This is a genomic window from Pseudomonas sp. NPDC087346, from assembly GCF_044744235.1.
GTDB lineage: Bacteria > Pseudomonadota > Gammaproteobacteria > Pseudomonadales > Pseudomonadaceae > Aquipseudomonas.
This window is the reverse complement of the sequence record NZ_JBIUXX010000049.1, coordinates 1-44,487: the sequence shown is the minus strand read 5'-3', so window position 1 is coordinate 44,487 and position 44,487 is coordinate 1. Positions and strand designations below refer to the sequence as shown.

The window sequence follows — 44,487 nt, the reverse complement described above, 5'->3', positions numbered from 1 at the left end:
ACCCAACACGCAGACCCCCCCCCACCCCGATGATAACTCGATCCTCGGTTCCTCAGGTTCCGGCAAGTCCACGTTCCTGCGTTGCATCAACCTGTTGGAAAACCCGCATCAGGGCCAGATCCTGGTCGCCGGGGAAGAACTCAAGCTCAAGGCCGCGAAGAACGGCGAACTGGTCGCCGCCGACGGCAAGCAGATCAACCGCCTGCGCTCCGAGATTGGTTTTGTGATTCAAAACTTTAATCTGTGGCCGCACATGAGCGTGCTCGACAACATCATTGAAGCCCCGCGCCGCGTGCTCGGCCAGAGCAAGGCCGAAGCGATCGAAGTCGCCGAAGCGTTGCTGGCCAAGGTCGGCATCGCCGACAAACGCCACGCCTACCCGGCGCAATTGTCCGGTGGTCAGCAACAACGCGCCGCCATCGCCCGCACGCTGGCGATGCAACCCAAGGTGATTCTGTTCGACGAACCCACCTCCGCGCTTGACCCGGAAATGGTTCAGGAAGTACTTAGTGTCATCCGCGCATTGGCCGAAGAAGGCCGCACCATGCTGTTAGTGACCCACGAAATGGGCTTTGCCCGTCAGGTCTCCAGCGAAGTGGTGTTCCTCCATCAGGGGCTGGTGGAAGAGCAAGGATCGCCTCAGCAGGTGTTTGAAAACCCGCTTTCGGCGCGCTGCAAACAATTCATGTCCAGCAACCGCTAACGGAGCAACATGCATGCAGAATTTTAAAAAGGTCTTCCTGGCCGCCACCGTCACCCTCGCGTTCAGCGCCGGTGCCATGGCCGAAACCTTGAAGATGGGCATCGAAGCGGCTTACCCGCCGTTCAACAATAAAGACGCCAGCGGCCAGGTTGTCGGCTTCGACAAAGACATCGGCGACGCCCTGTGCGCGAAGATGAAAGTCGAATGCACCGTCGTCACTTCCGACTGGGACGGCATCATTCCGGCCCTGAACGCGAAGAAGTTCGATTTCCTGATTTCCTCGCTGTCGATCACCGAGGAGCGCAAGGGCGCGGTCGACTTCACCGACCCGTACTACTCGAACAAGCTGCAGTTCATTGCTTCGAAAAAAGATGTCGAATTCAAAACCGACAAGGACTCGCTCAAGGGCAAGATCATCGGTACACAGCGTGCCACCTTGGCCGGTACCTGGCTGGAAGACAACTTGCCGGGCGTCGATGTAAAACTCTACGACAACCAAGAGAACGCCTATCTCGACCTGACATCCGGTCGTGTCGACGCAATCCTCGCCGACAAGTACGCCAACTATGACTGGCTGAAAAGCGACGCCGGTAAAAACTACGAATTCAAAGGCGATCCTGTCGTTGAAAGCGACAAGGTCGGCATCGCTGTGCGCAAAGGCGATCCACTGCGTGAGAAGTTGAACGCTGCTCTGAAGGAAATCGTCGCCGACGGTACCTACAAGAAGATCAACGACAAGTACTTCCCGTTCAGCATCTACTGATCCTGACCTGCGGGACCGGCGCCGTGATCCGACGGCGCCGGCTCCCGGCCTTGCCTGCCGCGATTTGAAAAGAAATCCATGATTATCGACCTCTACGGATTCGGCCCGGCCCTCGCTGCCGGCGCGCTGATGACCGTCAAACTGGCGCTTACGGCCCTGTGCCTGGGACTGGTGCTCGGTCTGCTCGGCGCCTTGGCCAAGACTTCCCCGTACAAGCCGTTGCAGTGGCTTGGCGGTACTTATTCGACCCTGGTGCGTGGCGTCCCGGAATTGCTCTGGGTGCTGTTGATCTACTTCGGTACGGTCAACCTGATGCGCGCACTTGGTGAGTTTTTCGGCAACCCCGACCTTGAGCTCAATGCCTTCGCCGCCGGCGTGATTGCGCTGGGCCTGTGCTTCGGCGCCTACGCCACGGAAGTGTTCCGCGGCGCGATCCTCGCCATTCCCAAAGGTCACCGTGAAGCCGGCGTGGCTTTGGGTATGTCGAAATGGCGGATCTTCACCCGGCTGATCATGCCGCAGATGTGGCGTATCGCCCTGCCCGGCCTGGGCAACCTGTTCATGATCCTGATGAAAGACACCGCACTGGTCTCGGTCATCGGCCTTGAAGAAATCATGCGTCACGCGCAGATCGGCGTGACCGTGTCGAAACAACCGTTCACCTTCTATATGGTCGCCGCGCTGATGTACCTGGGCCTGACGGTCCTGGCGATGACCGGCATGCACTTCCTGGAAAAACGCGCCGCCCGCGGCTTCGCGAGGAGCGACTCATGAACTGGGAAGTCATCATCAAATGGCTGCCGAAACTGGCGCAGGGCGCACAGCTGACCCTGGAGTTGGTGGCCATTGCGGTGGTCGTCGGCTTGCTGCTGGCGATTCCGCTGGGCATCGCCCGCTCTTCGAAGCTGTGGTACGTGCGCGCTTTGCCCTACGCCTACATCTTCTTTTTCCGCGGCACGCCGCTGCTGGTGCAACTGTTCCTGGTCTACTACGGCCTCGCGCAGTTTGACGCCGTCCGCGCGAGCGCAATGTGGCCGTACCTGCGCGATCCGTTCTGGTGCGCCACCGCGACCATGACCCTGCACACCGCCGCGTATATCGCCGAGATTCTGCGCGGCGCGATCCAGGCAATTCCACCGGGCGAAATCGAAGCAGCGCGAGCGCTGGGCATGTCCAAGCCGAAGGCGATGTTCTACATCATCCTGCCGCGTGCCGCGCGCATCGGCCTGCCAGCCTACAGCAACGAAGTGATCCTGATGCTCAAGGCCAGCGCGTTGGCCAGTACGGTGACCCTGCTGGAACTGACCGGCATGGCCCGCACGATCATCGCCCGTACCTACCTGCCGGTAGAAATTTTCTTCGCTGCTGGCGTGTTCTATCTGTTGATGTCCTACGTGCTGGTGCGCGGCTTCAAGCTGCTGGAGCGCTGGTTGCGCGTCGATGCCTGCCAAGGGCGCTGAAACTTCCCACGTGCTGACGGGCGAGGAGCTACTCGCCCGCTTCACCGCACTGGATGCATTTCTTACAACGCATCAGGCGTTGTGGAAACCTCGACCGTTCACTCATCTGCAACTCCCTTGGGAAACCTCCTACCCGCAGTTGGCCGCATGGCTACGCGCCCGTTCGCTGGAAGACGCGGAAAACGCCCATAACCACCCCGCCGACTTGCTCGATGCGCCGGAGCCTTTTGCCTCATTGGCGGCGTTGTCGGCTACGTTGAGTGCAGTCGGTGAACTGCAGGCGCATGCGCTGAAGGCGGCGGGCCACCGATTGAACGTCGATGTTCCGGGACGCAAGTGGCAGCAGATCGAAGCGTTTGCCAGTCGCCTGACATTCGTCGAGCAACCGACCCATTGGCTGGACTGGTGCTCCGGTAAGGGCCATTTGGGGCGTCGCTTGCTCGGTATTGGCCAACAACTGACCTGCATCGAATACGACCCGGCATTGGTGGCGAGCGGTCAGGCATTGAGCCAGCGCCATCAGCTGCACGCCCTGCACGTCGAGCAAGATGTCCTCGCGCCAAACGCAGCATCAGTATTGAACGTCGGACATACACCCGTCGCCCTGCACGCCTGCGGCGACCTGCATGTACGGCTGATGCAACTGGCCAGCGCTGCCGGATGCCAACAAATGGCAATTGCTCCGTGCTGCTACAACCGCATCAGTCGCAGCGAATATCAGGCACTGTCCTCGGTCGGTTTGCGCTCGGTCCTACAGCTTTCGCTCGAAGATCTTGCCCTGCCGATGAGCGAAACCGTCACCGCCGGTGCACGCGTCCGACGCCAACGCGACACCTCAATGGCCCGGCGCCTGGCTTTCGACCTGCTGCAACGGCAAGTACGCGGCATCGACGAATACCTGCCCACCCCTTCGCTGCCCAGTGCCTGGCTGGACAAACCGTTTGCCGATTACTGCCAGGATCTGGCCGCACTCAAAGAGTTATCCACAGTCGGTACGCAGGATTGGCCGGCACTGGAAGCCTCCGGCTGGCAGCGGTTGGCCGAAGTGCGCAATCTGGAACTGCTGCGCGGATTGTTCCGACGACCGTTGGAGCTTTGGCTGAATCTGGATCGAGCACTTTTCCTCAGCGAAAAGGGCTATGTCGTACGCCTCGGGACCTTCTGCGACAGCGCACTGACTCCGCGTAATTTTCTGTTGCTGGCTGAGCGGGCTTAAAACCTATCCACCCTGTGGATAACTCTGTTGATGGAATTGTCGCGGATCCAATATCTACGGCTGTTTCACCATCGCAACAGCGCTGTTCATTTTTTGTTCATATAAATAAAAAACCTGCAAAACAGCGATTTGCGAACAAAATGAGAACGGCTCCACAAAATCGGGCGGGATGATGGAGTGCAGGTAATCCGTTGTGCATAAGGTTTCGAGCAAAAGGGCATAACCGGGGAGTTTTTGGGGTTTGCAGAGGGGTAATCGGAACCCTGCCACCGGGTTGGTTACATCGCCAAGAAAGCGATTCAGCAGCGCTCGCTACTGCACCGAACTCGTCGAATTTAAGAATCGCACAGGGCAAAACAAGCCTGATTCAGACCTTCGTAAAAATAGTCTGAATTCAGGGGTTTACAGAACCAACCCAATCGCTATAATCGTCGCCCACAACGCCGGTATAGCTCAGATGGTAGAGCAACTGACTTGTAATCAGTAGGTCCCGGGTTCGATTCCTGGTGCCGGCACCATACAAAACGAAGCCCTTGCGGAAATGCAGGGGCTTTGTTGTTTCTGGAGTGTCCACATTTTGTCCACGCTGAACCTCAATGGGCCCAAGTGCACTGCCTATTGCGCAATTCTCAGCAGGCACTTTGAAATTATGGCTGAGCAATAATTATTGCCCAGCCATAATTTTCATTAAAACTCCCCCGCCACTACCTGGCCACGATTGCGCTCGCCCCCTCCCCAAGCTACCGTCTAACCCGTCGCTGCCAATTCGGCGACCGGGCCTGATAACCCGAGTAAGATGCAGGCGCACCAGCGCCCCAACCCACGTTTGCCGGCGCTTTTTTCGTGCTCGCATTTCCGTGTAATGGCGGCTGTGCGTGGGAGACCTTCGGGTCTGCCGGGTTCCTGTATCTCCGGTTTATCAGCCTGCGCATAGCTGCCACCCAATCGTCTGATAACGAAGTGGCGGCTCTCATTTGATACAGGGAGTTTCACAAATGAATAGCATCAATCCGTCAAAGATCTGCCCGGTCATACCTTCCCACCGTCCAGCAAACGGCAGGTGAATCCCATGACCGATCTCCAGGATCTGAAAACCCCCGGCCTTACCCATTTCTCGTACCAATCCAACCACGCACTGTTTCGCACAAGCGCCGGCGTTCCGGTGACTACCGCCCTTTCCCATGCCTCGCATCTGCTGCACATCTCAAAACTGCTGACGTCGGATACTGACGTTGCGCGCGATCCCGACCTCCACGCCTGTGCCTCGCAATACTTGCAGGAGTTAAGCAAGGCGTTGATCGATGACGCGGTAAAAGTGCTGGGTACGCCAAGTCCAAAGATCTAAACCGTAGCCCACAGAAAAGCCCTCGCATCGCTGCGAGGGCTTTGTAAAACAGCAACGATCAGTGCCCCGCGCTCTGCCCACCATCCACATGCAGAATCTCGCCCGTCACAAACGCCGCGTTATCCAGATACACCACTGCCTGCGCAATGTCCTCAATCTCGCCCATATGCCCGACCGGGTGCAGCGCGCCCAATGCTGCGTGGGTTTCTTCGCCATGCATCGGGGTTTTGATGATGCCCGGCGATACTGCATTCACCCGAATCCCGCGTTTGGCGTATTCGATGGCCAGGGATTTGGTAGCGGCATTCAGGCCGCCCTTGGTCAGGGAGGCGAGCACCGATGGCACGCCGTCGATGGCGTGGTCGGTCAGGCTGGTGGTGATGTTGACCACGTGGCCCTGGCCCTGTTTTTCCATCTCGGCGATGGCCAGTTGGGTGATGTAGAAGAAGCCGTTGAGGTTGACTGACAGTACCGTTGCGTAGTCTTCCGGGGTGTAGACGGTGAAGGGCTTGGCGACGAAGATGCCGGCGTTGTTGATCAGTGTGTCGATACGGCCGAAGCGGGCAACGCCTTCGCTGATTATGCGCTGGGCTGTCGCTGGATCGCCGATGTCACCGGCAATGGTCAGAATCTGCGGATCGCTCGATGGTTTGATCGAACGCGATGTGGCGACGATGTTGTAGCCCAGTTCGCGGAAGGCTTTGACCATGCCGTCGCCCAGACCTTGGGAGGCGCCGGTGATGACGACGGTTTTCTTGAAGTTGCTCATGATGGGTTCCTCAATCAATAAACCAGAGTTTTGAATGCGCGCAGGCCAGCGTCAGGACTTGTCGCGCTCTGCCAGTTGCCGGCGGTACTCGGTGGTGGAGATGCCGGCGTAACCCCAGTTGTCGGTGTCGACTTCTTCGATGACGATGTGGGTCAGGTCCGGCCGTTTGTTGAGGACGCGTTCGAGGGTCTCGGTGATTTCGGCGATCACCTGGGCTTTTTGCTCGCGGGTAACGCCATCGCGGGTGATGCGTACGCTGACAAAGGGCATGACGACTTCTCCAGTGACCTGCCTTCGGGATGAGGGTCAGGTGTTGGAGTTCAATGTAGGCGTGGGGCGGGAGGGGAAAAAGTAGGTGTTGGGTACTTCATTTGTGACGCGGCGTAATGAATAGAACACGGCAACCAGACCCTGTGGCAAAAGGTGTCTGGATAAAAAGTCATTTCCCAGCTGGCTGGTTTGGGTGATATCGATCAATCACACCATTATCCATCGGGGCTTCCTCTCTCACGGCGTTCGCTACAGCTTCGACAACTGCGCTCCAGATCTCCGGTTTTGTGAGTACCGGCATTTCCTTTGCCAGAATGTTACTGAGCTGACCTCTATTTTGCTCTAGCGAACGCAGCAGACGGTCTGCCTGATGGTCTGGCATTTCGACGATCTCTTTAATGGCCAGCCGCGCCCGAGAATGGCTTCGCAAGTATTTCGATTCTTCACGCATTTGCTCGGTGATGGTGCGTCGAATGATGTTGGATATAAAGACGACGTGAGGCCCCAAATCAGGGTAGCGCCATAGCGGGCGCGCATTTTCGTAATCGGGGAACTCTATATTCGAGACCACACCATCAGGGTATTGCGTGCGAGTACTGGCGAACGTCACTTGATCGCGTATGCCCCGCATAAGGGGTTTTGACACTTGATCCAGGACCGTGTCATACGCCCGTCGCTCACCAGAGTCGTCCGTGATGACTGCGGAGACAGGAAGAATTACAGAGTCGCTAAAATTGCGGCGAATGATCATTTATCAGAAAAAACGCTTCTACTTGCGTAAAAACGATTATTTTTACGTAAAAGTGAATAAAAATGAATATATGTCAAACCTTGTGAAGTGCAATCAAATTCTCCGGAGCGCCCCTCATCACAGCAGTAAAAACGTATAAAACCGATTTTTAGTGATTAAAAACGATTAGAAAAAAGATTTTTAGCTCAAAACCATTTTTATACAATTTGAATGACACAAATCAGACCTGACTGATCTCAAACACGATCGAGATCTTGCGCTGACTCGCACTCCACACATAACGCAGATGTTTGCCCTGCTTGGGGATCGAAACCGCTGGCGGCCGGAACGCCGCAACACATTCATGGCCTGCCAGGCGCACGCTGTTGTAGAGCAAACCCCACGACAAACTCTCGCGCAGTTGTCGGGCGAAGGCCTGGCACGGGGCATAGGCCTCGGGATCGGCGTTGTGCAAATGCGCATAGCCGTGGCGAACGTCATGCAGCGGCTTGACCACGCGATTGATGTAGGTGCGCATGGTCAATTCCAGATCGGCCTCGTGGGTGGCGGCGAGGAAGCGTTCCTGGTGGTAACAGGTTTCGGCGATGGCGGCGGCCTGGCTGCTCGCGGCGTAGTAAATGCCAAAGGTGCCATCGGTGAAGCGGCTGGATTTTCCGATGTGGGTGAACGCCGCCATCACTGGTGTTGAGCCGGGACCGGAGAGACGATCTTCAGGACGCACTCTCGCCAGCACGCCAGCCTGTTGAATCAAGCGATCATTGGTCAGCGCCTCAATGGCGTAGGCGATTTCCAGGTCCTCGGGATCGAGCACGTCTTCAAACAACGCAATCGGCGGAAAGCTGCTGTTGACGATCCGAAAGGCTCGCGGCCATTGCGCCTCGGCCAGCTCCGGCGCCTTCAACCGCGCACCCCGTCGAGGTAACGGCGTACATCGGCGATGTCTACAACCCGCCCGGCCAGCATGTAACTCAGTGCGGTCTGGCCATTGAACGGTGCTGCGTCGTTCGGGCTGCTGACCCATGTGTAGGCGCGTTCACGGCTGTTGCTGAAGATGATGCTCAGCGCCTTGTGAATCCCCATCAGGTAGGAGATGCGCTCAAGGGTGTCATGGGGCAGACGGATATTCGGCGGCAGGTGTTTGTACTTGTAGAACGTGGTGTTGCCGACGCCGCCGAGCAAGGTGCGTTGCTGCTCGGCGTTGCAGCCCCAGCGCTCCATGAGGTTGAAGAAAAACTTCAACGCAACGCGGCCGGCTTCGGGGACGTCAAGTTGTTCGCGTGGGGGTGGGCTCGAAGTGGGTGATATGAAAGGCATGAGTTTCCTTCCGAAATTGTGGCGTACTTTGATACTAGTACAGATCCGAACACTTCTTTAAATTTAGTCCGCCTATGTACAATCGGTCATGCAAAAGCACGATTGACACGCCTGCGATTTGTGACAGAGAATCAAACCAAGAGCGCGAAACCGACTGCCTTCAGGTGGCGATAGTCGGCGTTAGGAACCCCGTTGATGGCCTGAAAATCAGCGCTCGGGTGAGACCTCTTCTCCCCCGCTTGAGGGAGCATAATATCAAGCATCCATTTCGGAAAAGGCAGCCTGCTCAGGCTGCTTTTTTTGTTTTGGACACTGAGATCGGTGATACACCAAGTCTCCATGCCGGTGCTTGTTCAAAGACTTTTTATCGCAATTCATGAAGTTCCAAAGTACATGTCCATGGTCAATATGGATCACCACCAGCATTTGATATTTGGCACGGTAAACACCGATGAATGCCAAACGAAAGGAATCATCGTTGTAGGAAATACGCCAGATTTCCATCGGATTTCTCAGGGTGTCCCGTGCAAATTCGGTGAATCGCTCTCGAGCATTGGGGCGTTTTTCGACAATGTGTAACAGGTACTTTCGTTGCACCGTCACAGGGACGTAGGGTGTTTCCACCCATACGTCATCCTGTCCCTCCTGCATTCCAAACCCCAGCGCTACTTGCTCCCAAGCCGTTTGTAAGTCACAAGCTCCGGGCTGCTCACGCGCCACAGTGGTCGCAAGACTCAAATCCATGCTCCGAACGTCGGGAAGACCAAGATCCTTCCAGCTCTGCTGGCCGGGCAGCTCCACTGTCCCGGTTGCATTAGATGGCATTCAAACGCTCACTTCGTGGATGCCAGGCAATGCCTTGTATCCAGTGGGTAAAAATTCGAGAACGACCCCGAATCAATTCACCCATATTTCAATCATTTGAGCCGTATCGGTAAATCAGTCCGCTCTCTCAAGCCAATGGGATACGTCTGAAAGTCCTGTGGGATGGAGTCAAAACGGTGTCGGAAATAACGCTCGAGCCTTGGGATTCACACACTTTTTTTGACCCCAATCACCCCCCCGTCACCAAAAACCCCGATCCTGTGTCAGCTTCCAGCCATCGGCGGAGGCATCAATTCGCTACTAAACCCGCGACAACTATGCTCAGGTGCAGGAATATAGCCGGCATATGGCGCCGTATCGGCAGTTTCCTACACAACAATACCCAGCCCACTTTAGAGGGCATTACCTATGGATAGCAGAACCTTACGCAACCTCATGCGCATCGTGCAGACCGGCTCTTTGTCGGCCGCAGCCGAGCATTCGTGCCTGACTGTGCAGGCCTTGGCCGCGCAGTTGAACAAGGTCGAAGAGCAGTTCGGTTTCCGCTTGTTTCGCCGTTCCAACAAGGGTTTGACGCTCACGCCGCAAGGCACTGAGCTGACGCCTTACATGGACAAAGTGTTGATTGCCACGCGGCAAATGGAAGAGAAAGTCGAGGCGCTGAAGGTGCCGGGGCAACGGACGCTGAAGGTAGCGTTGAACAATACGTTATCGACCGACTTCAACCGGCGAATGATCGGGCGCCTGATCGAGGTGTTCCCCGATTATCAGATGGAGTTCAGTTACGCCGAGTCGATGGAAAACCTCAGCAAGCTGAAGAATGAGGACTTTGATCTCGCGGTGTTGATCGGTCCACAGCGGCCGGGGATGCCGAGCATTGTTCTGCCGGATGTTCAGGTGCAGGTGGTCGGTGCCCATTGCGGGCAGGAAAACGATCCTCTGACGCTGCTCGGTAACAAGTTTCAGGTACGTCCGGCAGAAGATTGTCCGTATTCCCACAGCTTTTTGCGTTTTCTCGACGCCGGGCTGGGCAATCACGAGAACGGTCAGCGCATGGTTTATTCGTGCAGCGAGACGTTGACGCTGTCGTTGATCACGCAGATGGATGCCGTCGGCATGGTGTCCCGCGAGGCCGCGCAGAAGAACGGGCTGACGATTTTCCCGGACTTCGAGGACTTCCTTGAAGTGCGCCTGGCGGTGAACAATCCGAACCTGTCCGGCCAGGCGCTGAACGACGTAGTCGATCTGCCGCTACATGAACGAGCCGAGCGCAATGTACGCAGCCGTCCCAACCGCCACACTGAGAAAGAGGTTTTTGCTGAAATACGCACATAACAACGTCGGAATCGCTGCATAGAATTCCGGGCGGTCGAGCTGTATGTGCTGATCCTTGATCAACAAGGGAGTCAGGCTGATCGCAGCGACGATCGCCACCGGCAAGTATTCCAGCGCCCGTGCAACGAACGGCGGCCAGTGCTCGGTATTCACTTGCAGTGGCAGAGCGCGAGGCAGGAAGGTCACGGCCATCATCAGCACGACGACCAGAATCAGGAACGTTTGGTCAGGCATACACCTACTCCGCAGCCCACAAACGTGGCGATGAATACGTTGAAGGGCGAACTGCCGATCAGGCTCAGTGCGCCCATGCACACCACTGCGGCCAGCGCGGCGATCAGTTTGTTGCGGGTGTTGCACAGCGAAACCAGCACGTAGAGCATCATCGCGGTCAACGCATAGTCGAGTTGATATTTGATCAGGTGCGATGCGTATTGCGCACAGACTGCGCCGAGCAGACCACCCAGCACCCACGAGGTGTGGCAGAACAGGTTGAAGCCGATCAGATAACGCACGTTGACTGGCGCCCCGGTGCCCAGTTTCACACTGTGAAAGGCAAAGGATTCGTCAGTCAGGCCGCCGGCGTAGCACCAGCGTTCCATGCGGCTGAGGCCCAATGCGCGCAGGGCCTTGGCCATGTACACCGACATCAGCATGTGCCGCGCATTGATCAGGAAAGTGGTCAGCACAATGGTGGTCAACGACGCACCGCTGGAGATCAGCGCCAGCGCCGCAAATTGCGAAGCTCCGGCGTACACGAACAAGCACATCGCCACCGGCAGCCACATTGGCAGCCCAGCGTTGACCGCCATCAATCCGAACACGAATGACACCGTGAAATAACCGGCCACTACCGGGCTGGCTTCGGCAAACGTGCGCGACGGCTGACGCTCAGCCATCAGCGGCGCATTGCCGGACGTTTCATTCATAGATCCCTCTCAAATGTCCGTTCGCCATGAGGCTCGCAAAAACCCTGGGCAGTCCAAAAACGCTTGCCCGCGAGGTTAGCATCGTCGACGAACAGAAACATCCGCAACACCCCGACACGCTTCATGTCGGCGGAAGCCGCTTCAACCAGACGCTGACCCACGCCCTGGCTGCGATAGCGCAGGCTGACGGCCAAATGATTGATGGTGCCGCGACTGCCCAGCATGCCGCCGAGCACCGCGCCGACGATTTCGCCGGCCACGTCGAAGGCCAGATAAGCAGTGGTGGTTTTCTGGATCAGCACGCCACGCAGACACTTGGCGTCCTGCCATTCGCAGAAGGACACTTCGTCGAACATGCGGAAGAAGCGCTCCATGCGCTGCGCATCCTTGGCCGTGGCGCGACGCAGCACCACCGGCGTCGAGCACTCGACGCCGTCTATTTGGGTGATCTGATTAGCGAACAATGTCGAAAGCGGTCCCGGGCCGCGAGAAGGAAATCGCCAGAATTTGCCGGTACGCCATGGCATGGGAGTGGGTGTTGCGCGCCGGTGTCACGTAGTGGCGCATGTCGCGATCGAGGAAATACGTGGTGTCGAGGATTTCCTTGTAAGTCGTCGACGCCAATTGCTGCTCGTGCACGTCATACAAACGGCTTTCCGCGCCCTCGACATTGTTGCGACCCCAGAAGTGCACGCCGCTGAACGGATAGCCGTCGCAGTGAATGCCCTCGGGAGTAATTTCCAGTTGTTTGCCGGGTTTGATCTCGATGCGGATCTGGTGAATCTGGCATTGCCAGATTTCATCGTGCAGTTCTTCCGGCAGCACGCTTTTGTACACTTCAAAATCGGTATCGATCAGGCTGCGCATCACCGGCGAAGTAATCACTTCTTCGGAGAAGTCCTGGAAGTGCCGGACCATGCCGCCCACATAGGCGTTGTTCTCTTTGGACTGCACGTAAGCGCGGTGTTCGAGCTGCTTCAACTCGCGAGTCTTGGGGTTGTATTCGAAGTCGCTGTAGCGGCGATAGCGCATGCCGGCATCGGCCTGACCGTAGTAACTGTCGGGCTCCATGTTTTCCCAGCTGCGGGTCAATCTGACGAGGTCGGTGAAATGACCGTAGAGATTGAAGTCACCACTCTGCACGTTGACATACTTGTCGCGCCGCAGCGATTCGCCCACTTCTCTGTTCAAAACGATCATTACCAAATTCTCCACTACGTTGAGCGGACTAATCTATTAGGTGGAGAATTTGCGTCCATGAGAAAGAATTTCAGGCATTTAAAGGCCTGATTGAAACGCCGTTTCAAGCGCCTCAAAAAGTAGTTTCAGATGACAAAAACACGGGTTTTTTGCGGTTTTCGTCGAAAAAGTCAAAAAAAAGCCCCGAACCAGTCGGGGCTTTTTTCACGAGTTTTTTATCACTCGCCGATCATCAGAAGATGTTGATCGGGTAATCGACGAACACACGCAGCTCGTTGCCGCTGGCGTTGTATTCGCTGGATTTCTGCGACACACGCAGGATCGAGCTGCGCAGTTTCACGCTCAGGTCTTTGGCCGGGCCACTTTGCACGACGTACTTGAACTGGTTGAAAATTTCGCGCTCGGTACCACCGGTGGAGGTGGACGTGGTGATGTTATCGCCCCGCACGTAGGCAACGTTGTAGCTCAGACCCGGTACGCCGAATGCGCCGAAGTCCAGGCCGTAACCAACCTGCCAGCTGCGCTCGTCTTCAGCGTTGAAGTCGGACCAGTAGGAGTTGGCCAGGTAGATGGTGTTGCCACCGTCACCCACACGCTGTTGATCTTTCTGGTAGCCGCCGTAGGCGTAGCCCAGGTTGCTGTCGCCAGTGGAGCGCTGGTGCGCCACGGTGAACGAGTGTGGACCCGTGACGAAAGTGGCTGCCAGGCTCCAGATCTTGTTGTCCTGACCGGTAACGATGCTTTTGCCAGGAACAGTGTTTTCGCGAACGTACGAGCTATCCAGCTTGGTGCGATAGCCGTTGAAGTCCAGGGTCAGGGACTGATCCTTGTCGATCGGGAACACGTAGTTGGCGTTCACGTATTGCTTCTTCAGCACGTCTTCGACATCGGAAGCGTATAGCGCAGCCTTGAACTGTTCGGTGAACTGGTAGCTACCGCCCAATACGTTGATCGACTTCAGACCACCGCTGTCACGGCCTTCAGCGCTCTTGCGCGATTCGGCGGTGAAACGACCGGCGTTCAGCTCCAGGCCTTTGATCTCTTTGGAAGTGATCAAAGTACCGGTGTAGCTTTCCGGCAGCAGACGCGAGTTGTCATAGTTCAGCACCGGCAGAGCCGGCATCTGGTCACCGTAGGTCAGCGTGGTGCTGGACAGACGGAATTTCACCGCTGCGCCGAACTTGGACAGGTCATCAGCCGCGTTGCCGCTGTCGCCCTGCTTGAAGAAGTCGATGCCACCCGCGCCGCTGCGACCTTTGCCGCCGTCCAGACGCAGTGCGTACAGACCAAAAGCGTCAACACCGACACCAACGGTGCCTTGGGTGAAACCGGACGAGAACGTACCGATGGCCGCTTGGCCCCACTCGGCTTTGTCGTCGTTACCGTTTTTGTAATCACGATTGATGTAGGCATTGCGCAGCAGCACTTTGAGGCTGCTGTCTTCAACAAAACCCTTGGACTCGGCCTGGTCGTTAGCCATGGCCTGAGTGGCGCTCAACATCCCCAATGCGATCAGACTGATCCGCTTGTTCAACATTTTATTTTCCTTATTACGGGTTGAAACGCGCTGTGTCGAACGGCTGAAACGGCGCTATTGCACTCTTCTTTCACCCCGAAAACAAAAAGACCCGCCCACGAGAATATCGTGGCGGGCCTTTTTATTATTTTGAGTCATGGCGGTTAGCCACAGGCGTTGGCGCGAATCCTATCCGCGCCCTTAACAATGTGTCAATTTCAAGAATCGTCTTTAAATAGGTAAAAATCGTCTAAGAAAGGACTTTTTAGCGATAGACGATTGCCCGAAAAGCCACGTAACCAGTGACTTTCGTGCATGTGATCAAGCGCAGCCATCAACGCCACAAAAGGGTGCGGCAACGGCGACCTGAGCCGTAGGAATCGTCTGACGCAGCCAATCGGAAAACTCCAGCGGTTTACCCAGCCACGGTCCGATATCTATCAGCGTGAACTGCCCAGCGTCTTCCAGCACAAATGTCGGGAAACCCTGGCCACCGACTTTCGCCAGCAACTGACGGCTTTGTTTGATGTGATGCTGCGTGTCAGCCGCTTCGAACGCGGCTTCAAATACAGCGGTGTCGTAGCCCAATTCCTGAGCCAATTCGAGAAGCACTGCTACATCGGCAATCCGCCGACCTTCCATGTAGTGCGCAGTCTGTAACCGTCCAATGAATTCCAGGCCACGGCCATCGATCTGCTCGGCCGCCAGCACCGCAGCAATCGGTGGCTCGGAATCGAAGACTGCCGAGTGATCGCGCAACAGGCCTTCAAAATATGCCTCGCCGAATGGCTGGCCGGTGTATTCGGCAATGCGCCGGTCATGCGGTATCACGTAATTGCGCAATTGCGGCGACACGCTCTGACGGTTGGCACCGCTCATCATGCCGCCGCCGTGGGCGATGACCGGCAGCACTTGCTGTGCGGCTTGCACCAGCGGTTTGGCGCCGTAGCACCAGCCGCACAACGGGTCGTAAATGTAGTGAAGGACCATGGGAAAGCTCCGGCAAGAATGGCGAAAAATCGATGGCGCCAGACTAGCCCTCCGACGTAGACAGAAAAACGCCGGAATGGCTTTCAGTCTGTTTCACCAATCGGTCGAATGACCGCAAGGGAGCTTTGTATCGAAGCAGACACAACTCGAAACAATCAAACCGGGGAACCTCTCAGGAACAATTAACGAAAGTAAATGCAAAGCATTACCATTCGCGCACTCGATTTCCCCCTGCCCTTTCGGATGCGTTTCAGATGCCTGCCCCGTTCCGCTTAACCCCCGTGACCCTTGGACTTTCGGCTTTTCTGTCCAGCGGCTTTGCCTACTCTGCGACTGAATTACCCGCCACCTCGATCAGCGCCGAAGCGCAAGCCGACGACCCTCGCGTCAAAGTCAGCAACACCGCAACCCGCACATCCACGCCCGTGCGTTACGTGCCGCAGGCGATTGATTCGATCAAGACTTCAAACGTCGCCAACTACGGCACTAACGACATCGGTGACGCACTGAGCGGTGTTCCCAACGTCAGCAGCGGCGCCGACACTCGTTTCGACAGCGTGCGCATTCGCGGCTTCGACGCCAGCAATGACTTTTACCTGGATGGCATCCGCGACGACAGCCAGTACAAGCGCGACATGCACAACATCGAACGCGTTGAAGTCCTGAAGGGCCCAGCCGCCGTCCTCTACGGTCGCGGCAGCCAGGGCGGGATCGTCAACCGTGTGAGCAAAATGCCCGAGGCCGGGCGGCGCTCGACCATTGAAGCCCAAGGCAGCAGCGAAGATTTGCGCAGCCTGTACGCCGACCTCAGCACCGATCCGAGCGACAACATGAGCCTGCGTCTGAACATGGGCAACATGGATGAAAACAGCTTCCGCGACGGCGTCAGCGGCAATCGCCAACTGTTCGCACCGTCGATGAGCTGGCAACTGACCCCGGACCTGAACTGGCTGGTGCAGTACGAATACAGCCGCTACAACCGCACCCCGGATCGCGGCATCCCCGGGGTCAACGGTCGCCCGGCGGACGTCGGCTCGGACACGACCTATGGCAACGATCACGATTACATCGACGACAAGACGCAATCCCTGCGCTCGAAACTCAGCTATGAAATAAACGACAACTGGCAACTGCGCCAAACCCTTGGCGTGTTCAAGCTCGACAGCGATTTCGACAACACCTACCTCACCGGTTTCGATAAAAAAACCAATAAGGTCACGCGCCAGCACTGGCAACAGGATCTGACCACCCGCAACATCTTCAACAACGTTGAACTGGAAGGCGGATTCGACACCTTTGGCCTCGAACACCGACTGCTGACCGGTATCGAAATCGGCAGCCAGCGCCGCGACCCGAAGCTGTTTAACGCTGCCACCGGCAAAACGCCGGGCGCGCAACCGGTGCCGTCGCTCAATCTGTACGACCCTGACCGCAACCTGCGCCACACGGGCAGCATGCAAGTCTTCAGCGACAGCCACACCGAAGTCGAAAGCCGCGCCGTGTATGTTCAAGACCAATTGCGCCTGAACGATCAATGGCAATTGCTCGGCGGCCTGCGCTACGACACGTTCGATATCAAGTCGACCAACCAGCTCAAGAACATCTCCGAAGACCGTGACAGCCACAGCACCAGCCCACGGGTGGGTCTGGTCTGGACGCCATTGCAGAACCATTCGTTTTACGCGTCCTGGTCGAAGACTTTCTCACCGGTCGGCGGCGGTTTGATCGGTATCACGCCGGGTGCAGCCGGCAATAGCAACGACCTGAGTCCCGAGCTGACCAAGCAGAAAGAAATCGGTGTGAAGAGCGACTGGCTCGACGATCGCCTGAGCACCACGCTGGCGGTCTACGACCTTGAGCTCTACAACCGCCGTACCACTGATCCAAACGATCCGACGATCACCGTGCTGACCGGTGTCCAGCGTTCGCGCGGGATCGAGTTGACCGCTGCCGGCAAAATCGTTGGCAACTGGTACGTTCGCGGCGGCGTCGGCATGCAGGATGCGACTGTCGAGAAGGACAACAACGGGCTGGAAGGCAAGCGCATCAGCAACGTCGCCAAGCACAACGGCAACCTGTTCCTGACCTGGAAACCGGAAATGGGCTGGTACGCCGAAACCGGTCTGACCATGGTGGGCCAGCGTTACGCTGACAACCTCAACACCACGGTGCTGCCGGGTTATGGCCGCTGGGACGCGCTGGCCGGTTACAAACACAAGGACTGGGATGTACGCGCAGCGTTGAACAACATCACTGATCGCGACTATTACGCCTCATCCACCAGCGCCTTCCAGATCCAGCCAGGTGCACCGCGCAACCTGGTCGTGACCGGAACCTACAGCTTCTAAACCTGTGGGAGCGAGCCTGCTCGCGAAGGCTTAGTGTCAGTCGATAAAGATGTCGACTGGCCCGACGCTTTCGCGAGCAGGCTCGCTCCCACATTGGTTGGTAGTCATTTCAAAAAAACTTCGTGCATAAAAAAGCGCCGCCATCCCGGCAGCGCTTTTACCAATCCCTGTTGTTGTTCTTATCCTTCCATCACAGCCCACAACGCTTCCAGTTCTGCCTCGCTGAACAGGCCAGCGGGGTAACGCTCGATCATCATCCGGCGCGGATCAGGTTCCCTGATCTGACGCGTTCCATTGGACTTCAACCAGTGCGCGACAATCTGGAGCGATTCGCCATTGACGGCCATGGGATGCAAAGTCCGCTCGCTGACTACGTTCACTTCGGCGTTCATTTCAGCGCTCTCTCCCCGTTCGTGAGCGGCTACGTTATCCAAGGTTTATGACAGAACCATTGAAGTTCTCTTTCCCTCCCTAGTACCCCTTGGCCGATACAAGAGCTATGCCAACGTTTCTTATTTGTCGACAAGCGGATACAAAGAAGCCCGCAGTCCAACCGGGCTGCGGGCTTCTCTTCGAACGGCGAGCGCGAATTGGCGCTCAGCTTATTTTTTAATCAACTCAAGCTGTTACGTCAGCACTCACTCTTTGTGCGGCGCTGGCTGCTGCTGGGTAAGGCAGTGAATATTGCCGCCGCCCAGTAACAGTTCACGACCCGGCACCATCACCACTTCGTGCTGCGGGAACAGGTTCTGCAGAATCTCCCGGGCCGGGGCATCCATTGGATCGTCGAAGCTTGGCGCGATGATGCCGCCATTGACGATCAGGAAGTTCACGTAGGAGCCGGCAAGGCGAACGCTCGGATTGCGCTCCTGAGTACCGTCCACCGGATCGACACCGGCGCACTCTTCTTCGGTCGCATACAGCGGCCCCGGAATCGGCATTTTGTGCACCGTGAACGGGCGGCCCTTGGCATCGGTGCTGCTTTGCAGCACTTTCATCGCGGCCTGGCAGCGTGGGTAGTTCGGGTCCTGCGGATCGTCAGTCCACGCCAGCAGCACTTCGCCCGGGCGCACGTAGCAGCAGAAGTTATCCACATGGCCGTCGGTTTCGTCGTTGAACAGGCCATCCGGCAGCCAGATGATTTTATCCACAGCCAGATTTTCGCTGAGCACCGCTTCGATTTCTTCACGACCCAGATGCGGGTTGCGATTGCGGTTCAGCAGGCATTCTTCGGTAGTGATCAGCGTGCCTTCGCCATCGACGTGAATCGAGCCGCCTTCAAGTACGAAACCTTCGGTGCGATAACGCGGGCTGCGCTCGATCTCGAGGATCTTGCCGCCGACCTGCGAATCACGGTTCCACGGCGAATAAAGACCACCGTCGAAACCACCCCAGGCGTTGAAGTCCCAGTTCACACCGCGCACTTCGCCGTTGTTGTTGATGACGAAAGTCGGGCCGCTGTCGCGTACCCAGGCGTCATCGCTGGACATCTCGACCACACGAATATTCGGCACGTCGAGGCGGGCGCGAGCGTTTTCGTACTGGCCGGCGGACACGGCGACGGTCACTGGTTCGAAACGGGCAATGGCTTTGGCCACGGCAGCGTGCGCGGCTTGCGCCGGTTTGCCGCCCAGACGCCAGTTGTCCGGGCGCTCTGGCCAGATCATCCAGGTTTGGGTTTGTGGCGCCCACTCGGCGGGCATGTGGAAGCCGTCAGCGCGCGGGGTACTTTTCAAAGTGGTCATCGGGACTCCAGAGAACCGTCGAGGGTTTTCAGCTTTATAGCCGATAAAAATCGTATTTAAAAGGATGGAAAATGTATTCCATCTAAAAACCACTAATATTTACCGATATAAATCCGCTTTATGTAGGAGCTGCGGCACGCTGCGATCTTTTGATTTTTGCCTCTGAAAACAAGATCAAAAGATCGCAGCGTGCCGCAGCTCCTACAGGGATTGGGTTACAGACCTTCAGTGAGTACCTGGTCGAGCATGTCGACAAAGAAATCCACACTTCGGCGCGACGTCACCATCGGTGGCTTGATCTTGAGCACGTTGAGGAAATCGCCGGTCGGTTGCATGAAGATCCCCAGCTCACGCAGACGATCACACAGCAGCGTGGTTTCTTCGGTGGCCGGCTCCAGGGTTTCCCGGTTGCGGATCAATTCAACGCCCAGATAAAACCCGGAACCGTGCACCGCGCCCACCAGCGGATGTTTATCGATCAACGCCTCCAGTCGCGCCTTGAAGTGGCCGCCAACCAGCTGCGCGTTTTCCCAGAGCTTCTCTTCCTCCATCACGTCCAGCACCGCCATGCCGATCTGGCAACTCACCGGGCTACCGCCAGCCGACGAGAAGAAATAGCCCTCGGCCTCCAGCGCCTCGGCGATTTCCCGGCGAGTGATCACCGCGCCCAGTGGCTGACCGTTGCCCATGCCTTTGGCCATGGAAATGATGTCCGGTACCACGCCCTGCTCTTCAAAGCCCCAGAAGAAATGGCCCATACGCCCGTATCCGACTTGCACCTCGTCGGCGATGCATACGCCGCCCTGGGCATGCACCAACGCGTAGACCTGCCTCAGGTACCCCGGCGGTAATGAGATGCCGCCAGCGTTGCCATACACCGGCTCGCAGATGAACCCGGCCAGTTGGCGCTTCTGTTCAGCGATCTTTTGCAGATGATGCTCGACGCTGCGCACGTAATCCGGCGCCGAGTCCGGACCACGGAACTCGCCACGATAGATGTTCGGTGCGGCTACCGCATGCACCCAGTCCGGCCGGCTGCTCAGCGCTTTTGGATTGTCGGCAATCGAGGTCGATACCGCGTCGGCGCCGACCGTCCAGCCGTGGTATCCCTCAAGCACGCTGAGCATGTCGCGTCCGCCGCTGTAGGCCCAGGCCAGACGGATCGCCAGATCATTGGCCTCGCTGCCGCTGTTGACCAGAAACACCCGGTCCATGCCTTCGGGCGCCAGCTTCAGCAGGCGCTCGGAAAACTCGGCGACTGCCGCATAGTTGAACCGTGAGTTGGTATTGAGCAGCGACCACTGACGCGCCGCGACTGCCGCCATGCGCGGATGGCCATGACCAAGTACCGCGACGTTGTTGAGCATGTCGAGGTAAGAACGGCCCTGCATGTCGATCAGGTGATTGCGCCAGCCGCGCTCGATGCGCGGCGGGTCGACGTAATAGTGTTTTTGCGTGCGGGCGAAACTGGCATTACGCCGATCCAGCAGGGTTTGCGCGTCCAGCTCCGGTTCGGCATCGCAGGCCAGCCCCAGCAGCGCTGCGGGTGACGGACACAACGCCTGCCACGCTGCCGCCCGCGAAGGCGTGCAGAACAATGGCGCATGCAGATCCGGGCCACGGCTCAACTGCACGATCAACGGACCATTGACCGAACCCAGCACCTGACCTTTGACCAGCGCCGCGCCGCTGTGCAGTGAAGGGTTCACACCCCACAGCCGCACGCTCAATTGCGGGCCGTCGAGTTGCAGTGCGCCGTCCGCCGCTTGATGCAATACACCGGCAAACGGCGCCTCCACTGCCGTGCCATCCGGCACACGCAATTCGACGTGCAGCGGGAACGTGTCTGGTTCATCGGCGCTGTCTACTCGGGTGCGTGACAATCGATATTGACCGTATCGACTGGCCGCCAGACCGTGGGTCGCCGCAGCCTCAGTCAACAATCGTTGATCGACACCTTGCTGTTCCCAATTACCGGCCTCGAAGTGAGGACTCAAGACACCCAGATCAATCAACGCAAACTCACGCCCGACCAGACCCGGCAACAGCGGCGCGAAACCTTCGCTGCCAATGGCAGGCAGACTCTGGCCGACCGAAGTAACAATCGCCGCTTCCATCAGCGCGAGTGGCACCGAGGTCGCGACGCGGAAAATCTCCCACTCGTGGGCCAGGTTGTCGCGGCTGTAGCTGTTGTCGGGATCGATGCTGACCTGTTGCTCGCCACTAAGTACCAGCACCGCCGCCCGCGCAACGATCAGCGGCCACAGTGCTTGAAGTTCTTCGTGTTGCAGCGGATTGACCGCGTGATACGCCTGAACCGCCGTCAGGATGACAAACGGGTCGCCAGCAGCGTGATGCAGCAGCGCCGCGCAGGTCACCGACAGATCGGTGATGCGCCAGGTGCGCACCAGATCACCGAAATCGATCACGCCTTGCAACTGCCAGTGGCGCTGCGCGTCACGCTGCCAGACCACGTTGTCATCGGTGATGTCCATGTGAATCGCCTGCACCGGCAGCTTGTCCAGCAGCGGTTGCAGACGACGCTCGGCCTGCTCGGCGGCATCAGCGATTTGCCCACGCTGCCGGTCATCCTTGATCACTGGCAGCAGATGACTGATCAGCGCACTGGCATGGCGCGCATCCCATTGCAGCGTGCGTTCGAGACCCGGGTGATCGAAGCCGGCCAGCGCCAGATCCATTTCGCCGCAGAGCCGACCGAACCCGGCCACCACTTGATTGCCGAGATGCTCAAGAGCCGTCAGCGGCTGGCCTTCGATGTAATCCAGCAGCCGCACATGCACCGGCTCGCCGTCGACTTGCAGGGTCAACAGGTCTTCGCCGCTATTGGCCGGAATCACTCGCGGCACGTGCACCGCAGAATGTTCGGCAAGGTATTTGAGGCCGGCGTGCTGGGCCTGTAACTCCACCAGCGAATAATCGCCACGGCAGATCTTCAAGACGAACCGCCCGCGCACACTGTCGAGCCGGTAGTTGAGATCCTGCTGGCTGCCCAACGCCTGCAACGTGCCGCTGAGCCCGTAGTGTTCCGCCAACCATTGCAGAGCCTGCTCCGCAGAAACCTGCGGGCTGGGCAAACTGGCGCGATGAATCAACGTGGCGAGCGGCATGAAACGACCCCTGAAATTTTATTAGGCGCCTATATCGCCACTGCACGGCGCGATACGCAACCCCCGGCCATCCTCACGCTTAATCCAGAACAGCGGATTTGTACTTGAGCACTCGCGCCCGGCACTGCTTTGCGCAAGAATGTCGGCCATTCACGCTTATCAATGGAGAACCCCATGAATGTAATCACCACCGACCTGCCCGGTGTTCTGATCATCGAACCCAAGGTGTTTGGTGACGAGCGCGGTTTCTTCTATGAGAGCTTCAATGCCAAGGCGTTCCAGGAGGCCACTGGCCTGGACACTCAATTTGTTCAGGACAACCATTCGCGCTCGCAAAAAGGCGTGCTGCGTGGCCTGCATTACCAACTGCAAAACACCCAGGGCAAACTGGTTCGCGTGACCGTCGGTGAAGTGCTTGATGTGGCCGTGGACATTCGCCGCAGCTCGCCGCACTTCGGCAAATCGGTGGCCGTGCGCCTGTCGGCGGAAAACCACCGCCAATTGTGGGTGCCGGAAGGTTTCGCGCATGGCTTCGTGGTACTGAGCGAGTTCGCCGAATTCCTCTACAAGACCACCAATTATTACGACCCGAGCTCCGAGCGCAGCATTCGCTGGGACGATCCTGCGCTGGGCATCGACTGGCAACTGGACGAAGCGCCGAAGCTGTCCGGCAAGGACGCTGCCGCCGCATTGCTCAAGGACGCTGACGTCTTCTCCTGAGGCTAGGCATAATGCGCCTGTCACCTCAGGCGCATCCGGCCCATGAAACCAACCCTCCCTCGCCGACCTCGTTGGCGCAGTCTCGCGCTGCTGGCCCTGTGCCTGGCGCCGTTGCTGTGGCCGCTGGAACATCTGGCCGAGCGTTATTACCGCAGCGAACTGGCCGGGCAGAACCGGCAGACCCTCGATCTTTATGTCGCCAACCTGTTGGGCACTCTGCATCGCTACGAAGTGTTGCCGACGATTCTTGGCGACCTACCGGCCCTGCGCGCCGTGCTCGGGGCGCCGGATGACGGAGTTACCCAAGGCAATGCCAACCGCCTGCTGAAAAACATCGCGGCCCAGTCCGGCGCCGAAGTCATGTACCTGATGGACACCAAAGGCCAGACGCTCGCGGCATCGAACTGGGACAAACATGACAGTTTCGTCGGGCGTAATTTTTCCTTCCGGCCGTATTTCAGTGAAGCCATGGCCGGACGCTTGGGACGGTTCTTCGGCCTCGGCACCACCTCGGCCAAGCGCGGTTACTTCTTCGCGGCAGCAGTGCGCAATGGTGAAAAAATCATCGGTGTACTGGTGATCAAGGTCGATCTCGATCATACCGAAAGCCTCTGGGGTAAAACCCCGGAACAATTGCTGGTGACCGATCACAACGGCGTGGTGATTCTGACCTCGCGCCCGGAATGGCGCTTTCGCTCGACCCGCGTCCTAAGTGACACCGAACGCGCGGCAATCACCGCCATCCAGCCCTACCCGACCCGCGAACCGCGCCCGCTGAACCTCAGCCCGACTGCTTGGCTGAGCCAGACCGTGGACATCGCCGAAACCGGCTGGAGCGTAAGCATTCTCGCCCCGCGCACCCTGATCGACCGCCCGGTACGCACCGTCGTGGCGATCGGCGGCGCAACACTTTTGGTGGTCATGCTGTTACTCGGCCTGATGATGCAGCGCCGTCGCCACTATCTGGAACGCATCGCCTTCGAAGCCAAGGCCCGCCGCGAACTGGAAGGCCGGGTGGCGGAGCGTACCAGCGACCTCGAAGGCCTCAACCGGCGTTTGAAACAGGAAGTGCTGGAGCGCGAACAGGCCCAGCAGGAGTTGGTACGCGCCCAGGATGATCTGGTGCAAGCCGGCAAACTGTCGGCGCTGGGGACGATGTCAGCGAGCATCAGCCACGAACTCAATCAGCCACTGGCAGCGATCCGCAGCTACGCGGAAAACGCCGAAGTGTTGCTCGATCACCAGCGCACCGACGACGCTCGCGGCAACCTCAAACTGATCAGCGAACTGACCGGGCGCATGGCCTCGATCATCGCCCACCTGCGTGCTTTCGCCCGTCGTGATCGACATGCGCCGGAAAGCGTCGCCCTGCAACCGGCACTCGACGATGCGCTGGCGTTGCTGGCCAAGCGCCGACGCAGCATGGAAGTCGAACTGATTCGCGACCTGCCGGCCGCCACCCTGTGGGTCGAGGCCGGCGAAACCCGTCTGCGCCAGGTGCTCGGCAATCTGCTGGCCAACGCCCTCGACGCGCTGACCGAAAAAGGTCCGCCGCGCAAACTGTGGCTGAGTGCCGAATCCACCGCCGAGGGCGTCAATCTGTACATTCGCGACAACGGCCCGGGGTTCTGCATGGAAGCCCTCGGCCGCGCCAGCGAGCCTTTCTACACCACCAAGACTCGCACTCAGGGCCTTGGTCTGGGATTGGCGATCTGTGAAACCCTGATGCGCGCCTTTGGCGGTGAACTGTCGTTCGCCAACCACAAGCAAGGCGGCGCCTTGATCACCCTGCGGCTGCGCGCCGGCGCGCCCGGGGTCAGCCTGCAACCGTCCGAGGATCGAAGTGCATGACCATCGACAATCGCATTCAGGTGGTGTTGATCGACGACGATCCACACCTGCGTCAGGCCCTCGGCCAGACTCTGGATCTGGCCGGCCTGAAAATCCTGCCGCTGTCCGAAGCCCAAGGGCTGGCCGGACAACTGGAACGTGACTGGCCGGGCGTAGTGGTCAGCGACATCCGCATGCCGGGCATGGACGGCCTCGAATTGCTCAGCGAATTGCACGCTCAGGACCCGGAGTTGCCGGTATTGCTGATCACCGGCCACGGCGATGTGCCGCTGGCGGTGCAGGCCATGCGTGCCGGCGCCTATGACTTTCTGGAAAAACCTTTCGCCAGCGATGCCCTGCTCGACAGCGTGCGCCGCGCCCTGGCCCTGCGCCGACTGGTGCTGGACAACCGCAGCCTGCGGCTGGCCCTCAGTGACCGCAATGAACTGAGCGCGCGACTGGTCGGCCAATCGGCGCCGATGCTGCGCTTGCGTGAGCAGATCGGTTCGCTGGCGGCGACCAAGGCTGACGTGCTGATCCTTGGCGAAACCGGCGCCGGCAAAGAGGTGGTCGCTCGGGCGCTGCATGACCTGTCGAGTCGGCGCAACGGCCCGTTTGTCGCGATCAACGCCGGGGCGCTGGCCGAGTCGGTGGTCGAAAGTGAGCTGTTCGGCCACGAACCCGGCGCCTTCACTGGCGCGCAGAAACGCCGGATCGGCAAGTTCGAATTCGCCAATGGCGGCACGCTGTTCCTCGATGAAATCGAAAGCATGAGCATGGATGTGCAGGTCAAACTGCTGCGCATGCTGCAAGAGCGTGTGGTCGAGCGTTTGGGTGGCAATCAACTGATCCCGCTGGATATCCGCGTGATCGCCGCAACCAAGGAAGACCTGCGTCAGGCTGCCGATCAGGGTCGCTTCCGCGCCGACTTGTACTACCGACTCAACGTCGCACCGCTGCGCATTCCGCCACTGCGCGAACGCGGCGAAGATGCGTTGGTGCTGTTCCAGCATTACGCAGATGAAGCCAGCGCCCGCCACGGTTTACCGCCCCACGAACTGCAACCGGGGCATCGCGCCTTGCTGCTGCGCCACCCCTGGCCCGGCAACGTGCGCGAACTGCAGAACGCCGCCGAACGCTTCGCCCTCGGCCTCGAACTGGCGCTGGATAACACCGAACCCGGCAGTGGCGGCACCACCGTGGAAGTGTCCGGCGGCGGCCTCAGCGAGCAGGTGGAAAACTTTGAAAAATCACTGATTGCTGCCGAACTGGCGCGCTCTCACAGTTCGGTGCGCAGCCTCGCGGAGGCGCTGGGTCTCCCGCGCAAAACCCTGCACGACAAGCTGCGCAAGCACGGTCTGAATTTCGGTGACAGCAATCAGGGGGACGACGCCGAATGAGCATCAACAGTGAGTATCTGGAAGCCGTCCTCCATCACGACATTCCGCTGACTCGGGACATGCGCCTCAAAGTGCTCGACTGGCGCGAACAACAGTTGAGTCTGCACCTGCCGCTGGAACCCAACGTCAACCACAAGAGCACCATGTTTGGCGGCAGCCTGTATTGCGGCGCGGTGCTGGCCGGTTGGGGCTGGTTGCATTTGCGCTTGAAGGAAGAAGCGATTGAAGACGGGCACATCGTGATTCAGGAGGGGCAGATCAGTTATCCACTGCCAGTGACTGGCGACGCGATTGCGATCTGCCCGGCGCCGAGTGCGGCGGTATGGAAAAAGTTTCTGACGATGTATCAGCGTTACGGGCGGGCGCGGTTGACCCTGCATACGCGGATCGTCAATGCGGGGAGTGATGAAGCAGCGGTGACCTTTACCGGGCAGTACGTTTTACACCGCTGAAGCAAAAGATCGCAGCCTTCGGCAACTCCTACAGGGAAATACGAAATCCAGTGTAGGAGCTGCCGCAGGCTGCGATCTTTTGATCTCAAGTACGCGCCAGTTCCAGCAACTTCGCCCGCCATGCAGCCTTCGCCGGCAGCGCCAGAAAGAACTCGTTCAGCAACGATTCCCGCGCCGGATAACTGAACGCTTCACCGCGCAGATCCAGCACCTCACCACCCGCCCCTTCCAGCACGCCCTGCGCTGCTGCGGTGTCCCACTGCGAGGTCGGTGCCAGTCGCGGATAGCAATCCGCCGCGCCTTCGGCCAGCAGGCAGAATTTCAGCGAACTACCGATGTTCGCCAGTTGCAATTCACCCAGGCTGGCACTCAGGCCGGCAAGCAAACGCTCCTGCTCCGGACTGGAATGTCGACGGCTCGCCACCACGGTAAACGCTTCACCCGGCGCCAAGACATCGCGCACCGCGATTTCCACAGGCGTGCCATCCGTATCCCCGCGCCACGCGCCGAGACCTGCACCGCCGACATAAAAGCGGCCATTGGTCGGCATCGATACCACGCCGAACACCACTCGACCGTTTTCGATCAGCGCGATATTGACGGTGAACTCTTCACTGCCGTTGATGAATTCCTTGGTGCCATCCAGCGGATCCACCAGCCACCAGCGCTGCCAGCCGGCACGCACGCTTTGCGGGATGTCCGCATCTTCTTCGGAAAGGATCGGAATCGTCGAGTCCAGCGCGGTCAGACCGGCGACGATCACATGGTGCGCAGCCAGGTCGGCTGCAGTCACCGGCGAATCATCAGCCTTGGAGGTAACCGTCACGTTGGCGCGCCAGAATGGCAGAATCGATTCGCCAGCCTTCAATGCCAGCTCAACCACCGGCGCCATCAATGGGTGGGGAAATTTCACCGATATCTCACTCATGGCTGAAAGAATCCGCGCTGGGTCAGCAAGTCGCGGGTCAGGTACAACGCCGCGAGGGCGCGCCCTTCACTGAAACTCGGGTTTTGCGCCAGGGCAGAAAGTTCGCGCAGGTTGACCTTGTCGACGCGCATTGGCTCGGGCTCGTCGCCCTCCAACTGCTCCTCATACAGATCAGTGGCCAGCACCACCTGAATCTTCTGGCTCATGTAACCGGGCGACAGCGACAGCTCGGTCAGATGCTCCAGTTGCCGGGCGCCATAACCTGCCTCTTCCTTAAGCTCGCGCTCGGCGGCTGCCAGCACATCTTCGCCCGGCTCGATCAGGCCCTTGGGCAAGGACAGTTCGTACTCGTCGGTACCGCCGCAGTATTCCTCGATCAGTACCGCGTGCTCGGCATCCAGCATCGCCACGATCATCACCGCGCCGTAGCCAGCGCCTCTGCCGACCAGACGCTCGTACGTGCGCTCCACGCCGTTGGAAAAGCGCAGCTTCAATTCTTCGACGCAGAAAATCCGGCTGGTGGCGACGATCTCGCGGGCAAGTACAGTAGGTTTCTGGCGCATGCAAAGCTCCTTGGCGTGAACGCGCTACTATAACGCGGCTTTCCCGATTATTTACGTCGGATATCTTTCTACCGCTCGAGACGTTGCCATGCCTTCTTTACCGTGGTCTGACATTGATACCGTTCTGCTGGACATGGACGGCACGCTGCTGGATCTGCACTTCGACAACCATTTCTGGATGGAACACCTGCCGCAGCGTTACGCCGAACTGCACGGGGTTAGCCGGGCGATGGCCGAAATGGAATTGCAGCCGCTGTTCGAGCGCCATGCCGGGCAATTGCAGTGGTATTGCCTGGATTTCTGGAGTGCCGAGCTGAAGTTGTCGGTGCGCGAATTGAAACTGGAAACCGCGCACCTGATCGCCCTGCGCCCGGACGCCGATACGTTTCTGGCAGCGATCAAACGGGCCGGCAAACGCGTGGTGATGATCACCAACGCGCATCGCGACTCACTGTCGCTGAAGCTGGAGCGGATTGAACTGGCGCCGTATTTCGAGCGTTTGATCAGTTCTCACGATTACGGCTACCCGAAGGAAAACCCGCAGTTCTGGGATGCCTTGCAGGCGGATATCGATTTTGATCCGGCGCGCAGTCTGTTCATCGACGACACGTTGCCGATCCTGCGCAGTGCACGGAATTTCGGCGTGGCGCATTTGTTGGCGGTGAAAGAGCCGGACAGCCGCAAAGGGCCGAAAGACACCGCCGAGTTTGCAGCGGTCGAGGATTACCGGGATTTGATTGCCGGGCTCTGAAACCGGGTTGCCCCAATCGCCAGCAGGCTGGCTCCCACATTGGAACGCATTTCAATGTGGGAGCCAGCCTGCTGGCGATAGCAGTTCGCAGGTTTACTCAGGGATACGCAGCGTCTGCCCTGGATAGATTTTGTTCACATCCTTGAGCATTGGTTTGTTGGCATCGAAGATCTTCTGATACTTGTTGGCGTCTTTATACACTCGCAGAGAAATCGCGCTCAGCGTGTCGCCCTTCTGGACCACGACAAACTGCGCAGCAGCCAGCACCGGCCCAGTCACAGTGATCTGGTCATCGACGCTACCCACACCTGCAACGTTACCCAACGCGAGAAGGATTTTTTCCTTCTCTTCCTGAGTGGATGCCTCGCCTGTGGCAATGACTTTCTCGCCATCGACCTTCACCTGGATTTTCGATGTGTCGATGCCCGTCAGTGCATCCTGTACGTGCTTCGTCAGCGCATCACCGTTGGCCTGTGCCTTGTCCGGCGTCAGCGCATCGAGGATTTTCTCACCGGCTTCTTTGATAAAGCTGAATAGGCTCATCGTGTTCTCTCCATGGAATAAAGGGGTCAGACGTCCAAGCCTAGACCACGCCAGAGAAACCCGGTTCCAAGCCGACCAATGACCCACCCCGGCCCAAGCGTTAGAATCGTCCACCCCACCCACATCCCCCCGGAGCGAAGATGGACATCAAGCAGCTGAAATTCCTCATCGCCCTCGACGAAACCCGCCACTTCGGCCAGGCCGCCGCGCGTTGCCACATCACCCAACCGACCCTGTCGATGCGCCTGCGCAGTCTCGAAGAAGAACTCGATTTGCCATTGGTCAATCGCGGCCAACGCTTTGAGGGGTTCACTGCGCCGGGCGAGCGCGTGCTGGCGTGGGCGCGCACGGTGCTGGCGGCTTACGACGGTTTGCAGGCGGAAGCAGCGGCTTGTCGCGGTAATCTGATCGGGACGCTGCGTCTGGGCGTGGTGCCGCTGTCGAGTTTCGATCCATTGCCGCTGATGCAACGTCTGCACGCTGCACACCCGAACCTGCGCTTCGAACTGTCGGCGCTGAGTTCCGAACAGATCCTCGAACAGTTGGCGAACAACCGTATCGACCTCGGTGTGTCCTACCTCGAACGTCTGGATAGCGAGCGATTCGACTCTCTGGCCCTCAGCGAAACCCGCATGGGCCTGCTCTACGACCAGCGCTCCTTCAGCTTCGGCGAAGCACCGTTGAGCTGGGAATCGCTGATCGAACTGCCGCTGGGCATGCTGACCAGCGGCATGCATTTTCGTCAGTCCATCGACCACAACTTCCACAGCCGTGGCCTGACCCCGCAACCGTTGCTGCAAACCGACGCCGTGCATCAATTGTTACAAGCTGTGCACGGCGGTTTCTGCTGCGCGATCATGCCGCTGGAGGGGGGGCTGGAAAAGCTCACCGATCACTTGCGCCTGCAACCGATTGAAAACGCCAGAACTCTTGCGCCACTGGGCCTGATCATGCGCCGTGGCGCCCCACGTTCAGCGCTGGCCGAAGCCTGTTTTGCGCTGTATCAACAATCACCAACGGCAGCCTGATCGACGACATCTATCAATAGATCGACACTAGCGATTAGACGCGACATGTTGCCGCGCCTAGTCTTAACGGTGATCAATCCGTCGGTGATGCCATGAACGCCAAGCGCCCAGCCTGCGCGGCGCCTGCAATCGAAACGCCCGCGCCCGCCGCTAGCCAGACCTACAGTTACAGCGATATGCAACGCAATGAATCGGCCAGCACCGCGCTGGCCGAGGAAGTCGCGTTGGCGATTGCCTACAACGGCATCAGTCAGGCGGTGATGCTGGTCACGCCAACCGATCTGGAAGACTTCATCGTCGGCTTCAGTCTCGGCAGCGGCATCATCGAAGACGCTACCGACATCTATGACCTGCAACTGACCGGCGCCGGTTCAGCGCAATACGCGCAAGTGACCATCGCCAACCGCGCCTTCTGGAATCTCAAGCAACAGCGTCGGCAACTGGCCGGCACCAGTGGTTGCGGACTGTGCGGCGTCGAAGCGGTGGAACAGGCTCTGCCCGACCTCAAAGTATTGCCCGGCGCACCGTTGCCACCGATTGAATGGCTCGACGGCCTGCGCCAGCGCATCGGCGCGTTCCAGCCACTCGGCCAGCATTGCGGCGCGGTGCACGCAGCGGTGTTCATGAACGCCAGCGGCGAGTTGCTGCTGGGCCGCGAAGACATCGGCCGGCACAACGCCCTCGACAAGCTGATCGGCGGCCTGATCCGCCAGAAGATCTCCACAACCGGCGGCCTGGCGATTGTCACCAGCCGTTGCAGTCTCGAATTGATCCAGAAAGTTTTGCGCGCCGGCATCCAGACTCTGGTCAGCCTGTCCGCGCCCACGGGCCTTGCCGTGCAATGGGCCCGTCGCCACAACCTCAATCTCATCCACCTGCCGCAGAAAAATGCGCCGCGGGTCTACAGCCCTGCGATGGAGAACCAAGCGTGAGCCAACATCATCAAGCCGACCAGAAACCCGTCCCGCGTTACAAGCCTTACAAAGGTGCTGCCGGTGGCTGGGGTGCGCTGATCAGTGTGGCCCAGGCCTGGTTGACCAGCGACAACGCGCTGAAAAACCTGCGCATGATGCTCAAGACCAACCAGAACGGCGGCTTCGACTGCCCGGGTTGCGCGTGGGGCGACTCGCCGGAAAGCGGCATGGTCAAGTTCTGCGAGAACGGCGCCAAAGCGGTGAACTGGGAAGCGACCAAGCGCCGGGTGGACGCCAAGTTCTTTGCCAAACACAGCGTTACCTGGCTGCTGGAGCAGAGCGACTACTGGCTCGAATATCAGGGTCGCCTGACCGAGCCAATGGTCTACGACGCCGAGACCGACCGCTATAAAGCCATCGCCTGGGACGACGCCTTCGCGCTGATCGGCAAGCACCTGCGAGCGCTGCCTAGCCCTGATCTGGCCGAGTTCTACACCTCGGGTCGCGCCAGCAACGAAGCGGCGTACCTGTATCAATTGTTTGTGCGCGCCTACGGCACCAACAACTTCCCTGACTGCTCGAACATGTGCCACGAGGCCAGCGGTGTGGCACTGGCGCAGAGTGTCGGCGTCGGCAAAGGCACCGTGACCTTCGATGACTTCGAACACGCGGACGCGATTTTCGTCTGGGGCCAGAACCCCGGCACCAACCACCCGCGGATGCTCGAACCGCTGCGCGAAGCGGTCAAACGCGGTGCTCAAGTGGTGTGCATCAATCCGCTGAAAGAGCGTGGTCTGGAACGCTTTCAGCATCCGCAACACCCGATCGAAATGCTCACCAACGGCGACAAACCGACCAACACCGCGTATTTCCGCCCGGCACTGGGCGGCGACATGGCGCTGCTGCGCGGCATGGCCAAGTTCCTCCTGCAATGGGAGCGCGACGCGCAGAAGGCCGGTGCGCCAGCAGTGTTTGACCATGACTTCCTCAACGAACACAGCGCCAATGTGCTGGAGTACCTCGGCGCCGTTGACGATACGCCGTGGGAGCAGATCGTTGAGCAGTCGGGCCTGACGCTGGTGGAAATCGAGCAAGCGGCGCGCATGTACGCCAAAGGCAAGAACGTGATCATGTGCTGGGCGATGGGCATCACTCAGCATCGCCATTCGGTGCCGACCATTCAGGAAATCGCCAACCTGATGTTGCTGCGCGGCAACATCGGCAAGCCCGGCGCAGGTCTGTGCCCGGTGCGTGGCCACAGTAACGTGCAGGGCGACCGCACCATGGGCATCAACGAGCGTCCGCCAGTCGCGTTCCTTGATTCGCTGGAGCGTCGCTTCCAGTTCAAGGTGCCACGCCATAACGGGCACAACGTGGTCGAGGCGATTCACGCGATGGCCGAGGGCCGCGCCAAAGTCTTCATCGGGCTGGGCGGCAACTTTGCCCAGGCCACGCCGGACAGCCCGCGCACATTCGCTGCGCTGAGCAATTGCGACCTGACCGTGCAGATCAGCACCAAGCTCAATCGCAGCCACCTGGCGCATGGCAAGAACGCGTTGATCCTGCCGTGCCTGGGGCGTACCGACATCGATATCCAGACCGAAGGCCCGCAAGCGGTCACCGTCGAAGACTCGTTCAGCATGGTCCACGCTTCCAACGGCCAGTTGCAGCCGCTGTCGAACCAGATGCGTTCGGAGCCGGCGATCGTCGCCGGTATTGCTGCCGCTACTCTAGGCAGCAAACCGGTGGACTGGAACTGGCTGGCGGCCGATTACGCACGCATCCGCGACCTGATTGCCGACACCATTCCCGGCTTCAAGGACTTCAACGAGAAGCTCAAGAATCCGGGCGGTTTCTATCTCGGTAACAGCGCTGGCGCGCGCAAGTGGAACACCCCATCGGGTCGCGCCAATTTCCGCGCAAACCTGCTGCCCAAGGATCTGGTGCACGAACGCACTCGCGCCACCGGGCAACTGCCGGATCTGATCATGCAATCGATGCGTTCTCACGATCAGTACAACACCACGATTTATGGCCTCGACGACCGTTATCGCGGGGTGAAAGGCCAGCGTGATGTGCTGTTCGCCAACGAGGCCGACATCATTCGCCTGGGCTTCCGACCGGGGCAGAAAGCCGACATCGTGTCGCTATGGGACGACGGTCGTGAGCGTCGGGTGAAAGGCTTCACCCTGTTGGCGTTTGATATCCCGGCGGGGCAGGCAGCGGCTTACTACCCGGAAGTCAATCCGTTGGTGCCGCTGGAGAGCACTGGCGACGGAAGCCATACGCCGACATCGAAGTTCATTGCGATCCGTCTGGAAGCGGCGAGTGAGACCGGACTGATCATGGCCAAGTCGGCTTGATGTGTTGCTCGCGAAGGCGGTAGTCGATTCAGCAGATTTCTTTGTACCCTGCACCTTTCAAACGCCCACAAAAAAGGCCGCTTTTGTATAAAAGCGGCCTGTCCGAAGTAGCTAAAGACCAGCGAAAATCGGTTAAGTTCCGCATATAAAACAGTAACTTGCGAAATTGTATACAAGTCGTGTTATTCGTCGGATTTCGATTGTCACGCTTGTTACACAGCCTCAGGATCGGCGCCGTCATCCCTTTGAGGCTCCTCTATGAAGTTCTCCTCGATTCTCTTGTTGTCCCTTGGCCTGGTCAGTGGCTTCGCTTCTGCCGGAGGCACCACCGAAGCAGGTGTGGGCGGCGCATTGGGCGGGGTTCTTGGCTCGGTCGTCGGTCAATCGTTAGGCGGCAATACAGGTTCCACCATTGGCGCAGCCCTGGGCGGCGCGGGTGGTAGCGCAGTTGGCGCCAACAAACACAGCCGTGGCGAAGCAGCCATTGGCGGTGCGCTGGGCGCAGCGGGCGGTAACGTGGTCGGCCGCAGCATGGGCGGCACCACCGGCAGCCTGATCGGCTCCGCAGCAGGTGGCGGCGCCGGTGGCGCGCTGGGTAACTACATGGGCAACAAGAGCAATGACGATGACCGTCATTACGATCGTGGCCGTGACCGTGATCGTCGCTACTATCGCGACGACCACCGTGGTCGTGGGCATGCCTATGGCCACCGCAAGCATCACCGCTACTACCGCGACTGAGGCTTCGCTTCCTCGGCCGGTACAGAACAATCGCAGCTCCCCCGGGCTGCGATTTTTTTTGCCCGAAGCTAAACCACCAATCGCTCCAGTGCCTGGCGTAATCCGGAAGGAATCGCTACAGGCTGATTGGATGCCCGATCGACAAAAACATGGACGAATCGCCCCGCCGCGCAGGCCTCGCTTTCGCCGACCTTGAACACCGCCAGTTCGTATTGCACCGAACTATTGCCCAACTTGCCGACCCGCAAACCGATCTCGATCAGATCAGGGAAAGCAATCGAGGCAAAATAATCACACGCCGAACTGACCACAAAACCCACCACCTCGCCGTCATGGATATCCAGCCCACCGACCTGAATCAGATAGGTGTTAACGGCGGTGTCGAAGAAGCTGTAGTAGGTGACGTTATTGACGTGACCGTAGGCGTCGTTGTCATGCCAGCGCGTAGTGATTGGCTGGAAGTGCGGGTAGTCGGTGCGTTGATTCATTCGAAACTCTCATCTGATCGCCCTCACGCTGACCGTGAGAACGACCACTATACCTGTGGGAGCGGGCTTGCCCGCGAAGGCGCCCGCACAGACCGCATCACTCAACGGTCAGCGAACCCTTTCCCCTGAGCCGCAAGTTCACCAATCAACCGCGCAGGCTTCCACTGATCGCCCTGCCGCGTTTCCAGCGCCAGCAACCGCTGATGAATATCCACCAGCCCCTGCTGATCTGCCCAGGCCATCGGCCCGCCTTTGTCCGCCGGGAAGCCATAGCCATTCAGGTACACCAGATCAATATCGTGCGCCGACCCGGCAATGCCTTCCTGGAGGATCTTCGCCCCTTCGTTGACCAATGCCAGCAGGCTGCGTTCCAGAATCTCCTCAGGGCCAATCTCCCGGCGCTGGAAGCCCAGCGCTTCGCTGACCTCCAGCACCAGTGCATCGACCTCAGGGTCGTGTTCGGCCTGACGGCTGCCCGGCTCGTAATGGTAGTAACCATTACCGGACTTCTGGCCGAAGCGGCCCATTTCACACAAGCGGTTATCCACCTGAACCTCCGGCGCATCCTGACCTTTACCGGCCAGTTCACGAGCGCGCCATTCCAGATCAATGCCGACCACGTCGTACATACGGAACGGCCCCATGGCAAAACCGAAACCCTGCAGCGCCGCATCGACCTGCTGTGGATAAGCGCCTTCCAGCAACATCTTGCGTGCCTCAAGTGCATACGGATGCAGCATCCGATTGCCGATAAAACCATGGCAGTTGCCCGAAACCACACTGACCTTGCCCATACGCTTACCGAGCGCCAGCGCCGCTTCCAGTGCTGCCGGAGAGGTCTGCGCACCGCGAACGATTTCCAGCAGTTTCATAATGTGCGCCGGGCTGAAGAAATGCAGGCCCAGCACTTGCGTCGGACGCCGTGTCGCGGCGGCAATCGCATCGATATCCAGTGCCGAAGTATTGCTCGCGAGCAACGCTTCAGGCTTGAGCAATCCATCCAGTTCGCGGAAGATTTTCTGCTTGAGCTCAAGATTTTCGTACACCGCTTCGATCACCAGATCGACATCACGGATGGCGGCGTAATCCGCTGCCGCCGTCACCCGGGCGATACGCGCATCCGCCTCGGCCTGATCGATACGACCCTGACGCACGTTGTGCGCATAGGTGTCGGCCACCGTGGCCAAGGCCTGCTCAAGCATCTGCGGATTGTTATCGACCCACCGCACCGCAACGCCTGCATTGGCCAGGCACATGACAATGCCACGGCCCATGGTGCCCGCACCGATCACGGCGGCCTGCTGAATATCGAAAGACGTCTGGCTCATATTGTTCTCTTGTGGGTGATCCAAAGACTGGTCTCACCATAGTCAGCCATCGACGGAAATTGAAGTTTATTACCGTGATGATCGACATTCAGCGGATGGATGCAGCTCCGCCCACGCCCGCACTTCAGCGTAGGGATACTCCTCCAGCGCCGCATACCCGGAAATCGTCCGTGCCTTGAGCTTGGTGAACAGTGGCACGCTGATCCCGCAGAGAAACCGCGTCAGCCGCTCCGCTGAAGGCGCATTGCCGGTGTGTTGCTCATGCCTGTGGATAAATTCCTCGCACAGCACATCGAAACTCTTATCCACAAGCGGCGGCAGTTCCGGTGGCGCCGGCAACCGGGCGATGTCCCCGTGACATACCGAACAATGGCCGCAATGTTCGGGCGCATTGTGGTCGCCGAAATACTCGGCCAGTCGATAACCCAGGCAATGTTCAGTGGCGAACAGCTCCAGCATCGCGTGAATCCGCGCGATTTCAGTTTGTTCATGGCGGGTGAAATAGCTGTGCAATTCAGCACTCAAGGCATCGCTGTCGAAGTCGCTGTGCAACAGACTGTAAACCTCGGTCATCTGCTTGCTTTCCAGTTCGACCCAGCCCTTCTCCTGAAAGTAATCCAGCGCCTTCACCACTCGATTGCGCTCGGCTGAATACTGCTCGTACATCGCATCAAAATTCACCGTGGCCCATGTGCGCGCACGATTTGAAGTCTGGATGATCGCCGCAACGAAATCCCTGCGCTCACCTTCAAACCGCTCAAGCAGCGCCTCCGGTTCCAGCAGATATTTGAAGCGGTATTCGGCGTAATAGGCGTAGCGCGGTGCGATCAGCTCACGCAACTCCAACTGCACCAGCAAAGTCTTCAGCGGCAAGGCGCGAATGTTGCTCTGATCCGCCAATGGTCCGAGCAGAAATTCCCACTGACCTTCCGGGGCCGATGCCTTCAATTCGTCGAGCACAAAATGAATGCCATCGCGCTCCGGAGTATCGCCGTAGACGAAGTTTTCCAGCACGTTGAGGCTGTCGCGGTTAGCCAGCACCAGACAATCCGATGGCTGCCCGTCGCGCCCTGCTCGGCCGATTTCCTGACTGTAGTTTTCGATGGATTTGGGCAGGTCGAAATGCACCACGTTGCGGATGTCACTCTTGTCGATGCCCATGCCGAACGCGATGGTGGCGACGATGCAACTGGACTGTCCGCCCATGAAGCGTTTCTGGATCGCTTCACGCTGGTCATGAGGTAAACCGGCGTGATACGCCTCGGCCTGAATGCCGTTTCGCTCAAGGTGTTCAGCGATGTGCTCAGCGGTTTTCTGCAGGGTCACATAAACGATGCTCGGCTGGCCGGGACGCGCGGCCATCCACTCGACCAGACGTCGCCGTTTGTCCTGACCGCGCACCGGCTCCACCAGCAGATTGAGGTTGGGCCGATAGAAACCGGTGGTCACCACATCCTCGGCGGCGATAGCGAATTTGGTCTGCATGTCGGCAATGACTTTCGGCGTCGCCGTGGCCGTCAGCAGCAGGGTTTGCGGGATATTGAACTGACGCTGGTAGTCCGGCAGCTTGAGATAGTCGGGGCGGAAATTGTGGCCCCATTCCGAGATGCAGTGCGCCTCGTCCACCACCAGCAACGAGATCGGCACCTGCTGCAGGAAGTTGCGGAAGCGCTCGTTCTTCAGGCGCTCCACGGAAATCATCAGGATCTTCAATTCACCCGAACGGGCGCGGGCCATCACATCGTTGGCGTCATCACGACTCTGCGCCGAATCGATACTGCCGGCACTGATGCCGTGGCGTTGCAAAAAGGCCAGTTGATCCTGCATCAGCGCCAGCAACGGCGAAACCACCAGGGTCAGATGCGGCAGCATCAGCGCCGATAATTGATAGCAAAGAGACTTGCCCGAGCCGGTGGGAAAGATCGCAGCCGCCGAGCGTCCGGCCAGCACCGCGCTGATCGCGGCCTCCTGCCCGGGGCGAAACTGTGGATAACCAAAAACCTGTTCCAGGGTGTTGTGCATTCGCTGTCACTCCGTTGACCGCTGTCATGCCAACAGCCTAGCGGGCGATCACAGCGAGTCGAGAAAAGGCCGGGGGCAATTCGATACGGAATGATACAGCGAATGGCGCGATCAACACGCCACCCTGTGGGAGTGAGCTTGCTCGCGAAGAGGCTCTTCAGAACGACACAAAATTAAACACCTCAGGGATGCAAAACCGCCACACGCAGTTGCTCATCCAGCATCTGCTCATGCACACCCTGGCTCTTGCTCGCCCACAGCGCATGGGCCGGGCTGATGTCGCCAGTAAATGCCGCCGCCAGTTGCCGCAATTCGGCGACACTGCGCACACGCGGGCAAAACGGCTGATCGTCGCAGTTCTGACTGGCGTTGCGATAGGTACTCAGCAAGCGATCCCACAGACCGTCGCGCACTTGCCTGATCGACTTGAGTTGAACGTGCGGCACGCCGAGCCGCTGTTCAAGCCCCTTCTCATCCAGCGCTTCGCAGGCGAGCAGCGCTTTGGCGAACATCAGCACTTCGCCACGCGAAGCCGTGTCCACACTGGCCTGACTGGTGAGCGCATCGGGCCAGCCGGTACGTTCCAGATTGGCGAACATCAGTGCGTTGGCCGCATCCGACGCCAACGCCAAACGACAGCCGCTGGCCCACAGCAACAAAATCGAGGCCATTCGTAGCCATTGCATACCTAATTCCCTTTAAGCGTGTGTCGGACGTATGGAAACGCCCTACGGATTCTGGCGCGCACCATACAGAGATTTACTGCGAATCGCCTGACAAACCCGTGGGAAATTTTCCCTCTAAGGGTTTTGCCCTGAAAAAGCCACGAAACCTCGTAGGGCAAATGCCCGAACCCCGGAAAAACCCCTACAAACTCTGTCCATCGCGGCTGTCTTGTCGCTGCGTGTAACGCACTTCTATAGTGGCCGGCGCAGCTGGAAATACCGGAGCGAATTCGTACAGGACACATCCACCCATGAACACGTACAACCCACTGATCCACCGTTACCGCCCATTAAAAACCAACTACAGCGATAACCCTGTACTGGTCGTCGATACCCAGGCCCGTCACTCTGATCTGCTCGATGCCGCTCACCAACGTATCCGCGCGGCCAGCGACTTGCTGGAAACTCTTTACTGCTTGTGTTTCAAACAAGCCGACGTAAAGGATATCCCCAACATCATCAACGCCCTTTATTTACTGACACAGGATGGCTGCGAACTACTGGAAGTTGCAAAACAACAACTAACACCCCACCCCTGATAACACAGAAAATAAATCCGGTAACAATCAACTACTTTATTATAAAAACCATCAACATTAGCTTGCTCCTACTTTAATAGAGAGCAACAACATGACTACATTAACTATATTTTTTTGTGGCACCGGTTCTACCAAGTTCGATACCACCAATGAAAACTTCTGGAATGGTGAACTGGTTTCCACCCTCGCCTCGCACCATTCCGGTCGCGAGTTCGCGGAATGGATCGTGGTCGACGGCCCCGGCACCAGCAACCTGCAAGCCGACGAACTGTTCACCAAGTCCGCTGACTACGGCCTAAGTGGCACGCTGTTCGGCAAGGGCTGGGAGGAAAACGTACTGCACGCGGTCAACATCATCAAGGGCAAGTGCGACTGGCAGCGCGAGCAGTTGACCGAAGCTGAGTACAACCGCCTTAAAGCCGCCGGCATTCCCATCGAAGATGTAAAAGCCGAAGGCTCGTGGTTCTGGCGTAAATATAACTACGGTGATCGCAGCGTAACCAATCAAAAGTTGCAAGAGCAGATCATCAAAACTTTCCGTAAAGATGGAATCATTCCAACTCAAGTCAATCTCGTGGGTTGGAGTCGCGGCGGTATCAGCTGCCACATGCTGGCCAACGCAATGTTCAAGGACAACGCACTGAAAAACATTCCGGTCAATATCCTTGCGATTGATCCTGTACCGGGTATCGGCAACTTTCAGGAGCAACGAGTCAAACTTAACGCCAACGTCAAAGAGTATGTAGGCTTCTACGCCCGGGATGAACGCTCCAAAGGTTTCAGCTGCGTTATCCCGCAAACCGCCACAGGCACTCGAACCCACATCTTCCCCATCCCCGGTCGCCACGCCACCCTGGTGGGCAACGCTTCCGCCGATGGTGTTGCAGGTGCGAAAGTGCTCGCCGAGCCGGGACGTTTCGTTCGCCACTTTGCCGAGATTTGCCTCAAGCGCTGGGGCACTCCACTGACCAAACCGCTGAATCTGACCGACGCCGACCTCAAAGTCTGTGGCGACGCGATGGTCAAGGACGCAGCGAAATACAAGGCGATGGAAAAGAATTCCTATACCTGGTTCACCGAACTGGATCAGGGCGAACGCTATGTTTCGCTGGGCAGCAAAGGCGTGAGTTTTTCGTCGGTGAAGGGCGGGATTTATGCGCCGGATACCGGGTTGGCGACCAGCGTGCTGGATCTTGCGGCGTATCGGCATATTCGTTGAGGTGAAGCCGGGTGAACCTGACGAAAAATCCGACAGCCATTGCCTATCGAATCTTCGTCCCGTTCCTACACGCTCAGCCACTTTGTCTTCTATCGCTGCTCGTTAGCTCGAACCTATAGTCGTGACTGTCGCTGCCAAATCAGCGACTCGGGCTTGGTCACCTCAAATTGAGAGAGAAACTGCGCATGCCCTTGTATGCTTGCCGCCTTCTATATGTGCGGCACGCTTTATGGCGGCTGTGTTTGGGACGCTTCGGCGTACCTGGGGTTTATCTCTCTCCTTGGTTGACCAACCCGAACAAAGTCCGCCTCCCATCGTTTGGTCATGGTGGTGGTGGCTTTTGAAACGCCTATAGAGAGAGAAGAACAATGAAATCATGGAACTCGCTCACCACCGATCGATACCGCCCACTCGAATCCAGCCTCACCGACACGGACGCTGAGTCTTCGGATCGCTCTCACGGCTTACCTGAGAGCGATTAAGAAAAAGGTTATCAAACACAGGACTGACCATGAGCAAATTTTTTGATGAGCTGATAGAAAGCGTGCCGCACTTAAGTAGCAGTATTCTGGCTGTATATATAAAAAACAGCTGGAATAATGGCAGTTAACCAGAAACGCTGTCGCTCATCTTCCACAAACGGCAACCTTCAACTTAAGTGCTATTATTCTGGCAGTTAAGGCTAAAAAATGAAGGAATACTGCCACATGGCCAAGAAAACAGCGCCACTTTTGCCTTCCTCCACTCGACTGCTGTCCGAATTTGGCGAACGGCTGAAGCTGGCTCGTCTACGCCGCAAGTTGACGGCCAAGCAGGTCGCTGAACGAGCAGGAATGTCGCTGACCACCTTGCGCAATCTGGAGTCGGGTGAATCCGGAGTAACCATCGGTGCTTATTTGTCGGTCATGCAGGTGCTGGGGCTGGAAAAAGATCTGAACCAGCTTGCCGCGACCGACGAAACGGGTCGCCAAATACAGGATGCTCAATTAGTGCCCGCATCAAGATCCCCGACCAAAAAGCCGCAACGAGTACGCGGCGTCAGCGCGGTAAAAAAAGCTGCATCTGATCACACGGGGACTCCAAGCGTCATCGATGCCGCTACCACCACAAAACTTCCGGCTGATTTCCCATTCAACACACACTCCCTTTCCGAACTGTTGAAGAAGAAAAAGCCAGGTACCGCAGGTGAGAAATGACGCTGATCGCTGTTTATGCTGACTGGGAATCGTTGAACGGCGCCAGACGTCTTGGATTTCTGCACGCAAGAAAAACACGTAACACCAACGTGTTTGAATTTGAGTATGACCCGAAGGCGCTAGCCGATCCGGAGTTGAATTTCACAACACTAGACCCACGAATCGGGCTTTTTCAAGGCCGCCAGTTCCCCGGTCAGCATCAGAGTCGTTTTGGCATCTTTGCAGACTCAAGCCCTGATCGGTGGGGTCAACTGCTGATGAAACGCCGACTGGAAAGGGATATTCGGGACGGTTTGGTTCCCAAGGACAGCAAGTTGTTCGAATCCGATTATCTTCTCGGCGTACATGACCAGTTCCGCGTCGGCGCCATACGTTACAAACTCAATGACGAGGGTAACTTTCTCGACGACCGCGACGGTATTGCCGCCCCGCCCTTTGTCGAGTTGCGAGCCTTGGAGCAGGCAAGCAGAGCTCTCGAAAACGATCCGGATAACACGGCAGCCGATGGCCGCGAATGGCTAAGAATGCTCATCGCACCCGGCGGCTCGCTAGGTGGTGCCAGACCCAAGGCCAGCGTCGTCGACGAGCACGGCCAACTTTGGATCGCCAAGTTCCCCAGCACGCGAGACGATTACGATGTCGGCGGATGGGAAATGGTGGTGAATGCTTTGGCGGACAACTGCGGATTACGCGTAGCAAGCGGCTTGGCCCGACGCTACGCGAGCGATCACCATTGCTTCCTGGTCAAACGCTTCGACCGAACCGAACGCGGCGGCCGACACCACTTTGCCTCAGCCATGACCATGACCGACCGCGTGGACGGTGATGACGCCTCTACAGGTGCCAGCTACCTGGAATTGGCAGAAGTCATCATGGAGCATGGTTCGCAACCCAATGCCGATCTTCGTGAGTTATGGTCGAGAATCGTCTTCAACATCATGGTTTCCAACACCGACGACCACCTGCGTAACCATGGTTTCATTCTCGACCCTGGTCGAGGCTGGCGACTGTCTGCGGCCTATGACATGAATCCGGTGGCGCACTCTGATGGGTTGAAGCTGAATATCACCGATGCGGACAACGCGCTGGATCTGGAGTTGGCTAGGGAAGTGGCGGAGTATTTTCGGATTGGCCGAAGCGATGTGGAGGCAATCATTGACCACTTCAGACTTACGATTGGTAACTGGCAGGAGGTAGCGGGTGCTTTGGGACTATCGAGGCGTGAGCAGGACAACATGGCTGCCGCATTTCGTGCCGTTTAATGCCCACAAAAAAGCCGCCTCAAGAGGCGGCTTTTTCATTCGCTGAAAACCGATCTTACAACTTCGGCCCAGCAGCCTTGATCGCGTCGCTCACTTCGAACTTCTTGAAGTTCTCGATGAACAGACCGGCCAGTGCTTTCGCGGCTTCGTCGTAAGCAGCCTTGTCAGCCCAGGTGTTGCGTGGGTTGAGCAGGTTGGTTTCAACACCCGAGACGGCCAGTGGCACGTCGAGGTTGATGGTGTCGAGATGTTCGGTTTCGGCACCGATCAGTGCACCACTCTGGATCGCTGCGATCACGGCGCGGGTGGTCGGGATGTTGAAGCGTTTGCCGACGCCGTAGCCACCGCCGGTCCAGCCGGTGTTGACCAGGTAAACCTTGGAGCCGAAGCCGCGGATGCGCTTGATCAGCAGCTCTGCGTATTCGCCAGCAGGACGCGGGAAGAACGGTGCGCCGAAGCAGGTGGAGAAAGTCGACTTGATGCCGCTGCCCGAACCCATTTCAGTCGAGCCCACCAGAGCGGTGTAGCCGGACAGGAAGTGGTAGGCCGCTTGTTCTTCGTTGAGGATCGACACTGGTGGCAGCACGCCGGTCAGGTCGCAAGTCAGGAAGATCACCGCGTTTGGCTCGCCACCGAGGTTCTTCTCGGAACGCTTGGCAACGTGCTCCAGCGGGTAGGCTGCGCGGCTGTTCTGGGTCAGGCTGACATCGGCGTAGTCGGCGTGCTTGGCATCGTCGATAACGACGTTTTCCAGGACTGCGCCGTGCTTGATGGCTTTCCAGATGACCGGCTCGTTCTTCTCGGACAAGTCGATGCATTTGGCGTAGAAGCCGCCTTCGATGTTGAAGACAAAACCTTAGCCCCAGCC

At 58.3% G+C, this 44,487-nt stretch carries 44 protein-coding genes, 1 tRNA gene and 1 pseudogene; 22 read left to right on the top strand and 24 right to left on the bottom strand.

The window, feature by feature from the left end:
- The 7 genes from ACIOZM_RS23955 to ACIOZM_RS23925 all read left to right on the top strand — a co-directional run.
- Positions 1-703: ABC transporter ATP-binding protein (locus tag ACIOZM_RS23955; RefSeq protein WP_401218101.1), on the top strand; the 703-nt coding region annotated here is incomplete at its 5' end.
- Positions 704-716: 13 nt separating this feature from the next.
- On the top strand, positions 717-1,466 hold the full coding sequence (locus ACIOZM_RS23950) for an ABC transporter substrate-binding protein (protein WP_401218098.1): 750 nt from the start codon (positions 717-719) through the stop codon (positions 1,464-1,466).
- Positions 1,467-1,544: 78 nt separating this feature from the next.
- Entirely contained in the window at positions 1,545-2,240 is a 696-nt protein-coding gene (locus ACIOZM_RS23945) for an ABC transporter permease (RefSeq protein WP_401218096.1), read from the top strand.
- Positions 2,237-2,926 (top strand): ABC transporter permease, encoded by a 690-nt coding sequence (locus ACIOZM_RS23940; RefSeq protein ID WP_401218093.1) that lies wholly within the window; start codon positions 2,237-2,239, stop codon positions 2,924-2,926. The genes ACIOZM_RS23945 and ACIOZM_RS23940 overlap by 4 nt, the downstream gene beginning before the upstream one ends.
- Positions 2,907-4,142, top strand: a complete 1,236-nt coding sequence (locus tag ACIOZM_RS23935; protein WP_401218090.1) for a methyltransferase — start codon at positions 2,907-2,909, stop codon at positions 4,140-4,142. Before ACIOZM_RS23940 ends, ACIOZM_RS23935 begins: the two co-directional genes overlap by 20 nt.
- A 442-nt stretch (positions 4,143-4,584) precedes the next feature.
- Positions 4,585-4,660, top strand: a tRNA-Thr gene (locus ACIOZM_RS23930).
- Between the two features lie 551 nt (positions 4,661-5,211).
- On the top strand, positions 5,212-5,487 hold the full coding sequence (locus ACIOZM_RS23925) for a DUF3077 domain-containing protein (RefSeq protein WP_401218087.1): 276 nt from the start codon (positions 5,212-5,214) through the stop codon (positions 5,485-5,487).
- Between the two features lie 58 nt (positions 5,488-5,545).
- Here ACIOZM_RS23925 and ACIOZM_RS23920 read toward each other — a convergent pair whose 3' ends face one another.
- The 6 genes from ACIOZM_RS23920 to ACIOZM_RS23895 form a co-directional block, all read right to left on the bottom strand.
- Positions 5,546-6,256: an SDR family NAD(P)-dependent oxidoreductase gene (locus ACIOZM_RS23920; RefSeq protein WP_401218085.1), complete on the bottom strand. Its 711-nt coding sequence runs from the start codon at positions 6,254-6,256 to the stop codon at positions 5,546-5,548.
- Positions 6,257-6,307: 51 nt separating this feature from the next.
- On the bottom strand, positions 6,308-6,526 hold the full coding sequence (locus tag ACIOZM_RS23915; RefSeq protein ID WP_401218082.1) for a 4-oxalocrotonate tautomerase family protein: 219 nt from the start codon (positions 6,524-6,526) through the stop codon (positions 6,308-6,310).
- A gap of 169 nt (positions 6,527-6,695) precedes the next feature.
- On the bottom strand, positions 6,696-7,277 hold the full coding sequence (locus tag ACIOZM_RS23910; protein ID WP_401218080.1) for a hypothetical protein: 582 nt from the start codon (positions 7,275-7,277) through the stop codon (positions 6,696-6,698).
- A gap of 220 nt (positions 7,278-7,497) precedes the next feature.
- Positions 7,498-8,178 carry an RES family NAD+ phosphorylase gene (locus tag ACIOZM_RS23905; protein ID WP_401218077.1) on the bottom strand — a complete coding sequence of 227 codons (681 nt, stop codon included), beginning with the start codon at positions 8,176-8,178 and terminating at the stop codon, positions 7,498-7,500.
- Positions 8,175-8,591, bottom strand: coding sequence for an antitoxin Xre-like helix-turn-helix domain-containing protein (locus ACIOZM_RS23900; RefSeq protein ID WP_401218074.1), 417 nt, complete (start codon positions 8,589-8,591; stop codon positions 8,175-8,177). Before ACIOZM_RS23900 ends, ACIOZM_RS23905 begins: the two co-directional genes overlap by 4 nt.
- Positions 8,592-8,846: 255 nt before the next feature.
- Positions 8,847-9,416, bottom strand: coding sequence for a PBECR2 nuclease fold domain-containing protein (locus ACIOZM_RS23895; RefSeq protein ID WP_401218072.1), 570 nt, complete (start codon positions 9,414-9,416; stop codon positions 8,847-8,849).
- Between the two features lie 408 nt (positions 9,417-9,824).
- On the opposite strand from ACIOZM_RS23895, the gene ACIOZM_RS23890 reads away from it, so the two are divergent.
- Entirely contained in the window at positions 9,825-10,751 is a 927-nt protein-coding gene (locus ACIOZM_RS23890) for a LysR family transcriptional regulator (RefSeq protein WP_401218069.1), read from the top strand.
- Here ACIOZM_RS23890 and ACIOZM_RS23885 read toward each other — a convergent pair.
- The 6 genes from ACIOZM_RS23885 to ACIOZM_RS23860 form a co-directional block, all read right to left on the bottom strand.
- Entirely contained in the window at positions 10,668-10,985 is a 318-nt protein-coding gene (locus ACIOZM_RS23885; RefSeq protein ID WP_115076201.1) for an AzlD domain-containing protein, read from the bottom strand. The genes ACIOZM_RS23890 and ACIOZM_RS23885 overlap by 84 nt on opposite strands.
- Positions 10,964-11,680: an AzlC family ABC transporter permease gene (locus tag ACIOZM_RS23880; RefSeq protein ID WP_401218066.1), complete on the bottom strand. Its 717-nt coding sequence runs from the start codon at positions 11,678-11,680 to the stop codon at positions 10,964-10,966. The genes ACIOZM_RS23885 and ACIOZM_RS23880 overlap by 22 nt, the downstream gene beginning before the upstream one ends.
- Positions 11,677-12,054 carry a GNAT family N-acetyltransferase gene (locus ACIOZM_RS23875; protein ID WP_401218104.1) on the bottom strand — a complete coding sequence of 126 codons (378 nt, stop codon included), beginning with the start codon at positions 12,052-12,054 and terminating at the stop codon, positions 11,677-11,679. The genes ACIOZM_RS23880 and ACIOZM_RS23875 overlap by 4 nt, the downstream gene beginning before the upstream one ends.
- A gap of 79 nt (positions 12,055-12,133) precedes the next feature.
- Positions 12,134-12,880, bottom strand: a complete 747-nt coding sequence (locus tag ACIOZM_RS23870) for a 2OG-Fe dioxygenase family protein (RefSeq protein WP_401218064.1) — start codon at positions 12,878-12,880, stop codon at positions 12,134-12,136.
- 232 nt (positions 12,881-13,112) lie between these two features.
- Positions 13,113-14,417: an OprD family porin gene (locus ACIOZM_RS23865; protein ID WP_401218061.1), complete on the bottom strand. Its 1,305-nt coding sequence runs from the start codon at positions 14,415-14,417 to the stop codon at positions 13,113-13,115.
- A 300-nt stretch (positions 14,418-14,717) separates the two neighbouring features.
- Complete coding sequence (locus ACIOZM_RS23860) at positions 14,718-15,386, bottom strand: DsbA family protein (RefSeq protein ID WP_401218058.1); 669 nt, start codon at positions 15,384-15,386, stop codon at positions 14,718-14,720.
- Positions 15,387-15,640: 254 nt separating this feature from the next.
- Between ACIOZM_RS23860 and ACIOZM_RS23855 the strand changes: the two genes are divergently transcribed.
- The gene (locus ACIOZM_RS23855; RefSeq protein ID WP_401218056.1) at positions 15,641-17,734 is read left to right on the top strand and encodes a TonB-dependent receptor; all 2,094 of its coding nucleotides are present in this window, start codon (positions 15,641-15,643) and stop codon (positions 17,732-17,734) included.
- A gap of 179 nt (positions 17,735-17,913) precedes the next feature.
- Here ACIOZM_RS23855 and ACIOZM_RS23850 read toward each other — a convergent pair whose 3' ends face one another.
- From ACIOZM_RS23850 to ACIOZM_RS23835, 4 genes are all read right to left on the bottom strand, one after another.
- Entirely contained in the window at positions 17,914-18,126 is a 213-nt protein-coding gene (locus ACIOZM_RS23850) for a hypothetical protein (RefSeq protein ID WP_008080512.1), read from the bottom strand.
- A 246-nt stretch (positions 18,127-18,372) separates the two neighbouring features.
- The gene (aguA, locus tag ACIOZM_RS23845) at positions 18,373-19,479 is read right to left on the bottom strand and encodes an agmatine deiminase (RefSeq protein WP_401218053.1); all 1,107 of its coding nucleotides are present in this window, start codon (positions 19,477-19,479) and stop codon (positions 18,373-18,375) included.
- Between the two features lie 215 nt (positions 19,480-19,694).
- Complete coding sequence (locus ACIOZM_RS23840) at positions 19,695-22,607, bottom strand: aminotransferase (RefSeq protein ID WP_401218050.1); 2,913 nt, start codon at positions 22,605-22,607, stop codon at positions 19,695-19,697.
- Positions 22,608-22,628: 21 nt separating this feature from the next.
- Entirely contained in the window at positions 22,629-22,757 is a 129-nt protein-coding gene (locus ACIOZM_RS23835) for a hypothetical protein (protein WP_401218048.1), read from the bottom strand.
- A 24-nt stretch (positions 22,758-22,781) separates the two neighbouring features.
- Between ACIOZM_RS23835 and rfbC the strand changes: the two genes are divergently transcribed.
- From rfbC to ACIOZM_RS23815, 4 genes are read left to right on the top strand one after another with little or no spacing between them, the layout of a single operon-like run.
- On the top strand, positions 22,782-23,327 hold the full coding sequence (gene rfbC / locus ACIOZM_RS23830; protein WP_401218045.1) for a dTDP-4-dehydrorhamnose 3,5-epimerase: 546 nt from the start codon (positions 22,782-22,784) through the stop codon (positions 23,325-23,327).
- Positions 23,328-23,369: 42 nt separating this feature from the next.
- Positions 23,370-25,178 (top strand): ATP-binding protein, encoded by a 1,809-nt coding sequence (locus tag ACIOZM_RS23825; protein WP_401218043.1) that lies wholly within the window; start codon positions 23,370-23,372, stop codon positions 25,176-25,178.
- Positions 25,175-26,557: a sigma-54-dependent transcriptional regulator gene (locus ACIOZM_RS23820; protein WP_401218040.1), complete on the top strand. Its 1,383-nt coding sequence runs from the start codon at positions 25,175-25,177 to the stop codon at positions 26,555-26,557. Before ACIOZM_RS23825 ends, ACIOZM_RS23820 begins: the two co-directional genes overlap by 4 nt.
- Positions 26,554-27,009 carry a thioesterase domain-containing protein gene (locus ACIOZM_RS23815; protein ID WP_401218037.1) on the top strand — a complete coding sequence of 152 codons (456 nt, stop codon included), beginning with the start codon at positions 26,554-26,556 and terminating at the stop codon, positions 27,007-27,009. The genes ACIOZM_RS23820 and ACIOZM_RS23815 overlap by 4 nt, the downstream gene beginning before the upstream one ends.
- 85 nt (positions 27,010-27,094) lie before the next feature.
- Here ACIOZM_RS23815 and cysQ read toward each other — a convergent pair whose 3' ends face one another.
- Both cysQ and nudE read right to left on the bottom strand, forming a co-directional pair.
- Positions 27,095-27,937, bottom strand: a complete 843-nt coding sequence (cysQ, locus tag ACIOZM_RS23810; protein WP_401218034.1) for a 3'(2'),5'-bisphosphate nucleotidase CysQ — start codon at positions 27,935-27,937, stop codon at positions 27,095-27,097.
- Positions 27,934-28,500: an ADP compounds hydrolase NudE gene (gene nudE / locus ACIOZM_RS23805; RefSeq protein WP_401218031.1), complete on the bottom strand. Its 567-nt coding sequence runs from the start codon at positions 28,498-28,500 to the stop codon at positions 27,934-27,936. The genes cysQ and nudE overlap by 4 nt, the downstream gene beginning before the upstream one ends.
- Positions 28,501-28,588: 88 nt before the next feature.
- Between nudE and yrfG the strand changes: the two genes are divergently transcribed.
- Positions 28,589-29,251: a GMP/IMP nucleotidase gene (gene yrfG, locus ACIOZM_RS23800; RefSeq protein ID WP_401218029.1), complete on the top strand. Its 663-nt coding sequence runs from the start codon at positions 28,589-28,591 to the stop codon at positions 29,249-29,251.
- A gap of 93 nt (positions 29,252-29,344) precedes the next feature.
- On the opposite strand, the gene lysM is transcribed toward yrfG, so the two are convergent.
- Positions 29,345-29,794 (bottom strand): peptidoglycan-binding protein LysM, encoded by a 450-nt coding sequence (lysM, locus tag ACIOZM_RS23795; RefSeq protein ID WP_401218027.1) that lies wholly within the window; start codon positions 29,792-29,794, stop codon positions 29,345-29,347.
- Between the two features lie 140 nt (positions 29,795-29,934).
- On the opposite strand from lysM, the gene ACIOZM_RS23790 reads away from it, so the two are divergent.
- From ACIOZM_RS23790 to ACIOZM_RS23775, 4 genes are all read left to right on the top strand, one after another.
- Entirely contained in the window at positions 29,935-30,822 is an 888-nt protein-coding gene (locus ACIOZM_RS23790; protein ID WP_401218025.1) for a LysR family transcriptional regulator, read from the top strand.
- 92 nt (positions 30,823-30,914) lie between these two features.
- Positions 30,915-31,754 (top strand): formate dehydrogenase accessory sulfurtransferase FdhD, encoded by an 840-nt coding sequence (gene fdhD, locus ACIOZM_RS23785; protein ID WP_401218022.1) that lies wholly within the window; start codon positions 30,915-30,917, stop codon positions 31,752-31,754.
- Entirely contained in the window at positions 31,751-34,099 is a 2,349-nt protein-coding gene (locus ACIOZM_RS23780; RefSeq protein WP_401218019.1) for an FdhF/YdeP family oxidoreductase, read from the top strand. The genes fdhD and ACIOZM_RS23780 overlap by 4 nt, the downstream gene beginning before the upstream one ends.
- Before the next feature lie 258 nt (positions 34,100-34,357).
- Positions 34,358-34,840, top strand: a complete 483-nt coding sequence (locus ACIOZM_RS23775) for a glycine zipper domain-containing protein (RefSeq protein WP_401218017.1) — start codon at positions 34,358-34,360, stop codon at positions 34,838-34,840.
- A gap of 68 nt (positions 34,841-34,908) precedes the next feature.
- Here ACIOZM_RS23775 and ACIOZM_RS23770 read toward each other — a convergent pair whose 3' ends face one another.
- The 4 genes from ACIOZM_RS23770 to ACIOZM_RS23755 form a co-directional block, all read right to left on the bottom strand.
- Positions 34,909-35,328, bottom strand: coding sequence for an acyl-CoA thioesterase (locus ACIOZM_RS23770; RefSeq protein WP_401218015.1), 420 nt, complete (start codon positions 35,326-35,328; stop codon positions 34,909-34,911).
- A gap of 101 nt (positions 35,329-35,429) precedes the next feature.
- Positions 35,430-36,656, bottom strand: coding sequence for a 3-hydroxyacyl-CoA dehydrogenase NAD-binding domain-containing protein (locus tag ACIOZM_RS23765; RefSeq protein ID WP_401218012.1), 1,227 nt, complete (start codon positions 36,654-36,656; stop codon positions 35,430-35,432).
- 69 nt (positions 36,657-36,725) lie between these two features.
- Positions 36,726-38,678, bottom strand: coding sequence for an ATP-dependent DNA helicase RecQ (locus ACIOZM_RS23760; protein WP_401218010.1), 1,953 nt, complete (start codon positions 38,676-38,678; stop codon positions 36,726-36,728).
- A 182-nt stretch (positions 38,679-38,860) separates the two neighbouring features.
- Positions 38,861-39,364 carry a polysaccharide deacetylase gene (locus ACIOZM_RS23755; RefSeq protein ID WP_401218008.1) on the bottom strand — a complete coding sequence of 168 codons (504 nt, stop codon included), beginning with the start codon at positions 39,362-39,364 and terminating at the stop codon, positions 38,861-38,863.
- Between the two features lie 290 nt (positions 39,365-39,654).
- On the opposite strand from ACIOZM_RS23755, the gene ACIOZM_RS23750 reads away from it, so the two are divergent.
- The 4 genes from ACIOZM_RS23750 to ACIOZM_RS23735 all read left to right on the top strand — a co-directional run bounded on the left by ACIOZM_RS23750 (position 39,655) and on the right by ACIOZM_RS23735 (position 43,619).
- Positions 39,655-39,942, top strand: coding sequence for a hypothetical protein (locus ACIOZM_RS23750; protein WP_401218006.1), 288 nt, complete (start codon positions 39,655-39,657; stop codon positions 39,940-39,942).
- 91 nt (positions 39,943-40,033) lie between these two features.
- Entirely contained in the window at positions 40,034-41,161 is a 1,128-nt protein-coding gene (locus ACIOZM_RS23745; protein ID WP_401218003.1) for a hypothetical protein, read from the top strand.
- A gap of 707 nt (positions 41,162-41,868) precedes the next feature.
- Positions 41,869-42,357: a helix-turn-helix domain-containing protein gene (locus ACIOZM_RS23740; RefSeq protein WP_401218001.1), complete on the top strand. Its 489-nt coding sequence runs from the start codon at positions 41,869-41,871 to the stop codon at positions 42,355-42,357.
- Entirely contained in the window at positions 42,354-43,619 is a 1,266-nt protein-coding gene (locus ACIOZM_RS23735; protein ID WP_401217998.1) for a type II toxin-antitoxin system HipA family toxin, read from the top strand. The genes ACIOZM_RS23740 and ACIOZM_RS23735 overlap by 4 nt, the downstream gene beginning before the upstream one ends.
- Before the next feature lie 55 nt (positions 43,620-43,674).
- On the opposite strand, the pseudogene ACIOZM_RS23730 reads toward ACIOZM_RS23735, so the two are convergent.
- Positions 43,675-44,475, bottom strand: a pseudogene (locus tag ACIOZM_RS23730) (phosphoenolpyruvate carboxykinase (ATP)); the annotation flags it as partial.
- Positions 44,476-44,487: the final 12 nt, after the last annotated feature.

Coding starts and splice junctions, on each gene's coding strand:
- ACIOZM_RS23950 (WP_401218098.1), top strand. CDS start 717: ATGCAGAATTTTAAAAAGGTCTTCCTGGCCGCCACCGTCACCCTCGCG.
- ACIOZM_RS23945 (WP_401218096.1), top strand. CDS start 1,545: ATGATTATCGACCTCTACGGATTCGGCCCGGCCCTCGCTGCCGGCGCG.
- ACIOZM_RS23940 (WP_401218093.1), top strand. CDS start 2,237: ATGAACTGGGAAGTCATCATCAAATGGCTGCCGAAACTGGCGCAGGGC.
- ACIOZM_RS23935 (WP_401218090.1), top strand. CDS start 2,907: ATGCCTGCCAAGGGCGCTGAAACTTCCCACGTGCTGACGGGCGAGGAG.
- ACIOZM_RS23925 (WP_401218087.1), top strand. CDS start 5,212: ATGACCGATCTCCAGGATCTGAAAACCCCCGGCCTTACCCATTTCTCG.
- ACIOZM_RS23920 (WP_401218085.1), bottom strand. CDS start 6,256: ATGAGCAACTTCAAGAAAACCGTCGTCATCACCGGCGCCTCCCAAGGT.
- ACIOZM_RS23915 (WP_401218082.1), bottom strand. CDS start 6,526: ATGCCCTTTGTCAGCGTACGCATCACCCGCGATGGCGTTACCCGCGAG.
- ACIOZM_RS23910 (WP_401218080.1), bottom strand. CDS start 7,277: ATGATCATTCGCCGCAATTTTAGCGACTCTGTAATTCTTCCTGTCTCC.
- ACIOZM_RS23900 (WP_401218074.1), bottom strand. CDS start 8,591: ATGCCTTTCATATCACCCACTTCGAGCCCACCCCCACGCGAACAACTT.
- ACIOZM_RS23895 (WP_401218072.1), bottom strand. CDS start 9,416: ATGCCATCTAATGCAACCGGGACAGTGGAGCTGCCCGGCCAGCAGAGC.
- ACIOZM_RS23890 (WP_401218069.1), top strand. CDS start 9,825: ATGGATAGCAGAACCTTACGCAACCTCATGCGCATCGTGCAGACCGGC.
- ACIOZM_RS23885 (WP_115076201.1), bottom strand. CDS start 10,985: ATGCCTGACCAAACGTTCCTGATTCTGGTCGTCGTGCTGATGATGGCC.
- ACIOZM_RS23880 (WP_401218066.1), bottom strand. CDS start 11,680: ATGAATGAAACGTCCGGCAATGCGCCGCTGATGGCTGAGCGTCAGCCG.
- ACIOZM_RS23875 (WP_401218104.1), bottom strand. CDS start 12,054: ATGGAGCGCTTCTTCCGCATGTTCGACGAAGTGTCCTTCTGCGAATGG.
- ACIOZM_RS23870 (WP_401218064.1), bottom strand. CDS start 12,880: ATGATCGTTTTGAACAGAGAAGTGGGCGAATCGCTGCGGCGCGACAAG.
- ACIOZM_RS23865 (WP_401218061.1), bottom strand. CDS start 14,417: ATGTTGAACAAGCGGATCAGTCTGATCGCATTGGGGATGTTGAGCGCC.
- ACIOZM_RS23860 (WP_401218058.1), bottom strand. CDS start 15,386: ATGGTCCTTCACTACATTTACGACCCGTTGTGCGGCTGGTGCTACGGC.
- ACIOZM_RS23855 (WP_401218056.1), top strand. CDS start 15,641: ATGCCTGCCCCGTTCCGCTTAACCCCCGTGACCCTTGGACTTTCGGCT.
- ACIOZM_RS23850 (WP_008080512.1), bottom strand. CDS start 18,126: ATGAACGCCGAAGTGAACGTAGTCAGCGAGCGGACTTTGCATCCCATG.
- aguA (WP_401218053.1), bottom strand. CDS start 19,479: ATGACCACTTTGAAAAGTACCCCGCGCGCTGACGGCTTCCACATGCCC.
- ACIOZM_RS23840 (WP_401218050.1), bottom strand. CDS start 22,607: ATGCCGCTCGCCACGTTGATTCATCGCGCCAGTTTGCCCAGCCCGCAG.
- ACIOZM_RS23835 (WP_401218048.1), bottom strand. CDS start 22,757: ATGGCCGACATTCTTGCGCAAAGCAGTGCCGGGCGCGAGTGCTCAAGT.
- rfbC (WP_401218045.1), top strand. CDS start 22,782: ATGAATGTAATCACCACCGACCTGCCCGGTGTTCTGATCATCGAACCC.
- ACIOZM_RS23825 (WP_401218043.1), top strand. CDS start 23,370: ATGAAACCAACCCTCCCTCGCCGACCTCGTTGGCGCAGTCTCGCGCTG.
- ACIOZM_RS23820 (WP_401218040.1), top strand. CDS start 25,175: ATGACCATCGACAATCGCATTCAGGTGGTGTTGATCGACGACGATCCA.
- ACIOZM_RS23815 (WP_401218037.1), top strand. CDS start 26,554: ATGAGCATCAACAGTGAGTATCTGGAAGCCGTCCTCCATCACGACATT.
- cysQ (WP_401218034.1), bottom strand. CDS start 27,937: ATGAGTGAGATATCGGTGAAATTTCCCCACCCATTGATGGCGCCGGTG.
- nudE (WP_401218031.1), bottom strand. CDS start 28,500: ATGCGCCAGAAACCTACTGTACTTGCCCGCGAGATCGTCGCCACCAGC.
- yrfG (WP_401218029.1), top strand. CDS start 28,589: ATGCCTTCTTTACCGTGGTCTGACATTGATACCGTTCTGCTGGACATG.
- lysM (WP_401218027.1), bottom strand. CDS start 29,794: ATGAGCCTATTCAGCTTTATCAAAGAAGCCGGTGAGAAAATCCTCGAT.
- ACIOZM_RS23790 (WP_401218025.1), top strand. CDS start 29,935: ATGGACATCAAGCAGCTGAAATTCCTCATCGCCCTCGACGAAACCCGC.
- fdhD (WP_401218022.1), top strand. CDS start 30,915: ATGAACGCCAAGCGCCCAGCCTGCGCGGCGCCTGCAATCGAAACGCCC.
- ACIOZM_RS23775 (WP_401218017.1), top strand. CDS start 34,358: ATGAAGTTCTCCTCGATTCTCTTGTTGTCCCTTGGCCTGGTCAGTGGC.
- ACIOZM_RS23770 (WP_401218015.1), bottom strand. CDS start 35,328: ATGAATCAACGCACCGACTACCCGCACTTCCAGCCAATCACTACGCGC.
- ACIOZM_RS23765 (WP_401218012.1), bottom strand. CDS start 36,656: ATGAGCCAGACGTCTTTCGATATTCAGCAGGCCGCCGTGATCGGTGCG.
- ACIOZM_RS23760 (WP_401218010.1), bottom strand. CDS start 38,678: ATGCACAACACCCTGGAACAGGTTTTTGGTTATCCACAGTTTCGCCCC.
- ACIOZM_RS23755 (WP_401218008.1), bottom strand. CDS start 39,364: ATGCAATGGCTACGAATGGCCTCGATTTTGTTGCTGTGGGCCAGCGGC.
- ACIOZM_RS23750 (WP_401218006.1), top strand. CDS start 39,655: ATGAACACGTACAACCCACTGATCCACCGTTACCGCCCATTAAAAACC.
- ACIOZM_RS23745 (WP_401218003.1), top strand. CDS start 40,034: ATGACTACATTAACTATATTTTTTTGTGGCACCGGTTCTACCAAGTTC.
- ACIOZM_RS23740 (WP_401218001.1), top strand. CDS start 41,869: ATGGCCAAGAAAACAGCGCCACTTTTGCCTTCCTCCACTCGACTGCTG.
- ACIOZM_RS23735 (WP_401217998.1), top strand. CDS start 42,354: ATGACGCTGATCGCTGTTTATGCTGACTGGGAATCGTTGAACGGCGCC.